The organism is Streptomyces sp. NPDC089915 (genome assembly GCF_040684675.1).
Taxonomy (GTDB): Bacteria; Actinomycetota; Actinomycetes; order Streptomycetales; family Streptomycetaceae; genus Streptomyces.
Genome location: NZ_JBFBGN010000035.1, coordinates 1 through 55,750 on the forward strand (window position 1 = coordinate 1; position 55,750 = coordinate 55,750).

Here is a 55,750-nt window from a genome sequence, read left to right on the forward strand (position 1 = left end):
TTGGCGATCAGGCCCTCCTGGAGGCCGACCAGGGCGGTGGCGTGGGTCAGGTTCGGGAAGTAGCCGATCCGGACCTCGGACGCGGACAGCGCCTTGCCGCCCTCGGAAGCGGCACCGGCCGCCTTCGGCTCCTCCTTCTTCGCCTCGGAGCCGTAGCCGCAGGCGGTGAGCAGCAGGGGGAGCGCGGCGGTGACGGCGAGGGCGCGGAAGGCGGTGAGCGATCTTGCGGCAGACACGGAGGTGTCCTTTCACGGGACGGGTCGCGGGGACGTACGAGGCGTACGAGGGCGTACGGGGACGTGAGCGGCAGTGCGGGGCGGGCGTCGGAGGCCGTCGGTGCGCACGGCACCGGCTCCCGGCCGTCATGGGCGGGATCGCGGTGACACACGGGGGAGCGGCGGGACGCCGGGGGCGCGGGGAGGTGTCCGCCCGTCGCGGAGAGCGGGCGGCGCGTGATCCGGCCGGTACTCCGGCCCGTGGAGCCGGGGCCGGCGAGGGGTGTCAGGAAGGCCGACAGATGGCGCTGGACGTACGGACCAGATCGATGTGCCGGCGGGAGATCAGGGACGGCGTCCGGTCCGTGCGGTGCGGTGCGCTCATGATCGCCTCCCCTGGATTCCTAGTTTTCCCACCTGGTTGATAGGGATATTGGCAGACCGGAGCACCCGTACCAAGAGGCTGACCAGATAATGGACGCGGTGGTCTCGCAGAGTGAGAACCCGCAGGTGGATCAGGGTGTCAGGGGTTGGTCCAGGCGCCCGGGGCGTGGGCCAGCGCGGACACCTCGGCGGGCAGGTCCGCGGAGGCGACGTCGGCGAGGGACACGCCGTCGAGGATCTCGCGGACATTGGCCCGCAGGGCGATCCACAGGGGGAGCAGCGACTCGGCGGGGCCGGTGTAGGAGAGGTCCGGCGGGCGGACCCCGCGCACCGAGACGAGCGGTCCGTCCACCACGCGGATGATGTCCGCGATGCTGATGGACCCGGCCGGCCGGGCCAGCCGGTAGCCGCCGTTGCCGCCGCGCTGGCTGAGCACCAGGCCGCCCCGGCGCATGTCGCCCAGGATGCCCTCGAGGAACTTGTGCGGGATGTCCTGGGCCTCGGCGATGGCCTCGGCCTTCACCGGGCCGTCCTCCTGTGACGCGGCAAGCTGCAGCGCGGCACGTACCGCATAGTCCGCCCTGGCTGAGATCCGCATGCGGACATTATCCCGTACGGCTCCGGCCGGCGGCCCGCGCGGGTGGCGCGGGCCGCGCCGGGCCCGGGCGCGGCTCCGGGGGTGCCGGTGTCAGCGGAAGGCCGCCGCCACCGCGCGGTGCGATCCGTTCAGGTAGTGCTCGCCGATGGAGCGCAGCCGGTGCGCGACGGGGCGCTGGGAGGTCAGGACGCGGGCGTTGCGCCAGAACCGGTCCAGGCCCGGCGCGTCGGCGAACTCCAGGACCCGGGCGGTGATGTGCAGGGCGGCCTTCGAGGTGACGGTCTCGGCCGTGGCCACCAGGGCGGCCACGCCCGCCGCCTCCTCCGCGTCGAGCCCGGTCCCGGCGTCGAGGGCCTGCGCCGTCACCTCCGTCGCCCGGTCGACGACGGCGGTGGCGGTCTGGGCCGCGGAGGCGAGCTCCCCGTAGGCCATGAAGAGGTCCGGGTCCTCGCCGGGCAGCCGGTGCGCACGCCCGCTCCGGCTGAGGTCGCGGGTCTCGACGAGGGCCCCCTCGGCGATGCCGAGGCCGACGTGGCACAGGGCGAGCCGCAGCGCCGGCTCGGCCAGCGCGGTGAAGGGCGCGGCCGTCTCCTCGTCGCGCGGGCGGCGGCCCAGCACCTGCCCGGGGGCGACGGCGACGCGGTCGAGGACGGCCTCGCCCGCGCCGGCGGCGCGCTGGCCGAGGCGGTCGCGGGCGGGTTCCAGGGTCAGGCCCCGGGTGCCGGGCGGGATCCGTACGACCAGGACGTCACCGGTGGCCGCGCACACGGCGTCCACCACGATCTGGCCGGCGGTGGTCAGCGCCGTGTCCACGGGGCGGCGCCCGTCCAGTACGTAGCCCGTGGTGCGGGGCCGCAGCGTCAGGTCCGGCGGGTCGGTGTCGTCGTGGGCGGCGGGTGCGCGCACCGAGCCGGTCCACAGCCACTGCTCGCGGACCGAGTCCTCTTCGAAGGCGGCGGCGCGTTCGTCGCTCGCGTAGAAGCGTCCGCTCCATGCGTGGACGTAGTGGCGGGCGAGGAGCTCGCCGATCGCGCTGTCGGCGGCGGAGACCTCCCGGATGACGGCGCATCCGGTGCGCCAGTCCGTCCCGTGGCCGGAGCGGGGCGGGGTGAGGGCCGCCGGCAGGCCGGCCTCCTGCAGCCGGGCCGACTCGTCGGCCGGCGGCTCGCCCGCCCGGTCGCGGGCGATGGCGTCGGCCGCCAGATCGTCCGCCACGTCGCGGGCGGTCCGCAGCAGCGCGCGCCGCCTCGCGGCGGAGGGGGTGGGCCCGATGGCGGCCGGTGTCGTCGCCACGGGGGTCACCGGCGGGCCCGGGTGGCGCACCGGGGCGCGGGGGGCGGGCGGAGGGCGAGTTCGGCGGGCACGGCGGTGGTCATATCGGCTGCTCCGGGAGGTTGTCGGGTGGCGCCCGCCGGCTGCCGGGAGGCGCGGGCGGTGGACGGGGACCGGGGCTGGACGGTATCCCCACTTTTCCCATCGGATTAATAGGAATACTTGCCGGGTCCGCCCCTCCCGGCAAGAGCGTGACCGGATCACGGACAGCGCCGTCCCGCCATGTGGGACGCGCCGTCAGGGCCGCCGAGGGCCCGGGGAGTTCGCCCCGACGGCGGCCCCGCGCGGCGGAGCCGAGGTCAACCCGGCCGAACCGGCCATCCGGGACCCGGCGCCGAAGGGCCCCCGCCCGCTTCCGGTTCGGGCGGAACGCTCCCCTCCGGGCTCGGCCGTCGCGGAAACCGACCGGCTCCGCTCTTCCCGGCTTCGACCCGCCGTCCGGCGGGCGGTCTCGGCCACTCTGCCCGGCACCCCTTGCGCCGCCGGGGAGGACGCGTGGTCAACTGGTCGGGCCGTAACCGATCAGGGGCGTGAACGCCGCGGGTCCGGGCCAGGGTTGAACAGCACCGCCGTACCGGGCGCACCACCGGGTGCCCGCCGGCCGGCGGATGCGCCCCCGGGCGACCTCCGGTCAGTGCCCGTCCGCGCCCGCCGCCCTCTTCGCCCTGAACCTCGAACGGAGCGATCGTGCACCACGGCCCCGACATCCCCGAAACCCCCTACGAGGAAGTGGTCGTCACCGGCGGAGCCGGTTTCGTCGGCCGCCACCTGGTCACCGCCCTCAGCCTGCTGTCCCAGAAGGTCACCGTCGTCGACCAGGCGCCCCTGCCGCCCGGCCTCGAAACCCTGCCGGGCGTCTCCCACGTCCGCACCGACCTGTGCGACTACGGCGAGACCCTCCTGGCGCTCCAGGGCGCCGACGCCGTCTTCCACCTGGCCGGCAACGCCAGCGGCACCGAATCGGTGGCCGATCCCCGGCGGGACTTCCGGCTCAACGCGCTCGGCACCTGCAACGTCGGCAACGCCTGCCTGGAACTGGGCGTGCGCCGCCTCGTCTACCTCTCCTCCGCCATCGTCTACGGGACCCCGGGCCACGGACCCATCCGCGAGGACCATCCCACGCGGCCCTTCCTGCCGTACGGGGCCTCGAAGCTCTCCGGCGAACTGACCCTGCGCAGCCTGTACGAGACCGCCGCACTGCCCGTGGTCATCGGCCGCTCCTTCGTCGTCTACGGACCCGGCGAGGACCCGCGCCGGGCCGGCGGGGAGGTCTCCCAGTTCCTGCGCTGGCACCTCAACGAGCGGCCCATTCCCGTGGTCGGCGACATCGACCGCAAGCGCCGCGACTTCATCCACGTCGAGGACCTGTGCCGGGCCCTGATGGCCCTCGCGGGACGCGGCGCCGACGGCGAGACCTACAACCTGGGCACCGGCACCGCCGTCTCGATGCGCGAGCTGGCCGACGCGGTGGGCGCGGCGACCGGCCGCCCCGCCCTGCTGGACGCCGACACCTCCAGCCTGGCGGACAGCTTCACCCTGCTGGCCGACGTCACCCGCCTGCGCGGCCTGGGCTTCGCCCCGCGCGTCACCCTGGCCGAAGGGCTCACCGGGCTGGCCGCCCTGCTCGGCCCCTTCCCCGAACTGCCCACGGCCAGGGCGGTGTTCCGCCGGGAGGCCCCGGCCCGCCGCAGGCTCACACCGCCGGCCGCCGTCGGGGCCCGTGAGGAGGCCGGGACGTGCTAGCCGTCGACGGGGGCTCCCCGCTGCTCGCCGAGGACGGGCCGGCCCCCTGGCCGCAGATCCTCGACGCCGACCGCAAGGCCGTGCTCGACGCCCTGGACCAGGCGACCCCCTGGCACTGGCCCATGCGCACGGTCACCGAACTGGAGGCGGCCTGGGCCGAGTTCACCGGCATGCCGTACGTCCTCGCCGCCAACTCCGGCACCGCGGCCCTGCACATGGCGATCGCGGCCGCCGGCGTCGAACCCGGCGACGAGGTGCTGGTGCCGGCCGACACCTTCCTCGCCTCGGCCTCCTGCGTGCTCCAGGCCAACGCCATCCCGGTGTTCGTCGACACCGACCTCGCGACCTTCAACATCGACCCCGCCCGGATCGAGGAGCGGATCACCGACCGCACCCGGGCCGTCGTCGCCGTGGACCTCAACGGCCTGCCCGCCGACCACGACGCCCTGCGGGAGATCACCGACCGGCACGGGCTCGTCCTCATCGAGGACGCCTCCCAGGCCCACGGCGCCGAGTACCGGGGCCGCCCCGTCGGCTCCCTCGGCACGATGAGCGGCGCCAGCCTCAACGGGTCCAAGACCCTCTCCGCCCTCGGCGAGGGCGGCCTCTTCGCCACCCGCGACGAGGAACGGCACCGGCTGGCCCGCCGGGTGCTGATGTTCGGCGAGGAACTCCCGGGCCAGAGCCGCGACTACAACGCCCGGATGATGGGCTGGAACTACCGCATCGACGTCCTCGCCGCCGCCTTCGCCCGCTCCCAGCTCACCCGGCTGCCCGAGATGTCCCTCGTCCGGCAGGCCAACGGGGCGGCCCTCACCCGGGCCCTGGAGGGCGTACCCGGCATCCGCACGCCCGTCGTCCCCGAGGACCGCACGCACGTCTACTTCTTCTACCCGCTGCTGGTGCGGCCCGAGGAACTCGGCCTCGACGACCTCCCCGTCGCCGCCTTCCGCGACGCCCTGGCCCTCGCCGTGAACGCCGAGGGACTGGGCATCATGCGCTGGCAGCCCCAGCCGGTCCCCGGGCAGACCCTGTTCCGGGAGATGCGCGGCTACGGCCGCGGCTGCCCCTGGACCTGCGGACACGCCCGTCCCGGACACCACTACGACCCGGCGGAGTACCCCGTCGGCGAGGAGGTCTGTCTGCGCCGCCTCGTGCTGGGGCAGAGCTTCAGCTCCTTCGGCCCGCCCAACGACGCGGCGACGATGCGGCGCTACGCCGATGTCCTGTACAAGGTCCTTGTCGAGGAACGCGAGGGACTGATCGCCCTGACCCGGCGGACGGCCGACTCGGCACGATGACGGACGGACGGAGCCGGATGCGCGACGAGCCCGAGACCCTCGGCGGACCCACGGCTCAGGCCGTCCGCGGCCGGAGCCGGAGTCCGCGGACGATGCGGCTGGCCGTCTGCGCGGTCTTCTTCGTCACCGGGGCGGCCTTCGCCACCTGGGCCGCCCGGGTGCCCGCCGTACAGAGCCGGCTGGACCTGTCGGCCGGGGAGCTGGCCGTGGCCCTCGTCGGCCTGAGCGGCGGCGCCTTCCTCGGGCTCCCGCTGGTCGGCGGCCTGGTGGCCAGGTACGGCAGCCGCACGGTCCTGTGCGCGGGCATGGCCGCCTACCTGGCCGCCCTGGCGAGCCTGCCCCACGTGCCGGACCTCGCGGCGCTGACGGCGGCCCTGGCCGTGTTCGCCTGCGGGAACACGGCCGTCGACGTCGCGATGAACACCCAGGGCGTCCTCGTGGAGCGGGCCTACGGGCGTCCGGTGCTCGGCGGGTTCCACGCCATGTTCAGCCTCGGCGGCATCGCCGGCGCCACCGCCGGGGGACTGGCCGCCTCCGCCGGCATCGGCATCCGGGCGCACTTCACCGTCGCGGCCCTCGTCCTGCTGGTGGTGGCGGGGGCCGCGGCCACCGCCCTGGCCCCCGACCCGCCGCCGGCGGCCGGCGGCCCGGGCCGGACGGACCCCCTGCTGGCCCTGCCCGGGCCGGGCCTGTGGATCCCCGGCCTGGTGGCCTTCTGCGCGCTGATGGGGGAGGGGGTGGTCAACGACTGGGGCGCGGTGTACCTGAAGGAGGAGACCGGTGCCTCGGCCGGCGCGGCGGGCCTGGGCTACGCGGTCTTCTCGGCGGGCATGGTCATCGGCCGGCTCACCGCCGACCGGCTGCGGGCCCGCCTCGGCACCGTCCGCTTCACCCTGCTGTGCGCCCTCCTGGCGGGGGCCGGGGCCCTCATCCCGATCCTGGCCGCCACGACGGCGGCGGGCTTCGTCGGCTACGCCCTGCTGGGCCTGGGGATGGCCGCGGTCATCCCCCTGGTCTTCGCCCACGCGGCGGCCCTGCGCCCCGAGCGCACCGGCGCCTCCATCGCCGCCGTCTCGGCGGTGGGGTACGTCGGCTTCCTCGCGGGACCCCCGGTCATCGGCGCCCTCGCGGAGGCGACGACCCTGCGGTGGGCCATGCTGGTGCTGCCGGCGCTCATGGCGGTGATGGCGGCCCTGGCACCACGCCTGCGCCGCCCCTGACCCCGCGGCCGGACGGCCGCGGGGTCAGGGGACGGGGTCGGGGCGGGCGGCTACTCCACCTTGGCCCAGTCCAGGGTGCGCTCCACGGCCTTCTTCCAACCGGCGTACCCCTCGGCGCGCCGCTCCTCGGACCACTGGGGCTCCCACCGCTTCGACTCCTGCCAGTGGGTGCGCAGTTCGTCCGTGTCCTGCCAGAAACCGGTCGCCAGGCCGGCGGCGTAGGCGGCGCCGAGCGCCGTCGTCTCGGCGACGACCGGACGGCTGACCGGGACGCCCAGCACATCGGCCTGGATCTGCATGCACAGGTCGTTCGCGGTCACGCCGCCGTCCACCTTGAGCACGTCGAGGTGGACGCCGGAGTCCTGCTCCATGGCCTCCACCACGTCGCGGCTCTGGTAGCAGATGGCCTCCAGGGTGGCCCGCGCCAGGTGGCCGTTGTCGTGGTAGCGGGCCAGGCCGACGATCGCGCCGCGGGCGTCGGAGCGCCAGTACGGGGCGAACAGGCCGGAGAAGGCGGGCACGAAGTAGATGCCGCCGCTGTCCTCGACCGCGGAGGCCAGGCGTTCGGTCTCCGCGGCATCGGTGATGATCTTCAGTTGGTCGCGCAGCCACTGCACCGCGGAGCCGGTGACGGCGATGGACCCCTCCAGGGCGTAGACCGCCGGCTGCCCCGCGAACTGGTACGCGACGGTGGTCAGCAGGCCGTGCTGCGAACGGACCAGTTCGGTACCGGTGTTGAGCACCAGGAAGTTGCCGGTGCCATAGGTGTTCTTGGCCTCGCCCGGGGCGTAGCAGACCTGGCCGACCGTGGCCGCCTGCTGGTCGCCGAGCACCCCGGTGATGGGGATGGCGGCGCGCAGCGGCCGGGAGGTGCGGGCGTGCCCGTACGCCTCGGGGTGCGAGGAGGGGTTGATGGACGGCAGCATCGACCGCGGGACGCCGAAGAAGCCGAGCAGCTCCTCGTCCCAGTCGAGGGTCTCCAGGTCCATCAGCATGGTGCGGCTGGCGTTGGTGACGTCGGTGGCGTGGATGCCGCCGTCGGGGCCGCCGGTGAGGTTCCACAGGACCCAGCAGTCGGTGTTGCCGAAGAGGGCGTGGCCCTGCTCGGCGGCCTCGCGGACCCCGTCGACGTTCTCCAGGATCCACTGGATCTTCCCGCCGGAGAAGTACGTTGCCGGCGGCAGCCCGGCCTTGCGGCGGATCACCTCGCCCTTGCCCGAGCGCTCCAGGGCCGCGGCGATGGAGTCGGTCCGGGTGTCCTGCCAGACGATGGCGTTGTAGTAGGGGCGGCCGGTGCGCGGGTCCCAGACGACGGTCGTCTCCCGCTGGTTGGTGATGCCGATGGCCGCCAGGTCGGTCGCGGAAAGGTTTCCGTGCCGCAGGGCGTTCTGGATCACGGAGTTGGTGCGCTCCCAGATCTCGACCGGGTCGTGCTCGACCCACCCCGCGCGGGGCAGGACCTGGGAGTGCTCCAGCTGGTGCCTGGCCACCTCGTTGCCCGCATGGTCGAAGATCATGAAGCGGGTGCTGGTGGTGCCCTGGTCCACTGCGCCGACGAAGTCAGCCATGGGGTGCCGCCTCTCTCGGGTCCGCTGTGCGGATCGGCTCAGCTCTCGTCCGGTGCCGGCACCCGTCCGGGCGGTTCCGGCTCGGCGGTCGGCAGGTACCGGCCGATGAAGAACTTGTACAGACCCGCTCCCAGCAGGCCGCCGATCAGCGGACCGACGATCGGCACCCAGAAGTAGAAGTGCCCGTACTGGTCGCGCCAGGCGCCGCCGTAGCCGGTGAGGAAGCTGGCCAGCCGGGGGCCGAAGTCGCGTGCCGGGTTGATGGCGTAGCCCGCGTTCGTGCCGAAGGCCATGCCGATCGCGACCACGATCAGGCCGACGATGAACGGGCCGAGGTTGGCGCCGGGGGGCGTGTTGAGCAGGTCCGTCACCGCGAGGATCAGCAGGAGCAGGATCGCGGTGCCGATGATCTGGTCGCGCAGCGCGCCCCACTCGGTGACGGGCAGGTTCGGATTGCCGTTGGCCGGGAGCGTGGAGAAGACGCCCTGCGTCTTGAGGGTGTGGCCGGGGTCCAGTGTGGAGAGCGCCTCCGAGTAGTTCCAGCGCACGATGAGCGCGGCCACGAAGGCGCCGGCCGTCTGGGCCAGCGCGTACGGGGCCACGTGCTTCCACGGGAACCCCTTGAAGGCGGCCAGCGCGACGGTCACCGCGGGGTTCAGGTGGGCCCCGCTCAGCCTGGCGGCCACGTAGACGCCGAGGGTGACGCCGAGGCCCCAGGCCCAGGCGATGCTGTCGTGGTTCCCGAGGCCGCCCGGCGGATCGGTGAGCCCGCCGCCGGCGACCACCTGGGCCACCACGCCGACGCCGAACAGGATGAGGATCATGGTCCCGGCGAATTCCGCCGAGAGCTCGCCGATCAGGCCCGACTTCCTGAGCCGCTCAGCCATGGGTGCCCGCTTCCCGCCGGCCAGGGACCGGCCGTCGACTGCCCCGAGTGCTCTAGCGACATCGTAAGTCCGGCCGGGTGATCGGGCGCGGGGAGGCGGCGACTCCACATTCCGCCGGGACCGGACCGGGCCGTGGCTCGTTGGAGTCATCTGGGCGAACTCCTCGTGATCTTCGTACGTTCCACCAGTGCGAACTCCCGCCGCCGGGGCAGGAGACTCTCCACCGAGGGCCGCGGCTCGTCATGGGAGCCGACGCCGCAAATCGAGGGGGAACCGCGATGAGTGGTCAGTTGTACGACGGTATCGGGGAAGCGTTCGAGGGCTTCAAGACCCTGCCCGTCATCCGCTACGGCGAGGTGCCGAGCTTCCTCGCCCTGGTGGGCGACGTCACGGACAAGTCCGTGCTCGACATCGCCTGCGGTACGGGCTTCTACAGCCGGGAGCTCAAGCGGCGCGGCGCGTCCCGCGTCCTCGGCTTCGACATCTCCGGCGCGATGGTCGACGCCGCCAAGGGCCTGGAGGCGGCCGAGCCGCTGGGCATCGACTACGAGGTCGGCGACACCGCCACCCTGCGGGAGTTCGACGCCCCGTTCGACGTCGCCGTCGCCGTGCAGGCGTTCAACTACGCGGCGGACGTGGCCGAGATCGAGCGCATGATGCGCAACATCCGCCGCAGCCTGGTGCCCGGTGGCGCGTTCTACCTGTTCGTGCAGAGCCCGTCCTACGACTTCGCCGGCCCGTCCCTCGAGAAGTACGGGTTCCTGTTCGAGAGCACCGGCAAGGACAACGAGATCGGCAAGGGCATCCGCCTCACCGCCCTGCTCGACCCGCCGGTCTCCTTCGAGGCCGTCGTCCCGTCCGAGGAGACGTACGAGACGGCCCTGGCCGCCGCCGGCTTCACGGGCGTCGAGTGGGTCCCGCTGTCGGTCTCGGCCGCCGGCGTGGAGCAGTTCGGCGAGGAGTTCTGGGCGGCCCACGACGGCAACCCGCCGCTGACGATGATCCGCTGCACCGCCTGACGAGGCGGCGGGGGGGGGCGGGGCCGGCCGGGTCCCGCCCCATCCGGGCCCGGTGCACCGGCTACGGCTACGGCTTCGGCGGGAGCCGTTCGACCGCGACCAGGGCCACGTCGTCGCCGAGGTGGCCGCCCGCGTACGCCTCCAGGTCGGCCCGCAGATGGTCGAGCAGGGCCGGCGGGTCGTCCCCGGTCCAGGCGGCTAGCCGCTCCCTGAGGGGGTAGAAGGCGCGCGAGCGGTCGCGGGCCTCGACCACCCCGTCCGTGTACAGCAGGAGCACGTCGCCGACCCCGAAGGGGAAGGTCTCCACCGTCACCTCCGGGGGGACCACGTCGGCCAGCCCCAGCGGAGGGCTCGCGCCGGCCGTCTCCAACGGGATCACCCGCCCCTTCCGCAGCAGGATCGGCGGCGGATGGCCGCAGTTCACCAGCCGCACCACCGGTTCCCGGTCGGGGACGTCGAGGACCAGCGCGGTGACGAAGGCCTCGTCCGCGCCGTCGGTGCCGTCCTCGGCCCCGGACCCCGCCCGCGCCGCACCCCCGGCGTCCTCCGCCGAGCCGACCCCCGCCTCCAGGTGCCCGACCAGTTCCGGCAGCTCCTGCTCGCGGCGCGCCGTGACCCGGAAGGCGCCCAGGACCAGAGAGGCCTCGCTGATCGCGTCGAGCCCCTTGCCCCGGGCGTCCCCGATGAGCAGCCGGGTGCCCGACGCCGTACGCGCCGCCGCGTACAGGTCGCCGCCCATCTGCGCCTCCTCCTCCGCCGCCAGGTAGACCGAGGCGATGTGCAGGGGCCCCGCCCGGTCGGGGAGCGGGCGCAGGACGACGCTCTGGGCGGCGTGGGCGATGGAACGCAGCCGCGCCACCCGGCTCTCGTCCCGCTCGCGCAGATGGGCGAAGAAGGTCGCGATGACCGAGATCAGCACCAGCGCGATGATCTGGAAGGTGTGGTTGAGGTCCGTGAGGCTGGTCCTGACCAGCGCCACCACCGACTGGGCGAGCACCGCCAGCGCCCCGACGCAGGCCGTCGTGCGCGGCCCCGCGAACGAGGCCGTCACCGCGGGCGCGGCGATCAGGAACGGCCCCAGATGGACGTCCGGGGGAGCCAGCACGTCCACCGCCGTGACCGCCGCGATCAGCGCCAGCGGCGCGGCCAGCAGCAGCCGCCCACCGCGCCGGGAGGGGCGCGCGGCGATCGTCCGTCGGCGGGGGCCCATGTCCAAGGGATACCTCAGGCGCCGGGGCGTGTCCTGTCGCCCGTACCCGCGCGGCCGCCCAGGGCGGCGAGGGCGGCGTCCAGGACCGCGGCGCGGGGGCGGTTGTGCGGGAGGCGGGCGAGGAGGGCCGCCATGCCGCAGGTGCCGGTCAGCGCGGACAGGACGAGCCCGCCGGCCACCCCGGCCGGCAGGAGCAGCAGGACGGGGTGGACGAGCAGGCCGAGGGTGAGGCCCAGGAGCACCAGGGCGCCCGCCGCGAAGCGGACCTGGCGCTCCATGGCCCACCCGGCGGCGGCGCCCTCGGGGCGGTGCAGTCCGTACCCCGCGGCGGCCCAGCCCCCGGTGCCCCCGTCGAGGGAGGCGGCGGCCACGCCGTGCCCGGCCAGCAGGGCGGAGGCCTTCGCGGACCGGGCACCGGAGGCGCACACGACCAGGACCCGGCCGCGCCCGGCGGCCCGCCGCAGGTCCGCGACGGCCCCGGGGATCCGGTCGAGGGGGACGTTGACGGCTCCGGGCAGGTGGCCGGAGGCGTACTCGGCGGGGGTGCGGACGTCGACGACGGTGAGTTCGTCCAGGCGGGCGCGGGCCCGGAGGAGGTCCAGGGCGGCGGGGACGGGGACGGGTGCGTGCACGGCGGGTTGATCCTTTACTGTCGACGTCGCCCCGAACCGGGACGTACAGTACCCCTGGGGGTATCTCGGAGGAGTGATGGTGGAACTGGAGCTAGAGGGCGCGGAACTGAAGGCCGTGCTGAACCGGCTGCGGCGTGCGCAGGGTCAGATCGCCGGTGTGATCCGGATGATCGAGGAGGGGCGCGACTGCGAGGACGTGGTCACCCAGCTCGCCGCCGCCTCCCGGGCGCTGGACCGGGCCGGCTTCGCGATCATCGCGACGGGCCTGCAGCAGTGCGTGGCCGACGCCCGCTCCGGAGGCGCCGAGGGGGAGGACCCGCAGGCGATGCGGGCCCGGCTGGAGAAGCTGTTCCTCTCCCTGGCCTGAGCACCGGCGGCGGGGCCGCTCACAGCGCCGCGTCCAGCAGCATGAACGCGGCCACGGCCAGCAGGACCAGGGCGAAGGCCCGCTGGAGTCCGGCGGCGGAGGCCCTGGCGGCCAGCCGCTTCCCGTCCCAGGCCCCGAGCACCGCGGCCCCGGCGAAGGGGGCGACGACGCCCCAGTCCAGGCCCGGGACCTTGCCCGCCCGGGTGGCGAGCGCGGCCAGCGAGTTGACGGTGATCACCAGCAGGCTGGTGGCCGTCGCGGCGCGCATCCGCACGCCCACCACGCCCACCAGCGCGGGTACGGCGAGGAACCCGCCGCCGACGCCGAGGACGCCGGTGACCGCGCCGAGTCCGGCGCCGGCGGCCGCGGCCCGCCCCGGCCCCGAGGGGGCCGCGGCGGCGGGCGGCGCCGTCCGCAGCAGGGAGCCCGCGGCCAGGGCCGCCACCACGGCGAAGCCCCCCGTCAGGACGGCCGCCGGGATCCGGGCGGCCAGCGCACCGCCCAGCACCGCGGGGCCGAGTCCGGCCGCCGCGAACAGCAGCCCCGTGCGCCAGCGCACCTGCCCGTCGCGGGCGTGCGCGGCCAGGGCGGCCGCCGAGGTCAGGGTGACGACGGCCAGGCTCGCCGTCGTCGCCTCGACCGGACTGAACCCCAGCAGGTAGATCAGGGCGGGAACGGCCAGCACGCTGCCGCCGCCCCCGAGCGCCCCCAGCGCCAGGCCGATCACCGCCCCGGCGGCGAGGGCGAGTATGAAGGGGGTCACGCGCCGCTGCCGTCCCGGACGACCAGGCCGGCGAGCACGGCCGCGTCGAAGGAGTCGTCCACCGCGACGACCTCGCGGCCGCCGGCGTCCAGCAGCGAGGCGGCGATCGCCGCGCGCATCCCGCCCGCGCAGTGCACCCACACCTCGCCCCCCGGCAGCTCGCCCAGACGGCGGTGCAGCGTGTGGAGCGGGATGTGGAGCGACCCCGCGACGGCGCCGCCGTCGCGCCGCTCCGCGTCCCGGCGCACGTCGAGCACGACCACGCCCGGCTCCCGGCCCCGCCGGGCGGCGAGCTCCGCGAAGGTCGCCCGCGCGAACGTGGCCGGCCGCTCGCCCGGGCCCAGCCAGTCGGCCGGCGCCCCGGTGGCCGCGGCCGCGGGGCGGTCGATCCCGACCCGGACGAGCTCGCGCTGGGCGGCGGCCAGCTGCCCGGCCGAGGCGGCGAGCAGGGTGACCGGCCTGCCCCACGGGATCAGCCAGGCCAGGTACGTGGCGAGCTGCCCGTCCGCCTCGAAGTTGAACGAGCCCGCCACGTGCCCCTCCGCGAAGGCGACGCGGTGGCGCAGGTCCACCACCCACTCCCCGGCGGCCAGCCGCGCGGCTATCTCCGCCGCGTCCGCCACGGCGGGCGGGGTCAGGTCGACGGGCGCGGCACCGGCGGCGTTGGCCGGGCCCATGTGCGCGTAGTAGGCGGGGACGTCGTCCAGCTCCGCCAGGAGGCCGGCGACGAAGGTGTCCACGTCCCGGGTGAGCGCCGCGTTGGAGGCCTTCTCCCGGCCGATGGTCGAGGCGGCGGCGTCCGCCCGCGAGGCGGAGCAGAAGCTGCCGAAACCGTGCGTGGGCAGCACCGCCGCCTCCTCGGGCAGTTCGGCGGCCAGCCGGTGCGCGGAGGCGTGCTGCGCCCGGGCCAGTTCCCGGGTCAGCCGGGGTTCGACCAGGTCGGGGCGGCCCACGGTGCCGATGAGGAGCGAGCCGCCGGTGAACACCGCCACGGACCGCCCGGCCTCCTCCAGCACGTACGCGGTGTGGTGCGGGGTGTGGCCCGGGGTGGCCAGGGCGCGCAGCGCCACCCCCGCGCCGGGGTCGACCTCGACCCGCTCCCCGTCGTGCACCGGGACGTGCGGCCGGGTCATCCGGGCGGCGGCCGGCACCAGGTAGGCGGCGCCCGTGAGCCGGGCGAGCTCCGCGCCGCCGCTCACGTAGTCGTTGTGCACGTGGGTCTCCACGACGTGCGAGATCCGCACCCCGCGCCGGGCGGCGGCCGCGATCAGCCTGTCCACGTCGCGCGGCGGGTCCACGGCGACCGCCGCGGTCTCGCCGCCGGCCAGGTAGCTCCGGTTGCCGAGCCCCGGCACCTCGATCGTGTCGATGAAGAACACGGTGTACTCCATTCCAGCGAAAAATTACCCCCGGGGGTATCTGCTCCGACGGTAGCACGAATACCCCGGGGGGTATTTTTCGCCCCGAGCCGACCCCGTGCGGGCCCTGCGGCGGGGGAGGGGGGCGCCAGGACGGAAGGAGGGCCCCGCGCCGTCTCACGTAGGGTCGGCGACGAGGCCCGGTTCCGCCGGGCCGGAAGCGGGAGCGGGCCCAACTCCCCGCCGTAGCTTCACCGTCGAGGTCCGAGGAGATCCATGGCCGACACCGTCCACTCTCTGATACCCCGTCTCCACGAGCTGCTGGTGACGCACCTGACCCAGGAGGCCGCCGGGGCCGGCCGGGCGCGGGACCCCCTCTCCTCGCTCACCCGCGCGTTCCTCGGCGCCCCGCAGCCCGTCGACGTCGCCGCCGGACTCCACCAGCTCGTCACGCGCGCCACCGCCCTCGGCCCCGACGGCGCGTGGCTCGCCGCCGCCGGCCACGCGAACCTCGCGGGCATGGCCCTCACGCGGGGGGAGACCGAGCGGACCCTCTACCACCTGGGCGCCGCGGTGGAGTTCGGCTACAACGACTGCGTGGCCGTCCACGCCGGCCCCGTACGCCCCCTGCACCGCGACGCGCGCCTCCACTTCGTGTACGAGCGGATGCGCGTGAGCGCGGCCGACCTCGACGAGCTGTACTGGCTCCACCGGGAGATGCAGATCATGGTGCGGGAGGCCCGGGACGCGACGGTGGACAACATCGGCCGCACCGACGGCGGGGTGTCCTCCCTCCCCGCGGCCCCGCTGCCGACCCGTGAGCCGGACAGCCCCGGCGTCCTGGCCACCCGCATCGAGCTGGCCGCCGTGCAGACGGCGCTCCAGCAGGCCGCGCTGAAGGCGGAGTTCGGGCGCAGTTCGGGAAACACCAGTCTGGATCTCATCGACGGCGGGTGGGACCACGCCCGAACCAGGAGCGACGCCCGGTGGGCCGACGAACTGGACGCGCGGCGCGAACGGGACGCCGCGGCGCGGGCGTTCGTCGGACACCCCGGCGCCGGCCGGGTGCTCGGCCCCTGCCCGCCGCTGGGATCGATCGTCTACCCCGTCGTCTGAGCGGGGGGCGGGCCGTGGGCGCCGGCCGGAAGGGCGGGCCCTAACCGGCCGCGCGCAGGCGGGTGGCCGCCGCCTCGGCCTCGCGGACCACGCGGGCCGTGTCGACGTCGACCAGCCGGCCGCCGAGTTTGAGGGCCCGGCCCTCCACGAACACGGCGTCGATGTTCTCGGGCCGCCCGTTGAAGACGAGCTGGCCGACCCAGTCGAAGCGCGGCGCGAAGTTCAGCGCGGCCGGGTCGACGACCAGCAGGTCGGCCCGCTTGCCGGGGGTGAGGGAACCGATCCGGTCCGCGAGGCCGAGGGCCTCGGCGCCGCCCAGGGTGGCCATCCGCAGCACGTCCGCCACCTGCGGGAAGACCGAGGCGTCGGTGGCGCGGGCGCGCTGGAGGCCGATCGCCGTCTTCATGAGGGCGTGGAAGTCGGAGGTGTCGTTGGTCCCGCCGTCCAGGCCCAGCCCGACCTTGACGCCCCGGCGGCCGAGGTCGGACAGCCGCATGATGCCGGAGGCCAGCCGCATGTTGCTGAGCGGGCAGTGGGCCAGGCGCACGTCGTGCGCGGCGACGGCCGCGATCTCCGCGTCCGTCAGGTGGACGGCGTGGTTCATCAGGAGCCGGGGACCCAGCGCGCCGATGTCGGTGAGGACCCCGACCGGGTCGTCGGCGCGCTGCTCGGGGCGTTCCAGGACATGGGAGTTGAGCATGACCCCCAGCTCCTGGGCGGTCTCCCAGTGGGCGCGGTTGAGGGATTCGGCGGCCCGGGCCGCATGGGTGGCGATCTGGAAGGAGCCGAGCGGCACCGGGTCGACGAGCTCCCGCTTCACCTTCGCGGCCAGCTCCCCGTCGGGCGCCGGCGGGAACATGGCGTACGTGAACCGCAGCCCGGTCCCGGCCAGGGCCCTCACGTAGCTCTCGACGAGGTCGTACGAGAAGATGTCCACCCAGTCCACCAGCGTGGTCACCCCCGACTGCAGGGCGTCGAGGGCCGCGAGCCGGACGAAGCTGTGGAGGGCCCCGGGGGTCAGCAGACCGCGCTGGGGGTCGGTACACGCCTGGAACCAGCCGAATAAGTCCCGGTCGGTACAGCCGCCGCGGATCATGGCCTGCCACAGGTGGTTGTGGGTGTCGACGAACCCCGGCATGACCAGCTTGCCCGATGCCTCCACCACCCACGCGCCGGGCGGCGCCGTCAGCCCCGGGCCGACGGCGGAGACGGCCCCGCCGCGCATCAGCACGTCGGCGTTCTCGACGATGCCGAGCGGGCCCCCGCCGAGCGCGGGGTCCATGGTGAGCACCAGGGAGGCTCTGCGGAGCAGGACCGTCCCGCCCCCCTGGACGGGCGGACGAGGGGGCCCGGAGGGTCCGGGGGCGGCGCCGAGGGCGAGCGGGGCGGCGGCGGCCAGACCGAGGCCGGCGAGGAGACGGCGGCGGCTGGGGGCCGCGGGAGCGGTGGGGGAAGACTGCATGGCGTGTTACCTCCCGAGGGCTCAGAACGGAAGGCCCGCCGGGGCGGGACGCCGGCGGAGGCGTCGAGCCGGGGCGGGAGCGAGTACACGCAGCATGCCCAGCACATGACCGTTCGATAGACGCCGGTGGAAAACTTTTTCCGCAGCGCTTTCGGAATGGTCCCGTCCCGTCCGGTAAACCGGTTGGGCGGCCGGTTCGCGGCGGGTAGTCTCGCCGGCACACACGAGTTCCATCAGAGAGAAACGGAACGCATTGCCGAAAACATCCAAGGGCATCGAAGTCGAGGGAACCGTCGTCGAATGCCTGCGCAACGCGACCTTCAAGGTGCAGCTGCAGAACGGGCACCAGGCGCTCGCGCACATCAGCGGGAAGATCCGGAAGAACTACATCAAGATCCTTCCGGAGGACCGCGTGCTCGTGGAACTGAGCGTCTACGACCTGACCCGCGGCCGGATCGTCTACCGGTACCGCAACTGATCCGGTACCGCGCCCGAGCGCGCGAGGGGGCCGGGCTGGATGACCGGCGGCCGGTCGGCGAAGATGAGGGGCCCGTGCCGGCCCAGTGAGCGAGGAGCGTTCGCGCAGATGCCCAGTCCCGGTTCCGCCGGCGGCCCCCGCAAGCCGCCGACGATCGCCGACGTCGCCCGGGCCGCCTCGGTGTCGCCGACCACCGTGTCCCACGCGCTGAACGGGCTCGGCAAGGTCGACCCCCGGACCCGCGAACGCATCAAGCGGACCGCCGCCGAACTCGGCTACCGGCCCAACCTGCGCGCGCAGCGGCTGCGCAACGGACAGGCCAAGGCCATCGCGCTGGCCTCCTCGATGCCCTTCGCGGTGGCCGCCGGCCCCTCCCGGCTCGGCTTCTACATGGAGATCGCCGCCGCCGCGGCCGAGCGCGCCATGGCACGCGGCTACGCACTGGTCCTGGTCCCGCCCATACAGACCGGATCCCCCCTGCACTCCCTCGACATCGACGGCGCCATCGTCGTCGAGCCCGGGGAGGACGACCCGGCCGTCGCGCAGCTGCGCGAGCGCGGGCTGCCGTACGTGGCCCTCGGCCGCGAGGTGGCCCCGCGCACCGACGCCCCGTACGTGGACCTGCGCGGCGGCCCGGTCACCGCACTCCTGCTGGACCACCTGCGCGCGCAGGGGGCCCGCCGGCCGGCGCTGCTCATCGGCGCCGGCACGCGCCACTCCTCCGTCGACGCCCGCGCCGCCTTCGAGCGCGCCGCCGCCGAGGGCGGCTGGACCCCCCTCGTCGTCACCGCCCCGGAGGAGGGCGGGGAGCAGGCCGGCTACGACGCCTGCGCCGCCCTGCTGGCCGAGCACCCGCGGACCGACGCCGTCTGCGCGCTCGTCGACGTCTTCGCGGTGGGCGCCGTCCGCGCGATCCGCGACGCCGGCCTGCGGGTCCCCGAGGACGTGATGGTCGTGACCCGCTACGACGGGCCGCGCGCCCGGACCTGCGAACCCCCGCTCACGGCGGTCGACCTCCACCTCGACCGGGCCGCCGCCGACGCCGTGGAACTGCTCCTCTCCCGGCTGCGCCCCGACGGCGCCGCCGCGCAGGCGCCCCCGGCGGCGCCCGCGCCCGAGCCCCGGGTCATCGCCCGGGCCTCGTCGCTGCGCGTCACGCGGCCAGGATGAGCACCACGCCCGAGACCAGCGCGAAGGCCAGGACCAGCGGCCGCATCCGCCCGGCGTCGATCCGGTGGTGCGCCAGCCGGCTCAGCCACGCCCCCACGGCCAGAGCGGGCAACAGGGCGGCGGCCCAGCCCAGTTGGGCCGTAGTGCCCTGACCGGTCGCGAGGAGCAGGGCGAGGGAGACGACCTCGCCGACCAGGAAGCACAGGGCGACCGTGGACCGCAGCTCCGCGGGCGGCCGGTGCTGGTAGACCAGGGCCAGCGGCGGTCCGCCCACCCCGGTCGCCGTCTCGGTGAGCCCCGTGACCACTCCGGCCCCCAGATAGGCGGCCCGGCCCGGGACGAAGGCCGGCGCCGCCAGGCTCACCGCCGCCGCCACCACCGTCGCCGCGCCGACGACCAGACCGAGCCGCTCCCCGGGCACGGCCCACAGCAGCAGGAGCCCGCCCGGGGTCGCCGCGAGCCGCGCCGCCGAGATCCAGCCCGCGCCCCGCAGGTCCAGCGCGTGCCGCTCGCGCCAGACCACGTACGCGTTGAGCGGGATCATCGACGCGAGGACGAACACCGGCAGCAGCGAGGGGTCGAGCAGACCGGCCACCGGCGCCACGACCAGCGCGAACCCGAGGCCGCTGGTCCCCTGGACGAACGCGGCGGCGGCCACGACCAGGGCGAGGACCGCCACCGTCACGGCGCTCACCGGGCGGCGCTCCTGGCCCGCGCCTGCGCGGAGGTGGGGTGAGCCCGGGTCACCGGGGCCCGCGCGACCACCTCTTCGGCCAGTTCGGCCGCCCGCCGTACGAGCGAGCGGTCGTCCCAGCCGACGGGCCTGCCCCGCCACATCCGCAGCCGGCCGGCCACGAACACGGCGGTGATCTGGTCGCGGTTGCCGCGCCGGACGAGTTCCCAGGGCAGGTCCCAGGAGGGCCGCATCTCCGGCCCGCTGACGTCGACGAGCAGGAAGTCGGCGGCCGCCCCGGCGGCGATCCGGCCGGTGAGCGCCCCCAGCCCGACGGCGTCGGCACCGCCCGGGCCCCCGCGTTCCAGCCAGGACCAGCCCGCGCCGCACGAGGAGTCCCCGGTGGCCAGGCCGTAGGCGAGGCGCTGGGCGAACTCGGCGGCGTCCGCGAGGCGGAACGCGTCGCCGCGCGTGCCGTCCGTGCCCAGCCCGAAGCGGATCCCGCGTTCGGCCATGGTGGTGGCCGGGGCCACGGCGTTGCCCTTCCAGGCGCTGGCGACGGGGTTGTAGCTCACCGCGGCGCCCGCGTCGGCCAGCAGGGTCAGCTCGGAGGGGGTCACCAGGGTGGCGTGGGCGGCCAGCAACTGCGGCCCCAGGGCGCCGACTTCGCGCAGGTACTCCAGCGGGCGCAGGCCGTGCCGGACCAGGGAGCGTTCCACGGCGGCGAGGTGCTCGTTGACGTGGATCTGGACCACGGCGCCCGCTTCGGCCGCGAGCCGGGCGGTGTCCCGCAGGGTCCGGGCCGTCGCGGCCTCGGGGACGGACACCGCCAGCGAGGGGTGGATCAGCCCGGCGCCCTCGTACCGGGCGAGGTGCGCCTCGGCGGCGGCCAGCACGGCGGCGGGCTCCCTCCCGCCGGCCCCCGCGCCCTCGTCGGCGTCGTTGCAGACGAGGCCGAGCACACAGCGGATCCCGGCGTCAGCGGCCGCCGCGGCCACGACGCCGGTGTCCACGGGGGCCCGGGTCCCGGCGTCCGCGACGGTGGTGAACCCGCCGCGCAGCGACTCCAGCGCCGACAGCTTCGCCGCGACGTAGGCGGACTCCTCGTCCAGGGCCCCCTCCAGCGGCACCCATACGCGGCGGAAGATCTCGGAGGGCTCACCGAAGGCGAGGGCGGCGCCGAAGCTCTGGGTCAGATGGTGGTGCGCGTCGACGAACCCCGGCATCAGCAGGTGCCCGGGCAGCCGGACGGGGGTGAGCCCGGGGTGCTCGCGTTCCAGCAGGGAGGCCGGTCCGACGGCCCGGAAGGCGCCGTCGGCGACGACGGCCGCGTACCGCTCCATCGGTCCCTCCGGGGTCATCACGAGGTCCGGGGCCAGGAGCCGGACCCCTTCGGCCAGTCGGCCGGGGTGCGGGGGGCCGCCCGGGGCGGTGTCGGTCATCGGGAGGTTCATCTCGTCCTTCGGGTGCGGGTCAGGCATGGGGCAGGGGGTGCGGGCCGGCCGGGTCGGCGGGGGTGACGGCCGCCCGCAGGGCGCGGCCGCCGGACAGCCGGGGCCGTACGTGGTGGAAGAGGACGTTGAGGACGGCGGCGGTGAACGCGCCCACGGCCACGCCGCTTTCGAGCAGGATCCGGGCGCCGGACGGCAGGCCGGCGTAGACGCCGGGGACCAGGATCGGCAGCAGGCCCAGGGCGATCGCGACGGCGCAGACGAACGCGTGCGTGTGGCGGTCGAGTTCGGCCCGGCCGAGCATCTGCACGCCGAGCACCGTGATGACCGCGAAGACCACCATGGCGGTGCCGCCGACGACCGCGGACGGGATGACGCTGATCGCGCGGATGACGGGGGCGAGGAAGCCGATGACGATGAGCACCGCTCCGGCGGCCGCGGTGACGTAGCGGCTGCGCACGCCGGTGACCCGGACGATCCCGATGTTCTCGCCGCTGGTCACCATCAGCGGCAGCCCGAGGAAGCCGGCGAGGACGGAGACGAGGGCGTCGCCGCGGACGGTCCTCGGCACGTCGGTGCGGACGTCGATCTCCTTGCCGACGGTCTCGGCGTTGATGACGGTCTGCCCGGTGGCCTCCGCCATGGAGGCCAGGGCGTACAGCATCAGCGGCAGGGCGGCGACGAGGTGGAACTCGGGGGTGCCGAAGGGCATGGGCTGCGGGGCGCTCAGGATGCCGCCGTCGGTGATGCCGCCGAAGTCGACCCGGCCGAGGGCGAAGGCCAGCACGCTGCCGGCGATCAGGCCGAGCATCACGGCGAGTTGCCGCAGGACGCCGCTGAACAGCCAGTAGAGGGCGACGGTGAAGCCGATCGTGGCCAGGCCGAGCGCCAGGTTCGTGGTGTCGGCGAATCCGGGGGTTCCGGGCCGCCCCGTGACGAGGAGCGCGCCCACCTTCACCAGGTTGACCCCGACGATGACGATCATCGTGCCGATGACCAGGGTGGGGAAGAACTTCAGCAGGCGGGAGAAGACGGGCAGGACGAGGAAGGTGAAGGCCGCGCTGATGATGACCGCTCCGGTGGCGGTGCGCACCCCGTGCTCGTCGGCTATGGCGAGGAAGAGGATCAGCGGGGCCCCGCCGGGCAGCATCACGAACGGCAGCCGCGGCCCGAACTTCCAGGGCCCCAGCGACTGGATCAGGGAGCCGATCCCGGAGAGCACGAAGGCCGCCGAGAGCAGGTTCACGGTGAGCCGGGGGCCGAGGTGCAGGGTCGCGCTCATCAGGAAGATCGCCGAGACGGGGGTGGCCGCCATGACGAGGACGTGCTGAACGCCGAAGAGGAGGATCCGGCCCAGTGGGCGGGACTGGTCCACGGGGTGGGGGAGTGTGCGGGGACTGGACACGTTCGAGCTCCGTTCGGCTCGCTCCGGTTTCGGCCGCGGGCCGGCTCCCGGAAGGGGCGGCGGCGTGGCGGCCAAATCGATTTGGCCGCCAGTATGTGAGGGCCCTGAAGGGCCGTCAAGAGGTGCGGACGGATTGCTTCCACGTGCCCGAACGGGGGCGTCCGCTCACCGGTGCGGGGCCGTCCGGCCACCGGTGCGGGGGCATGTGGCGGGCGGTATCGGGCCGTTCGGCCGGCGGTGCGGGGCATGCGGCCGGCGGAACGGGGTCGTCCGGCCGGCGCCCGGGGCCGTCCTGCGGGCCCCGGGCACCGGCCGGGTGCTCAGTGGACGGGGTCGGCCTCGGCCGGGACGTTCGCGGGGTTCCGGTTCGGGGCCGGACCGGTCCTGCGGGGCCTGGGGGCGGGCTGCTCCGGCAGCCGGGCCAGCCTCGCGCTGATCATCGAGGCGGCGCGGCTGACGGCGTCGCACAGCGGGGGGATCAGCCTCTCGTCCAGGCCGGTCACCGCCACGGCGGCCACCACCCGGCCGGACCCCGACCGCACCGGAGCCGCCACGCACGACAGCGCGTCCACGCACTGCCGGTAGTCGAAGGCCAGCCCCCGCTCCCGCACCACGGCGGCCTCGCGCGCCCAGGCGGCCTCCGTCCATCCGGCCGGGCGCCGCGGCACCGGGGCGGACGCCGCGAGGACCAGTTCGGCCGCGCTCCCGGGCGGCAGGACGACCCCGGAGCGCAGCGGGAAGACCTCGTCCACCTCGCCCCGCATGCCCCCGACGACGATGATGTGTCCCGCCTCGGGCACCGACAGGCTCAGGCTCACCCCGCCGCCGACGGCCGCGAGTTCCCGCAGCGGCTGGGCGGAGGCGGCGCGCAGGGCGCGCGCCGGATGCCAGGCCTGCCCCAGCCGGAACGTCCGGGGGCCCAGCCGGTAGCGGCCCTCGTGACTCTGCACCGCGCCCAGCGCCACCAGCTGCCCGAGCAGCCGGTGGGCGGTGGCCTTCGGCAGCGCGGCGTCATTCGCCAGCCGGGTCAGCCCCACCTCGTCGTCGTGCGCGAGTACTTCCATGAGTGCGAACGCGCCTTCCAGCACGCCGCGTCCCTCGGCGCCGGATCTCGCCATGAGGGTCCCCCTCTCATGCCGGGCCGTCGATCGGACGGCCCCACAACTCCCCGTTCGGACCAGGTCAGTTGGGGTGCCGGTATGGTTCCCGTCACCCGCCGGTCCGTTGAATGGACCCGATCATTGCCCGCCGGGGGCGATCGCGCCACTGTGTTCCTCGTCAAGGGACGGAACGCCAGGACTCCTGCGGAAGTCAAGGCCTCGTCCGGTCACAGCAAACAGGGGAGGCACTTATGAGCGCCATCAAGACGAGCGCCAAGCAGTTCAAGTACGTCATGGGCGCGCTGACGGCGGTGTTCTTCTCCGCTTGTTCCGCCAGCTGACGTAGAGCCAGGGGGTGGGGGCGGCACGCCGCCCCCACCCCTTCGTCCCGTTCGAGGTGCGAGGGAGGCATCAGTGCTGGAGACCGCTGTCCGGCAGGTGCGGGTGGCCACGGCCATGGTGTTCGGCCGGCGGCTGAACGTACGGGCCGTGGAACGGCTGGTCGCCGACGCGCTCGTCACGCTGGAGGAGTTCGGTTCGCTCGGCGACGACGTCGACGAACTGGCCGACGGACCGTTCACCGATCCGGCCGAGCGCCGCGACCTGCAGAACCGGGCGCTCCAGCGCACCGTGCGCAGACTCGCCGCTCGCTCGCCCTTCTACCGCGAACGGCTCGCCGGAGTGGACCCGGCCACCGTCACGACCGAGACGCTGACCCGCATCCCGGTGACCCGCAAGGCAGACCTGATCGCCCGGCCCGCCGACTTCCTGTGCAGCGCCCCGTACCTGGTGACGCAGACCACCGGCACCACCGGCGCGCCGGTCCAGATCTGGCTCTCCCGCTACGAGATGGAGCTGTGGCCCGCCCTCATCGCGCTGTCCCTGGTCCTGCGCGGCGACCTCGGCCCCGGCGACCGGATGCAGATCAACCTCAGCTCCCGGGCCACCGCCGCCGTCCAGGAGGACGTCGCCGTGTGCCGCCTCGCCGACGCGGCCTGCCACGTCGTGGGCCAGGTCCCGCCCGAGGAGTCCGTCGAGCACCTGCTCGGGCGCTCCGGCCCCCGGCCGACCGTACTGACCGGCAATCCCAGCTACCTCGCCCGCATGGTGACCGCCGCCCGCGAACGCGGTTACGGGCCGGAGGACTTCGGGCTGCGCGCGGTGTACGCGGGAGGGGAGGTGCTGTCGCGCAACCTGGCGGCCGCCTTCCGCGAGACCTTCGGCGCGCGCACCGTCGGAGACTCCTTCGGCATGACCGAGCTGCTGCCCGTCAGCGGCCGCACCTGCACGCGCCACCACCTGCACATCGACCCCAACATGGGGTACACGGAGGTCCTGGACCTGGAGACCGGCGAGCCCGCCGGACCCGGCCGCCTCGGCGAACTGACGGTCACCCCGTACTTCCCCTACCGCGAGTGCATGCCCGTCCTGCGGTACGCCACCGGCGACGTGGTCCGCACCCTGGACGGCGAACCCGACTGCGAACTCGCCTCCGTCCCCGCGGTCTCCCACATCCTCGGCAAGGCCGGACGGCTGCACCGCACCGCCGACGCGATCGTCACCCCGCGCGACATCGTCGAGGCCCTGGACGGCACCCCCGGCCTGCCGTTCCCGCTGCGCCACCGGGCCGAGGTCACCGACCGGGGCCGGCTGCACGTGGAGGTCGCCTCCAAGGAGACCGGCGCCGCCGAGGTGACCGCACGGCTGCTGGCCGAGGGCATCGACGCCGACGTCACCGTACTGCCGCTGGACGAGGCGGAGGCGGCGCGGCGCTTCCCGCTCCGCTGCGACCTGCTGGAGCACACCTTCACCCGGAGCCAGGCATGACGGTCCTCTTCCAGCTCGCGGTCGGCTGCGCCCTGGCGCTCGCGGTGTGCGCCGGCGCCGTCGGCTACTTCCGCACCGTCCGCACCCCCCGGCCGCCGATCGGCGTCTTCAACGGCGCCGACATCTTCCTGATGATGGGCTTCGTCCTGGCGCTGCCCTACCTCTACCTGGCGCTGCCCGGCGCCGTCCTTCCAGTGGTGCTCGCGCTGGCCTTCGCCGGCGGACTGTCCGTCGGCTACCAGCCCGTCATCGGCGACGGCCGGCTGCGCTGGGCGCTGATCGCCGCGCTGATCGCGGCGGTGCTCGGCACCCACCTCGCCTTCGGCGACACCGGAGCGCCGTACTGGATCGCCAACAGCTGCGTCGTCGGCCTGGTCGTCGTCTCCGCCACCAACATCAACGTCCAGGGCGGGATGCGGCTGAGGAACGTCGCCTGGTTCCTGCTCGCGCTCACCGCCTACGACGCGTTCTTCGCCTGGGTCGTCCCCCTCACCGAGGAACTTTCCGACGCCATCCAGGGCTACCCCTTCGCCCCGGCCGCCGGACTGCGCGTCGGCGAGGACCTCGGTGCCGTCCTCGGCATGGGAGACCTGCTGGCCTACGCGCTCTTCACCACCACCGCGTACAAGGCGTACGGGAAGGCGGGGCTGCGCACCGGGCTCGTGCTGGTCGTGCTCTTCGGCGCGGTGGCCCCGATGGCCACCCTGCACATCGCCGGCGCGGTCACCGGGCACGCCCCGGCGATGATCCCCGCCCAGGTCTTCTTCGGCCCGGCGGCCTTCATCGGCCACCTGTTCCTGCGCCGCCGGGGCCCGGAGCGGCGGATGGCCGACGTCACCTTCCGCCGCGACCGGATCGGCGCCGCCCCGGCACCGAGGCCCGCCCGCGCGGCGGCCTAGGCTGGCCCCATGACGATCACGGTGCGGGAGATGGACGGGGCCGACGTCGGGGCCGTCTCGGAGATCCGGGTGCGCGGGTGGCAGGCGGCCTACGCCGGCCTCGTGCCCCAGGAGTACCTGGACGCGATGTCGGTCGAGGAGGACGCCGCACGGCGCGGGCAGTGGTTCTCCCGGCCGGAGCGCACGTCCCGCGACCTGGTCGCGGTCGGCGAGCGCGGACCGGTGGGGTGGATCTCCTACGGGCCCTGGAGGGGCGAGGCGCCCGCCGCGCCGGGGGCGGGCGAGGTGTACGCCCTGTACGCGGCCCCGGAACTGATCGGCACCGGCATCGGCCGGCGGCTCCTCGACGAGGCCCACGCCCGGATGCGCGGCGAGGGCTTCGAGGCGTCGGCCCTGTGGGTCCTCGCCGGCAACGAGCGGGCCCGCCGCTTCTACGAGCGGGCCGGCTACCGGGCCGACGGCGAGGCCCAGGACGACCCCTATGACGGGATCGTCCTCACCGAACTCCGCTACCTGCGCGCGCTCTGAGCCCGGCCGCCGCAAGCGGCTCCCGGCCGAGGTTGCTTCCTCGGGCCCGGCCCCCCAGGATGGCCGGATCGTGCGTACGCGCCGCGCCCTGGGGTACCAGAACCCCGGCATGGAGGGGGCCCGTACCGGTCGTCGAGGACAGGGAGAGCGGTGTGAGGACGAGTGTGATCGCCAGGGTGGTTCCGGTGCTGCTGCTGGCCGGGCTGTTCATGGCCCCGCCGGCGAACGCGGGGGAGGCGCTCGCCGCCCACCGTGCGGGCCCGGCGCTGAGCGCGGCGGCGGCCCCGGGCGGAGCGGCGGCGGCCGGATCCGTACGGGAGGCGGCCGCGAACGCCCCCGCCCGGACCCTCGCGGCGGGGGTGTCCAAGGACAAGGACAAGAAGAAGTCCAAGAAAAAGAAGAAGGGCTTCCTCGGGAAGCTCGGCACCGCCGCGCTGATCGTGGGCGTGGTGATCCTGCTGCTGATCGTGGCCGCCGTCATCGCCGTGGTCGTGATGATCGGCCGTCGCCGCCGGCGCGGCTGACGGCCGACGGCCCGGGCGGCTACGCGCGGGTGCCGGTGATCACGTAGTAGTCGAGGAGGCCCTGTTCCCAGGCCAGCCGGAAGTTCCTCGGCCAGGTGCCGGGCTTCCACTGGCCGGAGAGCCAGTGGTCCCAGCCGGGCCACACCGAGGGGCCGATGGACTCGCAGCGGACCCCGGTCAGCCCCGACCGGGCCAGGGCGTCCGTCAGCTCGGACGGCGGGCGGGCGATGTCGAGCCCGTCCGCGAAGGTGTCGAGCAGCTCCGCCAGCCGCGGGGCCGCTCCGGGGTCCGCGGCGAAGAAGCTGGTCACCGCGGCCCGGCCGCCGGGCCGCAGGACCCGTGCGGTCTCCGCGGCGAACCGGCCCAGGTCGTCGAAGTGCTGGGCGGCCTCCACGCTGTAGACGCAGTCGAACTCGCCGTCCCCGAACGGCATGTCCTCGGCGGCCCCGCGCACCAGCCGCAGCCGCTCCGGCCCGGTCCCGTCCAGCAGCCCGGCGTTGGCCCGGCGGGCCCGGTCCAGCTGCTGGGGGTGGATGTCCATCCCCGTGACCCGGGCCGGCCCGTACTCCCCGACCGCCAGGGCGCAGCCCACGCCCAGCCCGCAGCCGACCTCCAGCAGCTGCCCGCCGGCCAGGGGGCCGGCGGAGTCCAGCACCCGCCGGTACAGGTCCTGCTGGCTGCGGATCCGGTCGTCGACGGTGGGCGGGCCGTCGAGGTCCTCGGGCCGCCAGTAGCCGAAGTTGATGAAGCCGCCCGCGAAGACGGGGACCGCGCTGAGGTCGGCGGGACCGTAGGTCTCGCGTACGGTCGCCCGCATGTCGCCGGACCGGTCGGCTTGGGTCATGGGTGCACCTCCGAGCCCAGTGTGGCGGCGCGGTGACGTTCTGTCGACGGTGCCCCCGGCGCGCCGGGGGCACCGTCGACCGCTCACCGTCGACGGGTCACGCGAGCCCGGAGGCGTCGGGCAGGACCAGTGCCGAGCCGCCGTGGAGCGTGACGCGCACCGGGGTGAAGGCGGTGGCGTCCAGGATCGACTCGCCGGTGCCGGGGTTGCGGGCGAAGCGCGGGTGGGCGCCCGCGCTGATCTGCCAGCGGACGCGGTGGCCGGCCGGGAAGCGGTGGGCGGTGGCGCTCATCTCCACGGTGGCCCGCGAGGGCTCCCCGCCGGCCGTACGGAACCGGGCGAACCCGTCACAGACGTTGACGGAGCGGCCCTTCGGGTCGACGTCGCACAGGCGCGTGAAGACGTCGGCGTGTCCGGTGTCCGTGGAGACGCTCAGCCGGGCGGAGACGGGCCCGACCACGTCGAGGGGTTCGGCCAGCGGCGGGCCGGTGAACGTCAGGACGTCGTCCCGGGCCTCCAGGGTCGCGTTGTCCCGGGCGCCGGCGGTGCGGGAGAGCAGCGCGCCGCCGAGGGAGGGGGTGGGGTCGGCCGGGTCGTAGCGGAACTCCGCCGCCGGCGCGGGGTCCGCGGGGGCCCGCCGGGTGAGCCGGCCGTCCGGGGCGGCGTACCACGGGGCTGCGGCCGCGGCCGGCGGCCAGTGGTCGAGGTCCCGCCAGGCGTCCTCGCCGCCCACGTGCACGCGCACCGCGCCGGGGCGCCGGCCGGAGGGGTCGCCGCACAGGTGGGCGCGCAGCCACGCGAGGCTCTCGGCGAACACCTCGGGCCAGCCCTGCTGGAGGGCGGAGGTGTGGGTCCAGGGGCCGACGAGCAGGGAGGTCTCGCATCCGGCCCGGCGCAGCCGGCCGTACTGCTCGAAGGTCTGGTCGGCCAGGGCGTCGTGCCATCCGGTGACCAGGGCCGTGGGCACGCTGAGCCGATCCGCGACCTCCGCCGTGGACGCGCCCCGCCAGTAGGGGTACTCGGCGTCCGGGTGTGACATCACCTGGTCCAGCCAGGGCAGTTCGGTGCCGAAGGCCGGCACGTGCGCCCCGCGCAGCGGCTGCGCGGTGGTGACCTCGCGCAGACGGCGCTGGAGGCGCAGGGTCGCCTTGAGGAACGGCACCATGCCCTGGTGCTGGAAGTTCATGCCCGCGCCCACCGCGAGGGCGTTCTCCAGGCGCAGCGCGCCGTCCGCGTGGAACAGGGCGTGCGGGTCGTGCAGCCCCACCTGGACCACCATCGCCTTGAGCTCCGGCGGCGGGTCGGAAGCGAGGGCCCACTGCACGTAGCCCAGGTAGCTGGGGCCGACGGTCCCCAGCGTTCCGTTGAACCAGGGCTGCTCGCGCAGCCAGGACACCGTGGCCCGGCCGTCGGCGGCCTCGTTGCGCCACAGGTCGAACGCGCCGCCCGAACCGCCGGTGCCGCGGCAGCTCTGCAGGACCACGTGGAAGCCCTGCTCGGCGAAGAGCACGCCGTACTGGGGCGACCACGGCAGGCCCCGGCCGTAGGGCGAGCGGACCAGGAGGGTGGGGAAGTCGCCCTGGGCGCGCGGGAAGTAGTGGTCGGTGATCAACGGGCTGCCGTCGGCGGCGGGCACCGCCAGCCCGGGCTCCCATCCGGCCTCGTACCGCTTCGCCGGCAGGCCTCGCCAGGTCGCCCTCATCATCCGCGAGGAGAGCGGCGGCTTTCCGGAGGGCTGCGCCCAGGCCGGCCGGACGTCGGTCGCGGGCATGCGTGAAGTCATCGTTCGTTCCCCCTCTTATTCCCGTACGATGTACGAGAATAGCCGATGATTGGATGGCCTCGGCAAGAGCCGCCTCGGACATCAGTGGGAAAGGGAGCGCGAGGACATGTCCAGTGAAGGAAAAGCCGACGCCGGGGGCGTCGACCCCGAACAGCTCTGGCTGCGTCCCGCCGGGCCGCGCAGGGGCCGCAGGCCGTCCTTCACCCGGGAGGCCATCACCGCGGCGGCCGTGGCCCTGGCGGACGCGGAGGGACTCGAAGCGGTCACCATGCGGCGGGTGGCCGCCGAGGTCGGAGCGGGGGTCATGTCGCTCTACAGCTACGCCCCGGACAAGGAGACGCTGCTGGAACTGATGGTCGACCACGTCAGCGGGGAACTCACGGCCCCGGCACCCGGCGGCGACTGGCGGGCCGACCTGAAGACCGTGGCCCGCCTCCAGCGCGCCCACATGCTGAGCCACCCCTGGCTGCCCGCCGCCCTGTCCACCCCCCGCGTTCCGGGCCCCAACACCCTGGCCTTCATGGAACACGTGCTCGCCGTCCTGCGGCCCAGCGGGCTGGACGGCGCGGCGAAGCTGGAGGTCTTCGCCCAGACCACCGCGTTCGTGGCCGGGTACGTCACCCACGAGATCGCGCAGGCCTCCGTCTCGCGGTCACCGGACCGGGCCGCGGCCGTGGGCCGCTACCTCGCCGCCGTAGCCGCCGACGGCCGCCACCCCGAACTCGCGGAGGCCCTCTCCGCCCCGGGACGCCCCCTCACCCCCGACGCCGTCTTCGCCCGGTTCCTCAACCGGCTGATCGACGGCCTCGGCACCGGCTGACGCCACACGGCCCGCGACGGCCGCCCCGGCCCCGCCCGCTCCGATCCGCTCCGACCCGTCGATCCCACCGAGAAGGCGACCACCAGCACCATGCAGCACACCGGTCCGCAGTCCCTCGACCGCGCGCTGGCCCTCGTCGACGCCGTGGCCGCGGCGCCCGGCCCGGTCAGCGCCAAGGCCCTGGCCCGCCTCGCGGGCTGCTCCCTGTCCACCGCCTACCACCTGCTGGGACCGCTCACCGAACGCGGCTACCTGGTGCGGAGCGCGGGCGGGTACGCGCTGGGGCCCGCGCTGCCCCGGCTGCACCGCAGCTTCCTGCACCAGCTGGCCCCCGCCCCGGGCATGGCCGACCTGCTCGCCCGGCTGCGGCGGGCCACCGGCGGCGAGAGCTACTACACGGCCTACCGGGGCGGGGTGATCACCGTCGTGGACACCACCGCGCCGGTGACGGACACCGCGAACCCCTTCGCACCGGGCCGCGAGACCCGCGCGCACGCCACCGCCCACGGCAAGGCGCTCCTCGCCCGGCTGACCCCGAGGGCCCGGCGCCGCTACCTCGCCGAGCACGGGATGGCCCGGCTGACCCCGGCGACCATCACGAGTGAGGAGGCGCTGGAGGCGGAGCTGCTGCGGGTGCGCGCGGCGGGCCTGGCGGTGTCCGTGGGGGAGGCGGACCCGGCCTGGACCTGCCTGGGCGTCGCCCTGCCCCCGGCGGGGGAGGACCGGGACGCGGTGCACGCGCTGTCGGTGTCGGTGCCGACCGAGGAGTTCCGGCGCCGCCCGGACGCGATCCGCACCGCCCTCACGGAGGCGGCCGCGGGCCGGATCTGAGGGGCCTGGGCCGTGTCCTCCGCCGCGGGCCCGGTCCGGCCCGATCCCGAAGACGCGGCCTCGCGGCCCGTATTCCGCTTCTGCCGGAATCCGGGCCGTCGGGCGTGCGGCGGACCGCCCCCGCGTGCCAGGCTGGCCGCATGATCTTCATCGCCGTCAGGTTCGACGTCCGCCCCGAGCACAGCGACGACTGGCTCACCCTCGTCGACGACTTCACCCGCGCCACCCGCTCCGAGCCGGGCAACCTCTTCTACGACTGGTCCCGCAGCGTGGACGACCCGAACAAGTACACCCTGCTGGAGGCGTTCACCGACGCCGAGGCCGGCGCCGCCCACGTCGCGTCGGACCACTTCAAGGCCGGCATGGAGACCCTGGCCGGAGCGATCGCCTCCACCCCGGAGATCATCCACGTCGAGGTGCCGGGCCAGGGCTGGAGCGCCATGGCCGAACTGTCCCCCCGCGACTGACCCCGCCCCGTACGGGAGCGCCGTGACGTGCCGTCACGGCGCTCCGGTACGGGATCGGGACACCGCCGTCACGTCGCGGGGATGGACCCCGTGGCCCCGTGGCCGAAAACTGTGGGAGCAGGAGCAGCCCGACCACAGGGGGTTCGCACGCCATGAGCGACGGCAGAGGTGGACCGGACGTGCCCCGTCCGGAGAACGACGCGTCGGTCCCCTCCCACGGGACCGCCCCGGGCGCCGGCGGAGGCTTCACGGACCCGCCCCCGGGCGGCGACGGCATCATCGTCCAGGGCGGCCGCACGGCCTCGGGCCCGAACGACCCGCGGGCGATCGGTCCGAAGCAGGACGACCCGCGCGCCATCGGTCCCAAGCAGGACGACCCGCGCGCCATCGGTCCCAAGCAGGATGATCCCCGGGCCGTCGGCCGGGGGATCATCGTGCAGGGCGGGCGGACCGGGCATCCGGACACACGAAGGCGCGTCAGAAGCGGGCCAAGAAGAAGACGAAGACCATGATGCTGGTCATCGGCGGTGTCATGGTGCTGGCCCTCGGCGGGTTCTTCGTCGGCAGCCGGCTCGGCCACGATCCGGCCACCCTCCAGCCCCAGGCGGCCGCCACGCCCACCGCCACGCCCACCGGCGCGACCCCCGCCGACACCCCCGGCGGGGCCCCTTCCGCCGCCTCCGGCGGCGCCGCCCCCGCCACCGGTGAGGCCACCCCGGCCCCTGCGGCCCCGGCCGCCTCCACCCCGCCCGCCCGGGCCGGCGGCAGCCCCACGCCGGGCCGTTCCACGCAGTCGGCGCCGCCGCCGAAGCAGTCGAGCGCGCCCCCTCCGGCGGCCGAACCGGCGCTGGCGCTGCGCCCGGCCGCCGTACGGGAGTTCTGCGCGAACGGCGAATGGCCGGCCACCCTGCTCGTCCGCAACAGCGGCGGCGGGAAACTGACCTGGTCCCTCGGGCGGCTTCCCGCCGGGGTCACCGCCAGCACCTCCGGCGGCTCCCTCACCGCCGACGCCTCACAGGTGATCACCCTCGGCGGCCGGGCCGAACAGCAGCCCCCGAACGGCCGGTTCACGATCGGGTTCACCAGCAACGGCGGCTCCGGCCAGGTGACCGTGACCTGCGCCTGACCCGGCGGCGGGCCGGTGCCGCGCCCGAGGGGCACGGCACCGGCCCGTCAGACCTCCTCCGGGAAGGCGTCCGGGACGCCCAGCACGGGGGCGATCGTCCGCCAGATCGTCGCGCGCGCCGTGGCGAGGTCCACCCGGGGGTCGTCGAGCATCAGCCGGATGCCCAGCCCGTCGCACAGGGCCAGCACCAGCGTGCCGAGCGCGGCCACGTCGCAGTCGCGGAACTCCCCGGACGCGATGCCCCGCTCCACCGCCCCGCCCACCCACGCGTGCAGCTGCTCGTACAGGTCGACCGCGAGGTGCCGGGCCGCCGCGTCGCGCTGGGCGCGCACCCACAGCTCCTGCCAGAGCTTCCAGTCCTGGCGCAGCTCCGCGTCCGTCGGCAGCATGCTCCGCAGGATCCGGGCCAGCGCGACCGCCGCCGGGACGGAGCCCGCCCCGTCCCCGGAGTCCTTCCCGGTCTGGGCGAAGGAGTGCGTCATCGCCTCGGCGAAGAGCTTCTCCCGCGTGTCGAAGTGGTAGTGCAGCAGGGCCTTCGAGACACCGGCGTGCTCGGCCACCTTGCGCATGCTGATGCTCTCGAAACCGATGTCCGCGATCACCTCGCACGCGGCCGTGAGGATCCGCTCACGTGTCTCGAGTGCGCGCTCGGCCTTGGTCACGTCGGCTGCTCCCCGTGTCGGCGCCCCCGGTCCGGGCGGGCTGGCCCGGCCGCCGTGGCGGGCACCCCGCCATCCTCGCGCATCGCGGCCCCTGCGTTCCCTCCGTACGTGTGGAAGCCCCGGCCCGTCTTGCGCCCCAGCCGCCCCGCCTCGACCATCCGGGCCAGCAGGGGCGGCGGGGCGTACAGGGGCTCCCGGTACTCCGCGTACATCGACCGCGCGATGGCCTGCACGGTGTCCAGCCCGATCAGGTCGGCCAGCGCGAGCGGCCCCAGCGGGTGGGCGCAGCCCAGGGTCATGCCCCGGTCGATGTCCTCGGCCGAGGCCCGCCCGCCCTCCGCCATGCGGACGGCGGCCAGCAGGTAGGGCACGAGCAGCGCGTTGACCACGAACCCCGCCCGGTCCCGGGCGCGGACGACCTCCTTGCCCAGCACCCCGGAGGCGAACGCCCCCACCCGCCGGACGGTCTCCTCGCCGGTGAGCAGGGACGGCACCAGCTCGACCAGCGGGAGCACCGGTACCGGGTTGAAGAAGTGCAGGCCGATGACCCGTTCCGGCCGCGAGGTGGCGGCGGCCAGCCGGATGACGGGCAGCGACGAGGTGTTGGTCGCCAGCACGGAGTCCCGGCCCGCCACCACCCGGTCGAGGCGGGCGAAGACCTCCAGCTTGGCCGCCTCGTCCTCGGCCACGGCCTCGACGACCAGGTCCCGGTCGGCCAGCCGGCCCAGGTCCGCGGTCACCGTGATCCGGCCGGCGGCGGCGTCGCGTTCCGCCGGGGTCAGCCTGCCGGAGGCCGCGGCGCGCCCCAGGGAGCGGATGATCCGCTCCCGGCCGGCGGCCGCCGCCGCGGCGTCCGTCTCCACGACCACGACGTCCCGCCCGGCGCGGGCGCAGACCTCGGCGATGCCGGATCCCATCAGCCCGCAGCCCACGACCCCGACCCGTGCGAACCCGGCCTCTTCGGCCCGGGCCTCCTCGACATCGACATCGGCACCGGTCATCCGTGCGTCCTCCCTGCGCTGGTTGGTCTGGTGTGCCGGGGGCGGTGCGCACGGCGTCCGTCCGCACCGCCCCCGGGGGAGCCGGGCCGGGGTCAGCCCGCCGACGGCATCCGCAGGACGCCCGTGCCGCGCTTGACGAGTTCGCCCGCGACGATCAGCCGCTGGATCTCGGATGTCCCCTCCCAGATCCGGTCCACGCGCAGCTCGCGGTAGAGGCGCTCGACCGGGTACGAGCGGTCGTAGCCGCGTCCTCCGAAGATCTGCAGGCAGCGGTCGACGACGCGGCCCGAGGCCTCGCTCGCCGCCAGTTTGGCGATGGCCGCCTTGGCGTGCAGCGTCTTGCGGTCCTCCGTGCCCGCGTCGACCTCCCAGGCGACCTGGTGGGTGTAGGCGCGGTTGACGGCGATGTCGACGGCGCTGTCCGCGAGCATCCCCTGGACGAGCTGGAACTCGGCGATCGGCGAGCCGAACTGGCGCCGCTCGACCGCCCAGTCCCGGGCCAGTTCCAGCGCCCGCTCCGCCGCCCCGATCGTCCGGGCGGCGATCATCAGCCGCTCCTCCGTGAACCAGGAGCGGGTGATGTCGTAGCCCCGGCCCACCTCGCCCAGTACCGCCGTGTCGGGGACGAAGACCTCGGTGAAGGTGAACTCGGGGTGCTCGTAGACGAAGGTGTGCATCCAGCGCGGCACGCGGGTCATCTCGACGCCCGGGGTGTCCTTGTCCACGAGGAACAGCGTCGGCGCGCCCTCCTCCCCGGCGGCGGCCAGCACGATCATGAAGTCGGCGTGGTCCCCGACCGTGACGAACCACTTCTCCCCGTTCAGCAGCCAGCCGCCGGCGGTCCGCGTCGCCGTCGTCCGCAGGCTCTGCGGGTCGGAGCCGGCCTCGGGCTCCGACACCGCGTAGCAGTCCCGGCGCTGCCCGCGGATCACGGGGACGAGGTAGCGCTCGCGCTGTTCGGGGGTGCAGTACGACAGGGCGTTCGCCGGGCGCCACACCATGTCCCACAGCGCGCCCGTGAGCCGACCGAGTTCGGCCTGGACGGTGACCTGCTCCAGGATGCTCAGGCCCGCCCCGCCCCACTCGCGGGGCATGTTGACGGCCTGGAGCCCGCTGTCGAGGACCGCGTCGCGGATCTCGGTGTGGGCGTGCGGCGGCAGGCCGTTGTTCTCCTCGCAGTCGGTCTCGTACTTCATGATGAACCCGGTGAGCGCGCGCGCCGCGTCCTTCAGCTCTTCCTGACGGGGCGTGAGGCGGAAGTCCATGTCGTTCCCTTGCTGTCGGTGGGGGCTGGTCGTCGTCAGGAGGCGGAGGGGAGGGCGAGGACCCGGGTGCCGCGCTTGATCAGCTCGTTGGCGATGATCAGCCGCTGGATCTCGGAGGTGCCCTCCCAGATCCGGTCGACCCGCAGCTCCCGGTACATGCGCTCGACGGGGTACGAGCGGTCGTAGCCCCGGCCGCCGAAGACCTGGACGCACCGGTCGACGACCCGGCCCGCGGCCTCGCTCGCCGCGAGCTTCGCCGTGGACGCCTTCGCGTGCAGGGTCTTGGGGTCGGCGCCGGGCAGGCCCGCCTCCCAGGCGACCTGGTGGGTGTAGGCGCGGTTGACGGCGATGTCGACGGCGCAGTCCGCGAGCATCCCCTGGACGAGCTGGAACTCGGCGATCGGCGAGCCGAACTGGCGCCGCCCGACCGCCCAGTCCCGGGCGAGCTCCAGGGCCCGCTCGGCGGCTCCGACCGTCCGGGCGGCGATCATCAGCCGCTCGTCGGTGAACCACTCCTTCGTCAGCTCGTAGCCGTTGCCGACCCCGCCCAGCACGTCCTCGTCGGGGACGAACACGTCGGTGAAGGTGAACTCGGGGTGCCCGTTGACGGCGGAGTGCATGAACCGCGGGACCCGGGTCATCTCGACCCCGGGGGCCGCCTTGTCGACGAAGAACAGGGTGGCCGCCCGCTCGGGCCCCGCGTCCGCCTGCACCAGCAGGAAGTCCGCGATGTCGCCGCAGGTCACGAACCACTTCTCGCCGTTCAGCAGCCAGCCGCCGGCCGTCCGGTCGGCCGTGCTCGTCCCCGAGCCGGGATCGGAGCCCGCGCCCGGCTCGGTCACCGCGAACGCGTCGAACCGCTCGCCCCGGATGACCGGCAGCAGGTACTTCTCCCGCTGTGCCTCCGTGCCGTACGCCAGGACGTTCGCGGGCCGCCAGGGGATGTCCCACAGGCAGTTGGTGACCTTGCCGAACTCCTCCTCGACGATGACCTGGTCCAGCAGGGACAGACCGGCGCCGCCCCAGGCGGCGGGCATGTTGATCGCGTAGACGCCGGCCTCGATCGCGGCGCGGGTCAGCTCGCGGACGGTGTCGGCGGGCAGCGGGCCGCCCGCCTCCTCCGCCCGCTCCTCGTACCGCATCAGGAGCCGCGCGTAGGCGGCGGCCCGTGCCTTCAGGGCGGTCTGCTCGGGGGTGTAGCGGAAGTCCAACGTGTCCTCCGGGGGTGCGGATGCGGTGGCGGCCGGGTCAGGCCTTGGGGGCGTCGGCGGGGGCGGTCAGGACGGCCCGCGCGTCGAGGGCGAGGGCTCCGTCGGGGCGTACGAGGAGGGGGTTCACCTCCAGTTCGGCGATCTCGGGGTGGGCCGCCGCGACGGTGGTGACCCGCTCGATCACGGCGGCCGCCGCGGCCACGTCGAGCGCGGGCCGGCCGCGCACGCCGTCCAGCAGCGCCGCGCCGCGCAGCCCGCGCAGCAGGGCCTCGGCCCGCGCGGCCGTGACGGGGGCCAGGGCGAAGGCGACGTCGTGCAGGGTCTCGGTGAGGACCCCGCCGAAGCCGACCAGGGCGACCGGTCCGAACCTCGGGTCCCGCCGCACGCCCACGATCAGCTCGACTCCGTCCGCGAGGCCGGCCATGGCCTCGACCGAGTACGCGGGCGCGCCCAGCCGCTCCCGCATCTCCCGGTACGCGGCGAGGAGCGCGGCCCGGTCGGGCAGGGCCAGCGCCACCCCGCCCGCGTCGGACTTGTGCGGCAGGTGCAGCGCCTTGAGCACGTACGGGCCGTCGAACTCCGCCGCCGCCTCCAGGAGTTCGCCCTCGTCGGTCACCTCGTACGCCGGGGGGAAGGGCACCCCGCCGGAGGCGAGCAGCGCCCGCACCCCGTGGTAGCCCGGGTCCCGCAGCGGCGCGGCGGGCTCCGGCAGCGCGGGTACGCCGCCGGCCGGGGCGGGCCGGACGGCGAGGGCGGCCAGGGCCCGGGCCGCGTCCTCGGTCGCGGAGAACACCGGCACCCCCGCCTCGGCGAGCACCCGGCAGCTGGGCGAGTGCGGGTACATCGACTGCACCACGAGGGGCTTCGCCGTCCCCGCCAGGTGCGAGACGATCTCCTTCGCGGCCCGGGTCTCGCCCTCCGCGAGGACGGAGCCGCCCGCCGGCCCGCCGCCGAGACCGCCCCCGGCGGCGGCGTAGCCCCCGAAGTAGCCGGTCATCAGCACGGCGTCGACCTCCTCGGCGGCGAGGAGCTCCCCGACGGTGTCCGCGTACGACAGCGGCCGCCGCTCGCCCATCCCGGCCAGGTCGACGGGGTTGGCGACCGAGGACTGGTCCCACAGGACGGTCCGCAGCCGGTCCCGGAGCGGGCCGCCGAGCTCCGGTACCTCCAGCCCGGCGTCCTCGGCCGCGTCGGCGGCGATCGCGCCGTGGCCGCCGCCGTCGGTGAACACCGCGGTGCGCCGGCCCCGGCCGCGGGCCCCCGAGGAGAGCGCCGCGAGGGCGACGGTCATCTCCCGGGGCGTGCGGACCGGTACGACACCGGCGTCGCGGCAGGCGGCCGCGACCACGTCGGCGGAGGTGGTGAGCGCCCCGGTGTGGGACCGGGCGCTGCGCGCGGAGGCGGAGCCCCGGCCGGCGGTGAGGAGCACCACCGGTTTGCCCGCCGCCGCGGCGGCCGCCGCGAAGGCCCGGCCGTCGCCGAAGTCCTCGGCGTACACGGCGATGGCGGTGGTGGGCTCGTGCCGGGCGCAGTCCGCGACGAGGTCGACGAGGGTGACGTCGGCCTGGTTGCCGAGCGAGACGAACCGGGAGAAGCCCAGGCCGTGCGGTGCGCCGCGGAGCTGGAGTTCGAGGGCGAGGTTGCCGCTCTGGCTCAGCAGGGCGACGCCGCCGGGGGCGAAGCGGTCCGAGGCGAGGTACAGCTCGGTGGTGTTGTCGGCGATGCCCAGGCAGTTGGGGCCCACCAGGACCGCCCCGGCGGCTCGGACGCGGGCGGCCACGGCCCGCTGGCGGGCGAGGCCCTCGGGGCCGGCCTCCGCGAAGCCGGCGGTGATGGCGACGATCGCCTTCGCCCCGCAGGCCAGGGCCTCGTCGACGGCGGCCTCGAAGCCGGGGCCGGGTACGGAGACCACCACCAGGTCGACGGGTTCCCCGAGGGCGGTGAGGGAGGGGGCGGCGGCCCGGCCGAGGACGGTGCCGCCGCGCCGGTTGACGAGGTGCACCGGGCGCCGGCCGGGGGCGCGCAGGGCCTGGGCGGCCACGGCGTGGCCGTACTTGGCCGGGTCGTCGCTGGCGCCGACGACGGCGACGGAGCGGGGGTCGAAGAGGCTGCTCAGGTCGCGGGCCACGTCATCCCTCCACGCGCAGGGCGGAGTTGGGGCAGCTGTCGGCGCAGGCCCGGGCCGCCTCCTCGGCCCCGGCCGGCACGGTCAGGGCGATGATCCGGGCGTAGCCCCACTCGTCGAGTTCGATCAGTTCGGGCGCGGGTTCCCGGCACAGTCCGTATCCCTGGCAGCGGGTGGAGTCCAGCAGGAGTTTCACGGCGTTCCTTTCAGCGCGGGCCGCGGACGGCGGGCGGGGGAGGGGCCGGCGGGGGAACCGGCCGGCGGGGAGGCGGGCGCCCGGGTCCGGGCGGCGGCGGTGAGGGCGACCTCGGGTACGGGCACCGTGAGGCGGCGGCCGTCGGGGGGAGGCGCCGCCGCGCAGACGGGGCAGGGGGCGGTGAGGTGGGCGCGGACGGGGCCGGGGAAGGAGCGCAGGAGGCTGCCGGCGATACCGGCGGCGGCGTCGAGGAGCCCGCAGGCGCCGCGTCCCCGCAGCCCCCGCGCCCAGCGGTCCAGCGACCGGGCGGTGTCGGGGCCGGCTGAGCCGGCGGTGAGGGCGGTCAGGGCGCCGGAGACGGCCGCGGTGCCGGAGACGCAGACCCCGCACTGGCGGGCGCTCTCGGCCGCGAGGTGGGCGGCGGCGTCGGCGGCGGTGGCGACCGGGCAGTCGCAGGGGCCGAGGAAGCGGATCGCTCCGCAGCCCAGGGAGGTCCCGGCCGCGGTGAGCGCGCCGGGTTCGAGGGGGAGGTCCAGGGCGCCGGGGCCGACGAGGCCGCCGAACAGGCCGCCCATCAGCGCCCCGGCCGCGCCGCCGGGGGCGAGCGGCCCGGCCAGGGCGCGCAGCGTCGTCCCGTACGGGACTTCGGCCAGGACGGGCGCGGCGCCCGGGCCGGAGAGGGTCACCAGGGTGGTGCCGGCGATGGCGCGGCGCAGTGCGGGCCGGGCGGCGGTGAGGGCGATCCGGGCGAGGGTCTCGGCGTTGGAGACCAGGGTGGGGGCCCCGCCGACACCCCGTTCGAAGGGGCGGGGCGGTTTCGCGGCGGGCAGTGCGGGCCCGCCGTCGATCCTGCGGACCACCGCCGTCTCCTCGCCGGCCACGTAGGCGTGGCGGGTCTCGACCACCTCGACGGGCAGTGGCGGCGGGTGTTCGGCCAGGGCCCGGCGCACGCTCTCGCCGGAGGCCGGGTCGGAGAGGTAGACGTAGCCGCGTACGGCGCCGGTGACGGCGGCGGCCCGGGCGAGCCCGTCGAGGACCAGGTGCGGCCGGGCCCGCAGCAGCCAGCGGTCCTTGGCCGAACCCGGTTCGCCCTCCTCGCCGTTGGCGACGACGACGGGGGCGCCGCCGCGCTCGCGCACCGAGCGGAGTTTGACGGCGGCCGGGAAGCCGGCGCCGCCGCGGCCGCGCAGTCCGGAGTCGGCGAGGTGGGCGAGGAGTTCCCCGGGGCCGGTGGCGGCGGCGTAGCCGCCCGTGGCGCGGTAGGCGGCGGCGCTCTCCGCGCGGTGCGGGTGCGTGCCGAGGACGGAGGCGGGCGGGGCCGTCGAGGGGGGTCGGACGGTGGTCACGGGCGGGCTCCTCGGGGGGTGGGGGCGCGCAGGATCCGCACGGCGCCCTCCAGGGCGGCGCGGTCCCGCGCGGTGCGGCCGTATCCCGGTCCCGGGAGGCCGATGAGCATGCGGTGGTGGTCGAGGACGACCTCGGCGGCGAGCAGGGCGGCGGCCCGGTCGCCGGGCCGGGTTCCGGCGGCGACCGCGGTCACCAGGCCGGTGACCTCGGAGAGGTAGCGCAGCCAGGCGCGCCGGCCGCCGCGCAGGACGAGGTGCTCGACGCGGCGGTGTTCGGCGTCCGCCAGGTCCCGCGGGAGCGGGGCCCGGCCTCCGGGGAGGGCGCGCAGGGCGGCGACCGCGGCGGGGAGTTCTCGTTCCGGTTCGGGGGTGAGCCCGAGCCAGTCCAGACGGCGACGGCCGCTCATGCGTGCCTCCGGGAGGTGGGGTGCCGGCGTCGCCCGCCCCCGGCGGGAGGCGTCGGGTGGCGTGGGGTGCGGCGGGATTCCGGTGCCCGGGGCGGGGACGCCGGGGGCGTCCGGTGGGGTACCGGGGGGTTCGGGAGAGCGCGGGTGTGGGGCCCGGAAGGATTCGGGCGGGCCGGGCGGGTCGATCCGTACCCCTGTTGACCAGGGTGAATACGGGCAAAGCCCGCGCAGCGACAGGAAAGCGCGTTTACTGACCGATCGGTCAGGCAAGAACCAAGCTAGCTGACCGATCGGTCAGTGAACAAGTCTTGACCCGGCGGAAACGAGCCAGCAATCTGACTGTCCCATCGGTCAGTCCGGGTCCCGGTCTCCCGCCCCGCCCGGCTGTCCGCAGCCGGGCCGCGCCTTCCGGATCCCGGCCCGCGCCGCCCGCCACCGCACGCCGACACCGACCGCCGCACCGCCGCACGGAGGAGTCACCGATGCACTCCAGAGCCCCCGACGCACCCGCCCCCGGCCCCGCCCTCCCGGCGCGCTACTACACCGACCCCGAGACCGCCGCCGCCGAGACCCGCCACGTCTTCGCCCGGTCCTGGCAACTGGTCTGCCACGCGTCCGACCTGCCCGCCCCCGGAGCCCGGATCGCCGCGACGGTCGCCGGCCGGGAGGTCCTCGTCGTCCGCACCGAGGACGGCGGCCTCGCCGCCCACCTCAACGTCTGCCGCCACCGGGGCACCCGCCTGGTCACCGCCCCCGAACCCGGCGGCAAGGCCATCCGCTGCCCCTACCACGGCTGGACCTACCGCCTCGACGGCAGCCTCGTCGGCGCCCCCGAGGCCCGGCAGATCCCCTGCCTGGACAAACCGAACCTCGGCCTGTTCCCCGCCGCCGTCGAGTCCTTCCTCGGCTTCGTCTTCGTCAACCTCGACCTCGACGCGGTCCCGCTGGCCAAGAGCTGCGCCGGCCTCGCCGACGCGGTCGGCCACTACGCCGGAGCCGACCTCGTGCCCGTGGGCCGCGCCCGCATCCACGACCTGGCCGGAGCCGAGGTGCAGCAGGCCAACTGGAAGGTGGCCGTCGACAACTACCTGGAGGGCTACCACGTCCCCGTCGCCCACCCCGGCCTGATGCGGCTGCTCGACTACCAGGGCTACACCGGCGAGATCGAGGACTCCTACGCCCTCTTCGCCTCACCGCTGCGCGACAAGCCCTCCTCCAACTGGACCGAACGCCTCTACCAGCGGATCGCCGCCCCCATGCCCGGCCTCACCGAGGCCGACCGGCGCGTCTGGCGCTTCGCCGTCATCTACCCCAACACCCTCATCGACTTCTACCCCGACCACGTCCTCGCCTGGACGGCCGTCCCCACGGCCGTCGACCGCGTGGCCGTACCCGGCGGCTTCTACACCCGCCGCGGCGCCGGCCCGCGCACCCGCCTCGCCCGCCGCCTCAACATCCACATCGGCTGGATCACCAACGACGAGGACGCCGAACTCGTCGCCCGCGTCCAGCAGGGGCTCTCCACCCCCGGGTTCGAACCCGGGCCGCTGTCGCGCCGCGAAGCGGCGGTCGCCTGGTTCGCCGGCCGCATCCGGGCCGACCTCGACGGCGCCGGGCAGTAGCCGCCGCCTCCCGTACGCCGTACGAAACCGGCCGTCCCCCCGCGGCCCCTACGGAGAGGACCCCATGTCCCCCGAGGCACTCCCCCCGAGCAGACGCACCCTCCTGCGGGCCGGCACCGCCGCCGCCCTCGCCCTCACCGCCGCCGGCTGCGGCTTCGCCCCCCACGACGACCCGGCCGACCGGGCGGCCGCCGAGACCCCCGTCGACGCCCGGGTCGACGGCGACCTCGTCTACTTCAACTGGGCCGACTACGTGGACCCCGAGGTCTTCGAGGGATTCCAGCGCGAGTACGGCGTCAAGGTCATCCAGTCGAACTTCGACTCCATGGAGGGCATGGCCGCCAAACTGGGCGCCGGCAACCGCTACGACGTCATCTTCCCCAGCGCCAAATGGGCCCAGCGGCTCGCCGCCGGCGGCCGGCTGCGCCGCATCGACCACTCCCGGCTGCGCGGCGCCGACGCCCTGTTCGGCACCTACGGCTACTTCACCGACCCCTGGTACGACCCGCACTCCGCCCACACCGTCCCCTTCACCATGTACAAGACGGGCATCGGCTGGCGCCGCGACCGGCTCGGCGACCTCGACGGCTCCTGGCAGGACCTGTGGAGCGACCGGGCCGAGGGCAGGGTCTTCGTCCTCGACGACCGCGACGAGGTCCTCGGCCTCGGCGCCCTCAAACTCGGCCTGCCCCTGACCACCGACGACCCCGCCGACCTCGGGCGCGTCACCGACACCCTCCGCTCGCTCCGCTCCCGCCTGCGCGGCTTCTCCAGCGACAGCTACAACAACCTGCTCAACGGCAACGCCGACATGACCCAGGCGTGGAGCGGCGACATGGCCGCCATGCTCGCCCAGGCCGAGGACCCCTCCGTCTTCGGCTTCGAGACCGCCCGCGAGGGCGCCCCCGTCAACTCCGACTGCTACGCGATCCCCGCCAACGCCCGCCACCCCGGCACCGCGATGCTCTTCATCGACTACATGCTCCGCCCGGAGAACGTGAAGAGGAACATCGCCTACATCGGCTACCCGATGCCGGTCCGCGGCACCGAGGACGCCTACGCGGCACTCGTCGAACCGTTCCCCCAGTGCGTGGTCACCGCCGACGACCTCAAGGCGGACCTGTTCTACCGGAACGGCGACGCGCGCGGCGAACGGGCCCGCGATGCCGCCTGGACCGAGGTGAAGGCCGGCTGACATGGCACACGAAGACAAGACCGCGAACCCGTCCCGCCTGTGGACCTGGCTCCTGCTCCCCGGCACCCTCTGGATGACCGGGTTCCTCCTCGCCTCCCTCCTCCTCGTGGCCGCCCTCGCGCTCGGCACCACCGACCCCCTCGGCAACCCGCGCTTCGGCCTCGACCCCGGCAACCTCACCGCCCTCGCCGACCCGGCCTACCGCACCGTCCTGCTGCGCTCCCTCGGCTACGCGCTCGTCACCTGCCTCGTCAGCCTCGCCGTGGCCTATCCCGTCGCCTACGCCATCGCCCTGCACGGCGGCCGGTTCAAGAACCCGCTCATCGCCGCCATCGTCGTCCCGTTCTTCGCCAACTACCTGGTACGGATGTACGGCTGGTCCGTCGTGCTGTCCGACGACGGCCCCGTCCTGAAGGCCCTGCGCGCCCTCGGGCTCGCCGACGGCGGCACCCGGATCCTCCAGACCGGCGCGGGCGTCGTCGCCGGACTCGTCTACGGGTTCGTCGTCTTCATGGTCATCCCGCTGTACGCGGCGCTGGAACGCATGGACACCTCGCTCATCGAAGCCGGCCGCGACCTGTACGGCGGCCCCCTGCGCACCTTCCTCCTCGTCACCGTCCCCGCCACCCGCCAGGGCGCCGCGGCCGGCTGCGTGCTCGTCTTCCTGCCCGCCATGGGCGACTTCGTCAGCGCCCAGCTCATGGGAGGACCCGACCAGATCATGATCGGCAACCTGATCCAGGACAAGTTCTTCCAGGGCCAGAACTGGCCGCTGGGCTCGGCCCTCACCATGCTCCTGATGGCGGTCCTGTTCCTCGGCATGCTCGGCTACCTGCGACGCGCCCGCAAGGACGAGGCGGAGGCGGCCCGATGAGCACCCGGACGCCCCGCCGCCGGCGCGGCGCCGCACGCCGGCCCCGCTTCGCCCTCGCCGTCACCGCCGTCTTCTTCGCCCTGCTCTACCTCCCCGTCGCCGTCGTCGTCCTGTTCTCCTTCAACGGACAGAAGTCCCTCACCGTCCTGCACGGCACCAGCCTGCGCTGGTACGCGGCCCTCTTCCACGACGACGTCCTCCTCGGCTCCCTCGGCATGAGCCTGAAGGTGTCCCTCGTCGCCACGGCCGGCGCGCTCGTCCTCGGCGTCGCCCTCGCCCTGGGCCTCGTCCGCAGCCGCAGCCGCCTCGGCTCCCTCGCCGGGCTGATCATGCTCGTCCCGCTGGTCACCCCGGAGATCGTCACCGGCGTCGCCGCCATGCTCCTCTTCAAGGGCTTCGGCATCACCCTGTCCACCACCACCGTGATGCTCGCCGAGATCACCTTCTCCGTCTCCTACGTGACGGTGATCCTCCGCTCCCGCGTCGCGGCCCTCAACCCCGAGGTCGAGGAGGCCGCCATGGACCTCGGCGCCACCCGCGCCCAGGCCCTGCGCCTGGTGACCCTGCCCGCACTGCTGCCGAGCATCCTGGCCTCCGCGGTCCTCGTCTTCGCCCTCGTCTTCGACGACTTCGTCCTCGCCTACTTCACCACCGGCGTCGACCCGCAGCCGCTGTCCGTCCGCATCTACTCGGCGATCAGGTTCGGCGTCCAGCCCACCATCAACGCCGTCGGCACCCTGATGCTCGCCGGCTCCGTCGGCCTCATCGTCCTCGCGCTCGCCATCCCGCGACTCTTCGGCCGCCGGGGCGGCCTCGACCTGCTCTCCGGGAAGTGATCACCGTGCACCCGAAGCCCGCCCACCCCACCCCCGTCCACCCCGCCCCCGCCGTCCGGCTCGACCGCGTGAGCAAGCGCTACCCCGCCGGCGGCGGCGCCTACGCCGTCCGGGAGGTCGGACTCGACATCGCCAAGGGGGAGTTCTTCTCCCTCCTCGGCCCCTCCGGCTGCGGCAAGACCACCCTGCTGCGGATGATCGGCGGCTTCGCCGACCCCACCGAGGGCGCCGTCCTCCTCGACGGCCGGGACGTCACCGGCCTGCCCCCGCACAAACGCGACGTCAACACCGTCTTCCAGAGCTACGCCCTCTTCGAGCACCTCTCCCTCGCCGACAACGTGGCCTTCGGCCTCAAGCGCAAGGGCGTCGCCCGCGCCGAGATCCGCGAACGCGTCGGCGGCATGCTGGACCTCGTCCAGCTCGGACACCTCGCCGCCCGCAAACCCGCCACCCTCTCCGGCGGCCAGAAACAGCGCGTCGCGCTCGCCCGCGCCCTCGTCAACCGCCCGCAGGTCCTCCTCCTCGACGAACCCCTCGCCGCCCTCGACCTCAAGCTGCGCCGCCAGATGCAGGTCGAGCTCAAACAGATCCAGCGCGAGGTCGGCATCACCTTCGTCTTCGTCACCCACGACCAGGACGAGGCACTGACCATGTCGGACCGGCTCGCCGTCATGAACGAGGGCCGCGTCGAACAGTGCGGCACCCCCGAGGACGTGTACGAGCGCCCCACCAGCACCTTCACCGCCTCCTTCATGGGCACCTCCAACCTCGTCCCCGGCACCTACCGCGCCGGCCGCGTCGCCCTCGACGACGGCCCCGAACTGCCCGTCGGCCCCCGTACGTCCCTCGCCGACGGCAGCCGCGTCAACCTGTCCATCCGCCCCGAGAAGATCTGGCTCTCCGACCTGGAACCCGGCATGGCCCGCGTCACCGGCGTCGTCCGCGAGACCGTCTACTCCGGCCCCACCACCACCTACCTCATCGAACTGGCCCCCGGGGTGACGGTGTCCGTGCTGGAGCAGAACACCGTCCGCTCCCGCCGCGAGGACCGCTGGAGCGGCGGCGAGCGCGTCGAGCTCGGCTGGAAGCCCGAACACTGCCTGGTCCTGGACTGAAGCCGCCCGACCGGAGGAACCCCCTGATGAACCACGACGTCATCGTGCTCGGCGCCGGCCTGGCCGGCCTCGCCGCGGCACGCGACCTCGCCGCCGGCGGCGCCGACGTCCTCGTCGTCGAGGCCCGCGACCGGGTCGGCGGACGCGTCGAGCAGACCGCGCTCCCCGACGGACGCCTGGTCCAGCTCGGCGGAGAGGTCGTCGGCAGCGCCCACACCGCCTACACCGCCCTCGTCGCGGAACTCGGCCTCACCCTGACCCCCAGCTACGTCGCCGAACCCGGCGCCCTCACCCGCGCCACCCCCGAGGCGGTCTCCGCGGGCGACCCGCCCCACTGGTTCGGACCCGGCGACGACGCCCGCCACCGCAAGGCCACCGAGGCCTTCCGCGCCCTCGCCCGGACCGTCGACCCCGAGAACCCCTGGGCCCACCCCGACGCCACCGCCCTCGACCGGCTCTCCGTCGCCGGCTGGCTGCGCTCCGAAGGGGCCGGACCGGCCGTCGTCCGGCTCTGGGAGATCGGCCAACTCGCCCTCGCCGACGGCTCGTACGAGCGCACCTCGCTCCTCGCCGCCCTGCGCAAGCACGCCGCCGTACCCGTATCCGCAACGAGCCCCGAGCACTACGACTACGAGGCCTGGGAGGGGCTGCGGGTGGCCGAGGGCTCCGCCACCGTCGCCCTGCGCATGGCCGCCGGCCTCACCGGACGCGTCCGCACCGGCTCACCCGTCGAAGCCGTCACCGTCGGCCGCCCCGGCCGCTGCGCCGTACGGCTGGCCGGCGGCGAGACCCTCACGGCCTCCGCCGTCGTCAGCGCCCTGCCCGTCGGCCCGCTCCGCTCCGTCGCCGTCACCGGGGTGAGCGAGGAGCGCCTCACCTCCCTCCACCGCCAACGCCAGGCGCTGGCGGCCAAGTTCACCGCCGCCTACGACCGCCCCTTCTGGCGCGACCGGGGCCGCAGCGGCCTCTCCGAATGCGAGGGCCTCCTCGGCAGCACCTGGCCGCAGGGCGAAGGGATCCTCTCCGCCCTGGTGCCGCCCGAACGGTACGGCGTCCTGCTCGGCACACCCGGCCCACGGCGCACCGCCGAACTCCTCGACGACGTCGCCCGCCTCTACGGCGACCGGGCCCGACACCCCCTCGCCGCCCACCTCCGCCTCTGGGGCACCGACCCCTGGACCCAGGGCTACGTCACCCAGTGGACCCCCGGCGACGTCATGGCCGTCGGCCCCCGCCACGGCACCCACGAACCGCCCTTCTACGTCTGCGGATCCGACCAGTGGGCGGCCGGCTACATGGAGGGCGCCGTCCGCACCGGACGCGCCGCCGCGAAGGAGGCCCTGCACCGTGGCTGACCCCGTCCTCAACCACATCGGCGGCGCCGACCGCCCCGCCGCCTGCGGCCGGACCGCCGAACTCACCGACCCCGCCACCGGACGCGTCCACCGCCGCGCGCCCCTCTCCGGCCCCGCCGACGTCGACGCCGCCTGCGCGGCCGCCGCCGCGGCCCACCCGCACTGGTCCACGACGACCCCGGCCACCCGCCAGCGCGCCCTGCTCGCCCTCGCCGACGCCGTCGAGGAGCACGCCGACGCCCTCACCGACGCCGAGACCGCCGACACCGGAAAGCCCCGCCACCAGTTCCGGACCGGGGAACTCCCCGCCATCGCCGACACCCTCCGCTTCTACGCCGGAGCCGCCCGCACCCTGCCCGGCCCGGCCGCCGCCGAGTACACCGAGGGCCGCACCTCCCTGCTGCGCCGGGAACCGGTCGGGGTCTGCGCCCAGATCACCCCCTGGAACTACCCGCTGATGATGGCCGTCTGGAAGCTCGCCCCCGCCCTCGCGGCGGGCAACACCACCGTCCTCAAACCCGCCGACACCACCCCCTCCTCCACCGCGCTGCTCGCCCGCATCGCCGCCGGACACCTGCCGCCGGGCGTCCTCAACGTGGTCTGCGGCGACCGCGACACCGGCCGCGCCCTCACCGCCCACCCCGCCGTCGCCCTCGTCGCGGTCACCGGCAGCACACGGGCCGGCCGCGAGGTCGCGGCCGCCGCGGCCGCCGGCCTCAAACGCGTCCACCTGGAACTCGGCGGCAACGCCCCCGTCCTCGTCCACGAGGACGCCGACCCCGGCGCCACCGCCGCCGCCCTGGCCGCCCTCGCCTACTACAACGCCGGCCAGGACTGCACCGCCCCCACCCGCTACCTCGTCCACCACCGGATCCACGACGCGTTCCTCGCCGCCTTCGCCGCCGAGGCGGCGAAACTGCGCACCGGCCCGCCGGACGCGCCGGACACCGACTTCGGCCCCCTCAACAACGCCGCCCAACTCGCCTCCGTCCAGGGCCTCCTGGCCCGCCTGCCGGACCACGCCCAGATCGTGACCGGAGGCGCCCGCCTGCCCGGGCCGGGGTTCTTCCACGAGCCCACCGTCGTCGCGGGCGTCCGCCAGGACGACGAGATCGTCCAGGAGGAGGTCTTCGGGCCGGTCGTCACCGTCCAGCCCTTCGCGGACGAGGAACAGGCGCTCCGCATGGCCGGCGGGGTCCGCCACGGCCTGGCCGCCAGCGTGTGGACGGCGGACCACGACCGGGCCATGCGCGCGACCCGGGCCCTGCGCACCGGCATCGTCTGGGTCAACACCCACGGCACCACGGTCTCCGAGATGCCGCACGGCGGGGTCGGCGCCTCCGGCTACGGCAGCGACCTCTCGATGACGGGCCTCCTGGACTACACCCAGGTCAAGCACGTCATGCTCTGATCGGCGGCGGGGGCTACCGGGTCGCGGCCGTGATCGGCTCAAGTGGGCCTGCGGGTAGGGTGATTCCCGTACACCCGTTCGCGACACCCGTCGCACACGCCACGTCCAGGGGGACCCCGCATGCACCCGACCACCCGTAACGCCGCCGTCGTCGCGGCCGCCGTCGCCGCCCTCACCGGTGCGGCCACCGCAGTCGCCGCCGATCCCGGCGCGGCGGACGACAAGGGCGCGATCAGCGTCGTCGCCCACATGGCGATGGCCCCCGCCCCCGTGGACCCGGCCCCCGCCCCCGCCGGCGGGGAGCTGGCCGTGGTCGAGCACATCGCCATCGGCTGAACCCGGCATGCACGACCGCCGGTCCGCCGCGCCGACCGGACTGCCCGTGGTGGAGAGGCTGGTCGAGCTCTCCACCCGGCTGCAGCGGATGTGGGACGCCGACCCGGCGCTCGTGTTCCCCGGCTGGGGCCACCCGTTCCGCGCCCTCGGGGAGCTGCTTCCCGAGCACGACGTCCTGCGGGCGGACCGGCACCCGCAGCTGGTGCCGCTGCTCTGGTACCCAGCCCTGCGCACACCCGGCCCCCACGGCGAGGTGGTCGAGGTCTTCGACCACCTCCCGGGGGAACGGGACGCGGCCCCGCTGATGCTCGGACGGCGCGACCTCGCCGGACTGTACGGCTGGGCCGTGATCACCGCCTCCGTGGCCGGCTGGATCAGCGAAGCCCTCGCCGGCGCGGCCGTGCTGGAGGTCGGGGCCGGATCCGGGTACTGGGCCCGGCAGCTGACCCTCGCCGGTCTCCACGTGCTGGCCACCGACCTGCACCGGATCGAGGCCAACGGCTTCACGCACGGCTTCCGGCACGCCGAGGTGGAGACGCTCGGCGCGGCCGACGCCGTACGGCGCCACCCCGGCCGCGCCCTGCTGCTCGTCTGGCCGCCGCCCGGCGACCCCATGGCCGCCGAAGCCCTGCGCGCCCACCGGGGGGACACCTTCCTGTACGCGGGGGAGGGACCGGGCGGGATGTGCGCCGACGCGGCCTTCTTCGACGAGCTGGACCGCCACTGGGCGGTCGCGGACGTCTGCCCGCTCACCGTCCGCTGGCTCGGCCACGGCGACGCCGTCACCCTCTACCGCCGCCGCTGACCCCCGGGTCTGGCGTGAAGCAGTGAATCACTGCTTCAATCCTTCCCATGCCCTACCGCCGCCCGCCCGTCGTACAGGCCCGGCTCGACGCCCGTCGCGACCGGGTCCTGGAAGCCGCCGTCCGCCTGATCTCCCGGGAGGGGTACGCCGGCTGCTCCGTCGCCGCGATCGCCGCCGAGGCCGGGATCTCCACCGGGAGCGTCTACCAGTCGTTCTCCGGCAAGTCCGAGCTGGCCGCCGCCCTGTTCCGGACCCTCGTGGCGAGGGAGGTCGAGGCGGTGACCGCCGCCGCGGACCGTCCCGGGACCGCCGCGCAGCGGGTGGCGGCGGCCGTCGAGACCTTCGCCTCGCGCGCGCTCCAGGCACCCCGGCGGGCCTTCGCCCTGCTCGCGGAACCCGCCGACCAGGCCGTCGACACCGAACGCCTCGTCTTCCGGCGGGCGTTCCGCGACGCCTTCGCCCGGCAGATCGCGGCGGGCACGGACAGCGGCGAACTCCCGCCGCAGTCGGCCGAGCTGACCGCCGCGGCGCTGGTGGGCGCCATCGCCGAAGCCCTCGTCGGTCCGCTCGCCGACGGCGACGCCTCCCCCGGCGAGATCATCCCCGGCCTGATCACCTTCACCCTGCGTGCCCTTGGAGGACACGATGCCGCAGACGCATGAGGTCACCAACCAGGTTCCCCCGCACCACGGTTACGACGCGGCCGCCGACCCGGCCCTGCTGGAGGCCCTCGACCGAGAGGGCGCAGGCCGGGCCGCGCCCGAGCTCCACCGCCTCGGCGTCCTCGCGGGCTCCGAACAGGCGGCCGAGTGGGGCCGGCTGGCCAACGAGAACGAGCCCGTCCTGCACACCCACGACCGCTACGGCCACCGCGTCGACGAGGTCGAGTTCCACCCGTACTGGCACCGGCTCATGGACACCGCCGTCTCGTACGGGCTGCACGCGGCCCCCTGGACCCAGGACGAGCCCGGCGCACACGTCGCCCGCGCCGCCAAGTTCATCGTCTGGAGCCAGGTCGAGGCGGGCCACACCTGCCCGGTGTCCATGACCTACGCCGCCGTCCCGGCCCTGCGCGCCGCGCCCGACCTGGCCGCCTGGCTGGAGCCGCTGCTCGCCTCCCGCACCTACGACTTCGGGCTGCGCCGGCCCGACACCAAGCGCGGGCTGATCGCCGGCATGTCGATGACCGAGAAGCAGGGCGGCTCGGACGTCCGCGCCAATACCACCAGCGCCGTCCCGGCCGGGGACGGCACCTACCGGCTGACCGGGCACAAGTGGTTCACCTCGGCCCCCATGTCGGACGTCTTCCTCACCCTGGCCCAGGCCCCGGGCGGCCTGTCCTGCTTCCTGCTGCCGAGGGTCCTGCCCGACGGAACCCGCAACCGGCTGCTGCTCCAGCGCCTCAAGGACAAGCTCGGCAACCGCTCCAACGCCTCCTCCGAGATCGAGTACGACGAGGCCTTCGGCTGGCTGGTGGGGGAGGAGGGGCGCGGGGTCGCGACCATCATCGAGATGGTCAACATGACCCGCCTCGACTGCGTCCTCGGCGGGGCCTCCGGCATGCGGCTCGGCCTGGTCCGGGCCGTCCACCACGCCACCCACCGGCGGGCGTTCGGCAAGGCCCTGATCGACCAGCCCCTGATGCGCAACGTCCTGGCCGACCTGGCCCTGGAGTCCGAGGCCGCGACCGCCGTCGCCATGCGCCTGGCCGGGGCCACCGACCGGGTCGCGCGCGGCGACGCGGACGAGGCGCTGCTGCGCCGCCTGGGCCTGGCCGTGACCAAGTACTGGGTGTGCAAGCGCGCTCCCGCGCACGCCGCCGAGGCCCTGGAGTGCTTCGGCGGCAACGGCTACGTCGAGGACTCGGGCATGCCCCGCCTCTACCGCGAGGCCCCGCTCTCGTCCATCTGGGAGGGCTCGGGCAACGTGGCCGCCCTGGACGCGCTGCGCGCGATGGCCCGCCGGCCCGAGACCGTCGAGGCCTTCTTCGCCGAGGTGGGCCGGGCGGCCGGCGCCGACCGGTACCTGGACGCGGCGGTGGCCGGGCTGCACAAGGAACTGGCCGACCCCGCCGAGGCCGAGTACCGGGCCCGGCGGCTGACCGAGACCATGGCCCTGGTGTTCCAGGCCTCGCTCCTGGTGCGGCACGCCCCGGCGGCGGTGGCCGACGCGTTCTGCGCGTCCCGGCTGGGCGGCGAGCACGGCGGCGCGTACGGCACCCTGCCGGCGGGGGTGGACACCGCGGCCGTCCTGGAACGGGCCCGGACGACCGCCGTCTGAGCCGTACTCCCGGCCCGGCGGCGGCGCACCCGCCGCCGGGCGCCCTACGGGAACGGGTGCGGGTGGAAGGGCAGTTCGGCGTGGCGCGGCGGGGCGGCGGCCCGGCCCAGCCGGTGGGGGACCTCCAGCAGCCGGGGCAGCCCGCGCGTGCGCCGGTTGACGTGGCCGAACGTCATCGGCAGCGCCCCCGGCACCACCGCCTTCGCCGCGTACAGGCCGAGGCGCTCGCGTACGCCCGCCTCGTCCTGCCCGACCACGACCACCTCCAGCCCCTCCCCGGCCAGCCGCCGCACCGTCGCCTCCAGCAGCCCGGCCAGATCCGCCACCGGCTCCGGCGCGCCCGGCCAGACCTCCCGCCACGGCGCCGGCCGGTCGTCCCCCTCGTACAGGAAGTCCAGCCTCGGCCGGGCCTCCGGCAGCCCGTACAGGGCGGTGTGGTCGGCCAGGGTGACGACCAGCTCCGGCCGCTCCAGCATCGGCCGCAGCCGGCGCGGATCGCAGATGGCGGGCTCCGCCCGCAGCCGCTGGGCGGCGTTGAACACGTTCGTCACCGCCTCCACCACGGCCGAGCGGATCGCCGCCCGCGGGTCGTGATGGGCCCCGGCCGCCACGAACACCTGCGGCGCCGCCGAGCGCGGATCGCCGTGCCGGGCGACCGCGATGACCGCCGGGACGCCGAAGTCGTTGGTCGCGTCCAGCAGCGCCAGCCCGTAGCCCGCCAGCTCCGCCCGGTCGGCGAGGTGCAGCACCTCCGGGTCGTCCTCCGGCAGGGCCACCCGCCGCAGCGGGGTCCGGGCGTACCAGGCCATCAGGAACGCGTCCCGCTCCGCGACCTCGAACAGCCCGTACAGGGCCGCCTCTTCGGGGCTGTTGCCGAGACCGCAGCCGCTGGAGCACTCGTAGACCACGCGCGGCCGCCCCGGACTCGGGTCCCAGTAGGCGACGTGCTCGGGCACGGCGACCGGCCGCGCACGGGTCAGCGACCAGCCGTGCACCCAGTCCAGTTCCAGCTCCGGGGTGTAGGGGACGGTCGGTGACGCCGGATGCCCGTGGTGGGCCGGATCGGGCAGCCCGAGCCGCTCCGGGTCCAGGGCCCGCTCCGGCCCCAACTCCGCGTACGGGGACCGCAGTACGGTGCGCCGCCCGAGCGGGCTCATCCCCGTGAGCCGCTCCACGCCCTCGAAGAGCGCCACCCGCTCACTGCCGTCGAAATCGCCAGACCGGCCGTAACCGCCGTCGGGCAGCTCCCGTCCGTGGGTGACGTACGCACTGGTCAGACAGTGCGCCGAGTCCTCGGTGCGGACCACCCGGCGGACCGGTCCGAACCGCTCGTCGTACAGCTCCGCACGCAGACCGGCCGTGTCCGTAAGGGTGTTGGGGCCGCGCAGCACCGCCGGGTCCGGCAGCGGCCCGCCCGTCCAGCGCGGCCGGGCGGCCTCCGCCGAGTCCCCGGGCAGCGGCAGGCAGACCGCGCAGCCGCCGAGCGGCCGGAAGGCGTGCCCCGACCAGCCGCCGCGCCCGTGCCGCACGACCCGTACGGCCGCACCCGCGCCCGGGGCCGGGAGGGGCAGCTCCAGCAGCTCGGCGGCCAGCGCCGCGACGGCGTCCGCCAGGGCGGGGGAGGGGCGTCCCGCCAGCCGCAGCCCCGGACTGTGCCAGGGCACGCGGCCGCCGGTGGTGGCGAGCCGGCGGTACTCCGTACAGGAGAGGCAGCCCTCGGCGCCCGGCCGCAGCACCGGCCCGACCACCGTCAGCGCGCCGTCGCCGCGCACCGGGACCAGGGCGACGGGATGGCGCAGCGCGTGCCGCGACAGTGCGGCGGCGGTCCCGAGGTCCCAGTCCTCCAGGAGGACGGCGGCCCGCCCGGCGGTGGCCGCGAGCGCGCCCGCGGAGTCGAGGACGGTCAGCCCCAGCGCGGCCAGGGCCGAGCCGAGGGGGGTTGAGGTGGCGGACGGGGTCATCGGGGCCCTCTTTCCGGGTCGGTGGGGGAGACGGCCCCGCTCCCGGGGGCGTCCCGGACGTCGAGGACGGTGAACCCGCAGCCGCGCAGGGCCGCGGCGAGGACCCGCTCCTCGGGGCCGGCGGGCTCCCACGCGGCGGCCCGCAGCCCGGTGAGCCCGCGCAGGGCGGTGTGCAGCGCGGCCTCCCGTCCGGCGACGGCGGCCCACCAGCCCGCCGCCCAGCGCTCGTCCTCCCACGGGGCGGGCACCACCCCGGCGGCCGCGAGCACGCACGACTCCCCTCCGGCCGCGCTGACGTGACGGCCCGCCGGAACGAGCTGCGCCGCCCGTACGCGGACCACTGCGGCCAGCGCCGCGAAGGCGGCGGCGTCCCCGGCGGTGGCCTCCACGGCCTGCCCGAGCAGCGGCCCCGAGCCGCCCGTACCCGCGCGCACGTCGGCCCGGTGGGCCGTACCGGCGGCGTCCAGCGGGGTCACGTACAGCTCCGCCCGCACCCCGAGCCGCCGCGTCAGGACGCCCCACCAGTGCCGGGCCTGCGGATGCCCGCCCCCGTACGGGTCCCAGGGCGCGGCCCCCGGCATGGGCCGAGCTGAACCTCGGCGCGGGCGGCGGCGGCCGCCCCGCACCGGCCGGCGCCCAGCCCGCC

At 75.2% G+C, this 55,750-nt stretch carries 52 protein-coding genes and 2 pseudogenes; 27 read left to right on the forward strand and 27 right to left on the reverse strand.

The window, feature by feature from the left end; translation table 11 throughout:
- From AB0O29_RS13665 to AB0O29_RS13680, 4 genes and pseudogenes are all read right to left on the reverse strand, one after another.
- Positions 1 to 236 (reverse strand): annotated as a pseudogene (locus AB0O29_RS13665) (sulfate ABC transporter substrate-binding protein); the annotation flags it as partial.
- A gap of 265 nt (positions 237 to 501) precedes the next feature.
- Complete coding sequence (locus AB0O29_RS13670; protein WP_365150889.1) at positions 502 to 600, reverse strand: putative leader peptide; 99 nt, start codon at positions 598 to 600, stop codon at positions 502 to 504.
- Between the two features lie 138 nt (positions 601 to 738).
- Complete coding sequence (locus tag AB0O29_RS13675) at positions 739 to 1,197, reverse strand: Rrf2 family transcriptional regulator (protein ID WP_365150892.1); 459 nt, start codon at positions 1,195 to 1,197, stop codon at positions 739 to 741.
- Positions 1,198 to 1,287: 90 nt separating this feature from the next.
- Entirely contained in the window at positions 1,288 to 2,490 is a 1,203-nt protein-coding gene (locus AB0O29_RS13680) for an acyl-CoA dehydrogenase (RefSeq protein WP_365150895.1), read from the reverse strand.
- A gap of 726 nt (positions 2,491 to 3,216) precedes the next feature.
- Between AB0O29_RS13680 and AB0O29_RS13685 the strand changes: the two genes are divergently transcribed.
- Genes AB0O29_RS13685 through AB0O29_RS13695 form a run of 3 tightly spaced genes read left to right on the forward strand, consistent with a single transcriptional unit; the run spans position 3,217 to position 6,793 of the window.
- Positions 3,217 to 4,272 carry an NAD-dependent epimerase/dehydratase family protein gene (locus AB0O29_RS13685; RefSeq protein ID WP_365150898.1) on the forward strand — a complete coding sequence of 352 codons (1,056 nt, stop codon included), beginning with the start codon at positions 3,217 to 3,219 and terminating at the stop codon, positions 4,270 to 4,272.
- Positions 4,266 to 5,573, forward strand: coding sequence for a DegT/DnrJ/EryC1/StrS family aminotransferase (locus AB0O29_RS13690; RefSeq protein WP_365150901.1), 1,308 nt, complete (start codon positions 4,266 to 4,268; stop codon positions 5,571 to 5,573). Before AB0O29_RS13685 ends, AB0O29_RS13690 begins: the two co-directional genes overlap by 7 nt.
- A gap of 17 nt (positions 5,574 to 5,590) precedes the next feature.
- Positions 5,591 to 6,793: an MFS transporter gene (locus AB0O29_RS13695; RefSeq protein WP_365150904.1), complete on the forward strand. Its 1,203-nt coding sequence runs from the start codon at positions 5,591 to 5,593 to the stop codon at positions 6,791 to 6,793.
- A gap of 50 nt (positions 6,794 to 6,843) precedes the next feature.
- Here AB0O29_RS13695 and glpK read toward each other — a convergent pair whose 3' ends face one another.
- Positions 6,844 to 8,361, reverse strand: a complete 1,518-nt coding sequence (gene glpK, locus AB0O29_RS13700; RefSeq protein WP_365150907.1) for a glycerol kinase GlpK — start codon at positions 8,359 to 8,361, stop codon at positions 6,844 to 6,846.
- A 38-nt stretch (positions 8,362 to 8,399) separates the two neighbouring features.
- Positions 8,400 to 9,248 carry an MIP/aquaporin family protein gene (locus AB0O29_RS13705; protein WP_365150910.1) on the reverse strand — a complete coding sequence of 283 codons (849 nt, stop codon included), beginning with the start codon at positions 9,246 to 9,248 and terminating at the stop codon, positions 8,400 to 8,402.
- A 278-nt stretch (positions 9,249 to 9,526) separates the two neighbouring features.
- On the opposite strand from AB0O29_RS13705, the gene AB0O29_RS13710 reads away from it, so the two are divergent.
- Positions 9,527 to 10,267 (forward strand): class I SAM-dependent methyltransferase, encoded by a 741-nt coding sequence (locus tag AB0O29_RS13710; protein WP_365150913.1) that lies wholly within the window; start codon positions 9,527 to 9,529, stop codon positions 10,265 to 10,267.
- A 67-nt stretch (positions 10,268 to 10,334) separates the two neighbouring features.
- Here AB0O29_RS13710 and AB0O29_RS13715 read toward each other — a convergent pair whose 3' ends face one another.
- Together AB0O29_RS13715 and AB0O29_RS13720 are read right to left on the reverse strand one after the other, a co-directional pair.
- The gene (locus tag AB0O29_RS13715; RefSeq protein ID WP_365150916.1) at positions 10,335 to 11,477 is read right to left on the reverse strand and encodes a PP2C family protein-serine/threonine phosphatase; all 1,143 of its coding nucleotides are present in this window, start codon (positions 11,475 to 11,477) and stop codon (positions 10,335 to 10,337) included.
- A gap of 14 nt (positions 11,478 to 11,491) precedes the next feature.
- The gene (locus AB0O29_RS13720) at positions 11,492 to 12,109 is read right to left on the reverse strand and encodes a rhodanese-like domain-containing protein (protein WP_365150919.1); all 618 of its coding nucleotides are present in this window, start codon (positions 12,107 to 12,109) and stop codon (positions 11,492 to 11,494) included.
- 79 nt (positions 12,110 to 12,188) lie between these two features.
- Here AB0O29_RS13720 and AB0O29_RS13725 point away from each other — a divergent pair, with 79 nt between their 5' ends.
- Positions 12,189 to 12,476 (forward strand): metal-sensitive transcriptional regulator, encoded by a 288-nt coding sequence (locus AB0O29_RS13725; RefSeq protein ID WP_365150922.1) that lies wholly within the window; start codon positions 12,189 to 12,191, stop codon positions 12,474 to 12,476.
- A 19-nt stretch (positions 12,477 to 12,495) separates the two neighbouring features.
- Here the strand turns inward: AB0O29_RS13725 and AB0O29_RS13730 are convergent, their stop codons facing one another.
- Both AB0O29_RS13730 and AB0O29_RS13735 read right to left on the reverse strand, forming a co-directional pair.
- Positions 12,496 to 13,239: a sulfite exporter TauE/SafE family protein gene (locus AB0O29_RS13730; protein WP_365150925.1), complete on the reverse strand. Its 744-nt coding sequence runs from the start codon at positions 13,237 to 13,239 to the stop codon at positions 12,496 to 12,498.
- Positions 13,236 to 14,618 (reverse strand): MBL fold metallo-hydrolase, encoded by a 1,383-nt coding sequence (locus AB0O29_RS13735; protein ID WP_365151030.1) that lies wholly within the window; start codon positions 14,616 to 14,618, stop codon positions 13,236 to 13,238. Before AB0O29_RS13735 ends, AB0O29_RS13730 begins: the two co-directional genes overlap by 4 nt.
- 255 nt (positions 14,619 to 14,873) lie before the next feature.
- Between AB0O29_RS13735 and AB0O29_RS13740 the strand changes: the two genes are divergently transcribed.
- On the forward strand, positions 14,874 to 15,713 hold the full coding sequence (locus tag AB0O29_RS13740; protein WP_365150928.1) for a hypothetical protein: 840 nt from the start codon (positions 14,874 to 14,876) through the stop codon (positions 15,711 to 15,713).
- Between the two features lie 40 nt (positions 15,714 to 15,753).
- Here AB0O29_RS13740 and AB0O29_RS13745 read toward each other — a convergent pair whose 3' ends face one another.
- Positions 15,754 to 17,175: an amidohydrolase family protein gene (locus AB0O29_RS13745; RefSeq protein WP_365150931.1), complete on the reverse strand. Its 1,422-nt coding sequence runs from the start codon at positions 17,173 to 17,175 to the stop codon at positions 15,754 to 15,756.
- A 253-nt stretch (positions 17,176 to 17,428) separates the two neighbouring features.
- On the opposite strand from AB0O29_RS13745, the gene infA reads away from it, so the two are divergent.
- A complete protein-coding gene (infA, locus tag AB0O29_RS13750) occupies positions 17,429 to 17,653 on the forward strand; it encodes a translation initiation factor IF-1 (RefSeq protein ID WP_365150934.1) in 225 nt (74 codons plus the stop codon).
- Positions 17,654 to 17,761: 108 nt separating this feature from the next.
- Positions 17,762 to 18,823, forward strand: coding sequence for a LacI family DNA-binding transcriptional regulator (locus tag AB0O29_RS13755; RefSeq protein WP_365150937.1), 1,062 nt, complete (start codon positions 17,762 to 17,764; stop codon positions 18,821 to 18,823).
- Here the strand turns inward: AB0O29_RS13755 and AB0O29_RS13760 are convergent.
- From AB0O29_RS13760 to AB0O29_RS13775, 4 genes are all read right to left on the reverse strand, one after another.
- Complete coding sequence (locus AB0O29_RS13760) at positions 18,807 to 19,517, reverse strand: sulfite exporter TauE/SafE family protein (RefSeq protein ID WP_365150940.1); 711 nt, start codon at positions 19,515 to 19,517, stop codon at positions 18,807 to 18,809. The two genes, AB0O29_RS13755 and AB0O29_RS13760, sit on opposite strands and share 17 nt — an antisense overlap.
- Complete coding sequence (locus tag AB0O29_RS13765; RefSeq protein WP_365151033.1) at positions 19,514 to 20,938, reverse strand: amidohydrolase family protein; 1,425 nt, start codon at positions 20,936 to 20,938, stop codon at positions 19,514 to 19,516. Before AB0O29_RS13765 ends, AB0O29_RS13760 begins: the two co-directional genes overlap by 4 nt.
- A gap of 31 nt (positions 20,939 to 20,969) precedes the next feature.
- The gene (locus AB0O29_RS13770) at positions 20,970 to 22,322 is read right to left on the reverse strand and encodes a uracil-xanthine permease family protein (RefSeq protein ID WP_365150943.1); all 1,353 of its coding nucleotides are present in this window, start codon (positions 22,320 to 22,322) and stop codon (positions 20,970 to 20,972) included.
- 350 nt (positions 22,323 to 22,672) lie between these two features.
- Entirely contained in the window at positions 22,673 to 23,470 is a 798-nt protein-coding gene (locus AB0O29_RS13775; protein ID WP_365150946.1) for a helix-turn-helix domain-containing protein, read from the reverse strand.
- 396 nt (positions 23,471 to 23,866) lie between these two features.
- Here AB0O29_RS13775 and AB0O29_RS13780 point away from each other — a divergent pair, with 396 nt between their 5' ends.
- From AB0O29_RS13780 to AB0O29_RS13795, 4 genes are all read left to right on the forward strand, one after another.
- Positions 23,867 to 25,279, forward strand: coding sequence for an AMP-binding protein (locus AB0O29_RS13780; RefSeq protein ID WP_365150949.1), 1,413 nt, complete (start codon positions 23,867 to 23,869; stop codon positions 25,277 to 25,279).
- Positions 25,276 to 26,178 carry a hypothetical protein gene (locus tag AB0O29_RS13785; RefSeq protein WP_365150952.1) on the forward strand — a complete coding sequence of 301 codons (903 nt, stop codon included), beginning with the start codon at positions 25,276 to 25,278 and terminating at the stop codon, positions 26,176 to 26,178. Before AB0O29_RS13780 ends, AB0O29_RS13785 begins: the two co-directional genes overlap by 4 nt.
- A gap of 9 nt (positions 26,179 to 26,187) precedes the next feature.
- Positions 26,188 to 26,706, forward strand: coding sequence for a GNAT family N-acetyltransferase (locus AB0O29_RS13790; RefSeq protein ID WP_365150955.1), 519 nt, complete (start codon positions 26,188 to 26,190; stop codon positions 26,704 to 26,706).
- Between the two features lie 152 nt (positions 26,707 to 26,858).
- Entirely contained in the window at positions 26,859 to 27,230 is a 372-nt protein-coding gene (locus AB0O29_RS13795) for a hypothetical protein (protein WP_365150958.1), read from the forward strand.
- A gap of 19 nt (positions 27,231 to 27,249) precedes the next feature.
- On the opposite strand, the gene AB0O29_RS13800 is transcribed toward AB0O29_RS13795, so the two are convergent.
- Entirely contained in the window at positions 27,250 to 28,074 is an 825-nt protein-coding gene (locus AB0O29_RS13800) for a methyltransferase domain-containing protein (protein WP_365150961.1), read from the reverse strand.
- Between the two features lie 97 nt (positions 28,075 to 28,171).
- A complete protein-coding gene (locus AB0O29_RS13805) occupies positions 28,172 to 29,776 on the reverse strand; it encodes a CocE/NonD family hydrolase (RefSeq protein ID WP_365151036.1) in 1,605 nt (534 codons plus the stop codon).
- Positions 29,777 to 29,963: 187 nt separating this feature from the next.
- Between AB0O29_RS13805 and AB0O29_RS13810 the strand changes: the two genes are divergently transcribed.
- From AB0O29_RS13810 to AB0O29_RS13825, 4 genes are all read left to right on the forward strand, one after another.
- On the forward strand, positions 29,964 to 30,677 hold the full coding sequence (locus AB0O29_RS13810; protein WP_365150964.1) for a TetR/AcrR family transcriptional regulator: 714 nt from the start codon (positions 29,964 to 29,966) through the stop codon (positions 30,675 to 30,677).
- Between the two features lie 90 nt (positions 30,678 to 30,767).
- Entirely contained in the window at positions 30,768 to 31,508 is a 741-nt protein-coding gene (locus tag AB0O29_RS13815; protein ID WP_365150967.1) for an IclR family transcriptional regulator C-terminal domain-containing protein, read from the forward strand.
- 140 nt (positions 31,509 to 31,648) lie between these two features.
- Entirely contained in the window at positions 31,649 to 31,975 is a 327-nt protein-coding gene (locus AB0O29_RS13820; RefSeq protein WP_365150970.1) for a putative quinol monooxygenase, read from the forward strand.
- A gap of 508 nt (positions 31,976 to 32,483) precedes the next feature.
- Complete coding sequence (locus tag AB0O29_RS13825) at positions 32,484 to 33,101, forward strand: hypothetical protein (RefSeq protein WP_365150973.1); 618 nt, start codon at positions 32,484 to 32,486, stop codon at positions 33,099 to 33,101.
- Positions 33,102 to 33,148: 47 nt separating this feature from the next.
- Here AB0O29_RS13825 and AB0O29_RS13830 read toward each other — a convergent pair whose 3' ends face one another.
- The 8 genes from AB0O29_RS13830 to AB0O29_RS13865 form a co-directional block, all read right to left on the reverse strand.
- Positions 33,149 to 33,763, reverse strand: coding sequence for a TetR/AcrR family transcriptional regulator (locus AB0O29_RS13830; protein WP_365150976.1), 615 nt, complete (start codon positions 33,761 to 33,763; stop codon positions 33,149 to 33,151).
- Positions 33,760 to 34,764, reverse strand: a complete 1,005-nt coding sequence (locus AB0O29_RS13835) for a 3-hydroxybutyryl-CoA dehydrogenase (protein ID WP_365150979.1) — start codon at positions 34,762 to 34,764, stop codon at positions 33,760 to 33,762. The genes AB0O29_RS13830 and AB0O29_RS13835 overlap by 4 nt, the downstream gene beginning before the upstream one ends.
- Before the next feature lie 92 nt (positions 34,765 to 34,856).
- Entirely contained in the window at positions 34,857 to 36,029 is a 1,173-nt protein-coding gene (locus tag AB0O29_RS13840; protein ID WP_365150982.1) for an acyl-CoA dehydrogenase family protein, read from the reverse strand.
- 35 nt (positions 36,030 to 36,064) lie between these two features.
- On the reverse strand, positions 36,065 to 37,240 hold the full coding sequence (locus tag AB0O29_RS13845) for an acyl-CoA dehydrogenase family protein (RefSeq protein ID WP_365150985.1): 1,176 nt from the start codon (positions 37,238 to 37,240) through the stop codon (positions 36,065 to 36,067).
- 37 nt (positions 37,241 to 37,277) lie between these two features.
- Entirely contained in the window at positions 37,278 to 39,368 is a 2,091-nt protein-coding gene (locus AB0O29_RS13850) for an acetate--CoA ligase family protein (protein ID WP_365150988.1), read from the reverse strand.
- Position 39,369: 1 nt separating this feature from the next.
- Positions 39,370 to 39,561, reverse strand: a complete 192-nt coding sequence (locus tag AB0O29_RS13855) for a ferredoxin (RefSeq protein ID WP_365150990.1) — start codon at positions 39,559 to 39,561, stop codon at positions 39,370 to 39,372.
- Positions 39,558 to 40,907 (reverse strand): NADH-ubiquinone oxidoreductase-F iron-sulfur binding region domain-containing protein, encoded by a 1,350-nt coding sequence (locus tag AB0O29_RS13860; protein ID WP_365150993.1) that lies wholly within the window; start codon positions 40,905 to 40,907, stop codon positions 39,558 to 39,560. The genes AB0O29_RS13855 and AB0O29_RS13860 overlap by 4 nt, the downstream gene beginning before the upstream one ends.
- The gene (locus AB0O29_RS13865) at positions 40,904 to 41,314 is read right to left on the reverse strand and encodes a hypothetical protein (RefSeq protein WP_365150996.1); all 411 of its coding nucleotides are present in this window, start codon (positions 41,312 to 41,314) and stop codon (positions 40,904 to 40,906) included. The genes AB0O29_RS13860 and AB0O29_RS13865 overlap by 4 nt, the downstream gene beginning before the upstream one ends.
- Before the next feature lie 482 nt (positions 41,315 to 41,796).
- On the opposite strand from AB0O29_RS13865, the gene AB0O29_RS13870 reads away from it, so the two are divergent.
- The 11 genes from AB0O29_RS13870 to AB0O29_RS13920 all read left to right on the forward strand — a co-directional run bounded on the left by AB0O29_RS13870 (position 41,797) and on the right by AB0O29_RS13920 (position 53,143).
- Positions 41,797 to 42,936 (forward strand): aromatic ring-hydroxylating dioxygenase subunit alpha, encoded by a 1,140-nt coding sequence (locus AB0O29_RS13870; protein ID WP_365150999.1) that lies wholly within the window; start codon positions 41,797 to 41,799, stop codon positions 42,934 to 42,936.
- A 64-nt stretch (positions 42,937 to 43,000) separates the two neighbouring features.
- Complete coding sequence (locus AB0O29_RS13875; RefSeq protein ID WP_365151002.1) at positions 43,001 to 44,131, forward strand: spermidine/putrescine ABC transporter substrate-binding protein; 1,131 nt, start codon at positions 43,001 to 43,003, stop codon at positions 44,129 to 44,131.
- Between the two features lies 1 nt (position 44,132).
- Entirely contained in the window at positions 44,133 to 45,005 is an 873-nt protein-coding gene (locus tag AB0O29_RS13880; RefSeq protein WP_365151005.1) for an ABC transporter permease, read from the forward strand.
- A complete protein-coding gene (locus AB0O29_RS13885; RefSeq protein ID WP_365151008.1) occupies positions 45,002 to 45,841 on the forward strand; it encodes an ABC transporter permease in 840 nt (279 codons plus the stop codon). Before AB0O29_RS13880 ends, AB0O29_RS13885 begins: the two co-directional genes overlap by 4 nt.
- A 68-nt stretch (positions 45,842 to 45,909) precedes the next feature.
- Positions 45,910 to 46,956, forward strand: a complete 1,047-nt coding sequence (locus tag AB0O29_RS13890; protein WP_365151039.1) for an ABC transporter ATP-binding protein — start codon at positions 45,910 to 45,912, stop codon at positions 46,954 to 46,956.
- A 26-nt stretch (positions 46,957 to 46,982) separates the two neighbouring features.
- Complete coding sequence (locus tag AB0O29_RS13895) at positions 46,983 to 48,311, forward strand: NAD(P)/FAD-dependent oxidoreductase (protein WP_365151011.1); 1,329 nt, start codon at positions 46,983 to 46,985, stop codon at positions 48,309 to 48,311.
- Positions 48,304 to 49,722 carry an aminobutyraldehyde dehydrogenase gene (locus AB0O29_RS13900; protein ID WP_365151014.1) on the forward strand — a complete coding sequence of 473 codons (1,419 nt, stop codon included), beginning with the start codon at positions 48,304 to 48,306 and terminating at the stop codon, positions 49,720 to 49,722. The genes AB0O29_RS13895 and AB0O29_RS13900 overlap by 8 nt, the downstream gene beginning before the upstream one ends.
- 120 nt (positions 49,723 to 49,842) lie before the next feature.
- Positions 49,843 to 50,058 (forward strand): hypothetical protein, encoded by a 216-nt coding sequence (locus tag AB0O29_RS13905; protein WP_365151017.1) that lies wholly within the window; start codon positions 49,843 to 49,845, stop codon positions 50,056 to 50,058.
- 7 nt (positions 50,059 to 50,065) lie between these two features.
- Entirely contained in the window at positions 50,066 to 50,863 is a 798-nt protein-coding gene (locus AB0O29_RS13910) for a hypothetical protein (protein WP_365151020.1), read from the forward strand.
- A gap of 47 nt (positions 50,864 to 50,910) precedes the next feature.
- Entirely contained in the window at positions 50,911 to 51,525 is a 615-nt protein-coding gene (locus tag AB0O29_RS13915; RefSeq protein WP_365151022.1) for a TetR/AcrR family transcriptional regulator, read from the forward strand.
- Positions 51,509 to 53,143, forward strand: coding sequence for an isovaleryl-CoA dehydrogenase (locus AB0O29_RS13920; RefSeq protein WP_365151024.1), 1,635 nt, complete (start codon positions 51,509 to 51,511; stop codon positions 53,141 to 53,143). The genes AB0O29_RS13915 and AB0O29_RS13920 overlap by 17 nt, the downstream gene beginning before the upstream one ends.
- Before the next feature lie 44 nt (positions 53,144 to 53,187).
- On the opposite strand, the gene AB0O29_RS13925 is transcribed toward AB0O29_RS13920, so the two are convergent.
- Together AB0O29_RS13925 and AB0O29_RS13930 are read right to left on the reverse strand one after the other, a co-directional pair.
- Positions 53,188 to 55,104: a TOMM precursor leader peptide-binding protein gene (locus AB0O29_RS13925; protein WP_365151027.1), complete on the reverse strand. Its 1,917-nt coding sequence runs from the start codon at positions 55,102 to 55,104 to the stop codon at positions 53,188 to 53,190.
- A pseudogene (locus AB0O29_RS13930) lies at positions 55,101 to 55,750 on the reverse strand (hypothetical protein); the annotation flags it as partial. The pseudogene AB0O29_RS13930 and the gene AB0O29_RS13925, both read right to left, overlap by 4 nt.

What these genes read in the sequence shown, in the direction of transcription:
- AB0O29_RS13910 (WP_365151020.1), top strand. Translation starts at nt 50,066, where the DNA reads ATGCACGACCGCCGGTCCGCCGCGCCGACCGGACTGCCCGTGGTGGAG.
- AB0O29_RS13915 (WP_365151022.1), top strand. Translation starts at nt 50,911, where the DNA reads ATGCCCTACCGCCGCCCGCCCGTCGTACAGGCCCGGCTCGACGCCCGT.
- AB0O29_RS13905 (WP_365151017.1), top strand. Translation starts at nt 49,843, where the DNA reads ATGCACCCGACCACCCGTAACGCCGCCGTCGTCGCGGCCGCCGTCGCC.
- AB0O29_RS13895 (WP_365151011.1), top strand. Translation starts at nt 46,983, where the DNA reads ATGAACCACGACGTCATCGTGCTCGGCGCCGGCCTGGCCGGCCTCGCC.
- AB0O29_RS13755 (WP_365150937.1), top strand. Translation starts at nt 17,762, where the DNA reads ATGCCCAGTCCCGGTTCCGCCGGCGGCCCCCGCAAGCCGCCGACGATC.
- AB0O29_RS13865 (WP_365150996.1), bottom strand. Translation starts at nt 41,314, where the DNA reads ATGAGCGGCCGTCGCCGTCTGGACTGGCTCGGGCTCACCCCCGAACCG.
- AB0O29_RS13815 (WP_365150967.1), top strand. Translation starts at nt 30,768, where the DNA reads ATGCAGCACACCGGTCCGCAGTCCCTCGACCGCGCGCTGGCCCTCGTC.
- AB0O29_RS13805 (WP_365151036.1), bottom strand. Translation starts at nt 29,776, where the DNA reads ATGAGGGCGACCTGGCGAGGCCTGCCGGCGAAGCGGTACGAGGCCGGA.
- glpK (WP_365150907.1), bottom strand. Translation starts at nt 8,361, where the DNA reads ATGGCTGACTTCGTCGGCGCAGTGGACCAGGGCACCACCAGCACCCGC.
- AB0O29_RS13765 (WP_365151033.1), bottom strand. Translation starts at nt 20,938, where the DNA reads ATGACCGACACCGCCCCGGGCGGCCCCCCGCACCCCGGCCGACTGGCC.
- AB0O29_RS13670 (WP_365150889.1), bottom strand. Translation starts at nt 600, where the DNA reads ATGAGCGCACCGCACCGCACGGACCGGACGCCGTCCCTGATCTCCCGC.
- AB0O29_RS13800 (WP_365150961.1), bottom strand. Translation starts at nt 28,074, where the DNA reads ATGACCCAAGCCGACCGGTCCGGCGACATGCGGGCGACCGTACGCGAG.
- AB0O29_RS13710 (WP_365150913.1), top strand. Translation starts at nt 9,527, where the DNA reads ATGAGTGGTCAGTTGTACGACGGTATCGGGGAAGCGTTCGAGGGCTTC.
- AB0O29_RS13785 (WP_365150952.1), top strand. Translation starts at nt 25,276, where the DNA reads ATGACGGTCCTCTTCCAGCTCGCGGTCGGCTGCGCCCTGGCGCTCGCG.
- AB0O29_RS13885 (WP_365151008.1), top strand. Translation starts at nt 45,002, where the DNA reads ATGAGCACCCGGACGCCCCGCCGCCGGCGCGGCGCCGCACGCCGGCCC.
- AB0O29_RS13835 (WP_365150979.1), bottom strand. Translation starts at nt 34,764, where the DNA reads ATGACCGGTGCCGATGTCGATGTCGAGGAGGCCCGGGCCGAAGAGGCC.
- AB0O29_RS13790 (WP_365150955.1), top strand. Translation starts at nt 26,188, where the DNA reads ATGACGATCACGGTGCGGGAGATGGACGGGGCCGACGTCGGGGCCGTC.
- AB0O29_RS13825 (WP_365150973.1), top strand. Translation starts at nt 32,484, where the DNA reads ATGATGCTGGTCATCGGCGGTGTCATGGTGCTGGCCCTCGGCGGGTTC.
- AB0O29_RS13810 (WP_365150964.1), top strand. Translation starts at nt 29,964, where the DNA reads ATGTCCAGTGAAGGAAAAGCCGACGCCGGGGGCGTCGACCCCGAACAG.
- AB0O29_RS13715 (WP_365150916.1), bottom strand. Translation starts at nt 11,477, where the DNA reads ATGGGCCCCCGCCGACGGACGATCGCCGCGCGCCCCTCCCGGCGCGGT.
- AB0O29_RS13820 (WP_365150970.1), top strand. Translation starts at nt 31,649, where the DNA reads ATGATCTTCATCGCCGTCAGGTTCGACGTCCGCCCCGAGCACAGCGAC.
- AB0O29_RS13920 (WP_365151024.1), top strand. Translation starts at nt 51,509, where the DNA reads ATGCCGCAGACGCATGAGGTCACCAACCAGGTTCCCCCGCACCACGGT.
- AB0O29_RS13870 (WP_365150999.1), top strand. Translation starts at nt 41,797, where the DNA reads ATGCACTCCAGAGCCCCCGACGCACCCGCCCCCGGCCCCGCCCTCCCG.
- AB0O29_RS13875 (WP_365151002.1), top strand. Translation starts at nt 43,001, where the DNA reads ATGTCCCCCGAGGCACTCCCCCCGAGCAGACGCACCCTCCTGCGGGCC.
- AB0O29_RS13775 (WP_365150946.1), bottom strand. Translation starts at nt 23,470, where the DNA reads ATGGCGAGATCCGGCGCCGAGGGACGCGGCGTGCTGGAAGGCGCGTTC.
- AB0O29_RS13705 (WP_365150910.1), bottom strand. Translation starts at nt 9,248, where the DNA reads ATGGCTGAGCGGCTCAGGAAGTCGGGCCTGATCGGCGAGCTCTCGGCG.
- AB0O29_RS13925 (WP_365151027.1), bottom strand. Translation starts at nt 55,104, where the DNA reads ATGACCCCGTCCGCCACCTCAACCCCCCTCGGCTCGGCCCTGGCCGCG.
- AB0O29_RS13745 (WP_365150931.1), bottom strand. Translation starts at nt 17,175, where the DNA reads ATGCAGTCTTCCCCCACCGCTCCCGCGGCCCCCAGCCGCCGCCGTCTC.
- AB0O29_RS13695 (WP_365150904.1), top strand. Translation starts at nt 5,591, where the DNA reads ATGCGCGACGAGCCCGAGACCCTCGGCGGACCCACGGCTCAGGCCGTC.
- AB0O29_RS13840 (WP_365150982.1), bottom strand. Translation starts at nt 36,029, where the DNA reads ATGGACTTCCGCCTCACGCCCCGTCAGGAAGAGCTGAAGGACGCGGCG.
- AB0O29_RS13740 (WP_365150928.1), top strand. Translation starts at nt 14,874, where the DNA reads ATGGCCGACACCGTCCACTCTCTGATACCCCGTCTCCACGAGCTGCTG.
- AB0O29_RS13880 (WP_365151005.1), top strand. Translation starts at nt 44,133, where the DNA reads ATGGCACACGAAGACAAGACCGCGAACCCGTCCCGCCTGTGGACCTGG.
- AB0O29_RS13675 (WP_365150892.1), bottom strand. Translation starts at nt 1,197, where the DNA reads ATGCGGATCTCAGCCAGGGCGGACTATGCGGTACGTGCCGCGCTGCAG.